Below are 43,035 nucleotides of genomic sequence, written 5' to 3'. Positions count from 1 at the left end.
CACCAAGGCCAGCATCAACACCATGGTCATCATGGCCACCAAGGCCAGCATCAACACCATGGTCATCATGGCCACCAAGGCCAGCATCAACACCATGGTCATCATGGCCACCAAGGCCAGCATCAACACCATGGTCATCATGGTCACCAAGGCCAGCATCAACACCACGGCCACCATCAGCAACAAGTACATCACCAAGGTCATCATCAAATTCACCCGCAGGCTGTCCTTTATCAAACTCATCAAGGTCAACACCATCACCAAGGCCAACACCATCACCAAGGCCAACATCATCACCAAGGTCAACATCATCACCAAGGTCAACATCATCACCAAGGTCAACACCATCACCAAGGTCAACACCATCACCAAGGCCGACATCATCATCAAGGCCAACATCATCATCAAGGTCAACAACAGCATCAGGGTCAACAACAATACCAACAGTATCAGCAGCAACAACAGCCTTGGGGAGGTGGAATTGGAGCAGGGACGGCAGCAGGAGCAGCAGCTGGTACTGCAGGAGCAGCTGGACACGCAGGACACGTGGGTCATTAATAGGCCAAAGGAAAAAAGACATAATAAAAAACTGCTAGGAGATCCTAGCAGTTTTTTTCCGCCTCTTGACGTTGGCGTTCAATTTCCGCACGAAGTTGTGGTTCCGGTGCTTGCCATCCTTCTGGTTTCATAATTTTGCCGTCGCCCTCGCGGAATCGAGGCTTTCCATCAGGGAATAGTTTTGCCATGTTAGCATTGTTTACAATTTCGAATCCTTTATCTGGACGTACGCCCATTTCTGCAAACGTTCCGAATGCAAAGTAAATAAGGTCAATCAGTGCATCATATTGATCTTCAACAGTCGTTGCTTCTAGAAATTCTTCTAGCTCTTCTTGCATAAAGCTAGCACGAATTTTTGCACGCTCTTCTGTTAGTTTTGTTGGAGTATTTGTCACAGGATGTCCGAATTCTTCATGCATTTTTGCAACAAGTTCGTATCCTTTATCTAAACCTTTTTCGTTTGTCATGTTGTTTCATCCTTTCTTACGTTATGCCGAATTTTATCCCGCTATTCGAGGGCAGTAAGACTCCCACCTCAAAAGTCGCAAATGCGAGGAAGTGAGGTGGGAGATAACTGCCCGTAAAAGCCCGATTGGTGAAGGCTAATAATCAGTGGGTAATGGACAAAATCCCCACTGATTAAAGTTTCACTTTATTGTAACATAAGGTAGTTATTAAATAAAAAGAACATCTTATGAGAAATAAGATGTTCGCTCGTTATTCTTCTTTCTTAATTAAAACGGATAAAATAAGATCGATGCCAAATATTCCGATGAGTAGCATTGGTATAACTACAAGTAAATAACGTGCGAAAGAAACATTTTTTAAGTATGTATGAGCAAATAAAAAGACGCCGAGAAATAAAATACCATTTAAAATAGGTTTTACTAATTTTTTAGACATAAGCTCCCCCGTAAATATCTTTTCTCTCTATATTTGGTAATGAAAAACTCCTCTCTCCGTTGTATCATGCCGGAGGGAGGAGTTCAATCATTATCATTCAATTACGCCAGAATTTGTAATGTTAACTGTGTATTTTATTGTAATGGGAACATCTTTGTACATTTTTCTCCACTCTTCTAATTTAAATGGACGATAATGTTCTTTATACCTTGCACCAAGGCCGAGTGGATCCACATTTAATGATTTAAACTGTTTAATTAGTTTGTTAGCTGTTGCATCTAATTGTTTTTCAACTGATTTTTCTATTTTTTGTGTATTCTTTTTATTGTCTAAGTTGAACTGTTTAGATAGTTCTTGAATACGCGCTTCTAGTTTGACGTGTATGAAAAATGATGGCTTTCCGTTTTTTATATTTACTTGGTAAGTTGGAACGGATCGAATGTTATTAATGATTGTGTATCCGGAGTTTGCTTTAAATTCATGTGAATCTAATCGGTGTTTTTCCAATAAGCCTTTAAAGGCAAACATATCATGATAACTAATTTTACCAATATATTTATCTCCTTTTAAAAGGCCGATACCTGTAATTTTTATTTTATCTTTATCTTTTTTGAGAATTGGTAAATAGGAATCTTGGCCTTCACGATAATATCGATAAGCTCCTAAATGTAGATTGTCAGTAGGTAAAGGGCCTGTTTGCATATTATGGTCTAACATTTTCTTTATATAAATGGCAACGTTAGATGATGTTGTATATTTACCTTTTAGTAAGTCCATCCCAGTTCCTTCTAATAGACCGACATACATTGAGTTCCCGATGTTCACATCTCGAATTAATGTGTCAAAGGAAGTAGATAATCCTTTTTTAGCAATTCTTGTAGTAAATAGAGCAACACGCATTTGTCCGCTGGCAAATGGTTGAGAAGACTCTAAAGATGTGTCTGCTTTTACTTGTTTTACTGCGTTTCCTACTCCTTCAAAGACTTGAACTTTATTACCTTTTTTCTGTATAGGACAAACGAATGTGACTTTTACTTTATTATCTTTTGCTATATCAAAAACAGTCCCTTGAATTAGGTTGACATCATCGATAATATTTTTTTGTAAGCAACCAGTTAGACTGAAGATGCTAATACAAGAAAGAAGAATTAATTTTCTTTTGATTTTTTCCATTTTCTTTTCACCCACACAATAATAAATAGAATTGGGATGTATATGTAAATAAGCCAAAAACTAACTTTTGATGCATTACTAATAAAATTATTAATATCATGTCTGTTCGTTAATAGCTCTGAAACAATGAGGGTAATGAGCAAAAAAGTAATTAAAACACCTCTTTGTTTTACACGAAATACTTCGTGTGTTCCTCTTGTCGCAGCCCATAAAGGAAGAATGAAGCTTGTAACAATAACGAGAGCGTAAGCTGAGATTGCAATGTACTCTAGCCTTTCTATGAAAGGAAGTTGGATTACTTGGGTCATGGAAAGTTGTGACCATATTGTTTTTGATAATTGTTTTTCACTAAAAAAAGAAAAGGCTAAAAGTGTACTAAATAAATATAGAAGGTTTGAGAATAGTGCTCCGTATTGAGCGGATTTATGAGATTGCTTAGGATTTTTCACAAATGGATAAATCATAAGATAAATCTCAAACCCTGTCATACTGTAGATTGACAGCTGGGCGGCTTTTAAAATATCTGAAAAAGAATGTGTGAAAATAGGTAGTAAATTAGGCCAATGTGAGTATTTCAAAACGAATAGGCTAAGAAATAAATATCCCAATGTACCACCAACAGAGATGACGCAAATACCAGTAATTACACGAAATCCAGAAGAAATAATGTAATAGCTAACTAAGCATAAAAAGAGTGTTAACATCCAAGTTGAAGCGGTAGGAAACATCCACACTTGAATAATTTCAACGTATGTTCGAATGACAGAAATGCTGACGGTTAAAAAATAGGCTATAAAGATGAGATTAATGCCGTTTCCTAGCCATTTTCCAAACGTTTGTCGCTGTAAATCAATTAAATTTCCGTTTGTTTCTTTTAACAAGAAATACATCATCCATAGGAGAATATGAATGATGATTCCTGTGATGAGAACTCCTATCCAACCGTCATATCCAGCAGCCTTAGCAATAATACGGGCAAACCCAAGGACGCCGGCACCAAATTGTGCACCGTGAATTAAAAAGAAAACGAAGACGGGTGATATTTGGTGTTCTGCTTTAATTTTACTCATCGATGCACCTCATTTCTTAATCATCAAAATCTGACGTATGTTTCGTAGAAATTCCATTAGTTGCTTTTTTTACGTGTTGCGGTCTTGCTTGAACATCTCGAGTATCAATCATTGTTAATGGAAAACGAATCCAAGAATCTTTAAAGGATTGTTGTCTCGTTGGATAAAAGAGAGCGTACGGTTTACGTAAAGAAGTAAGTCTAAACAAATGGGTAAATAAAAAGATAAATCCAAGAGATATACCGAAGAGCCCACCTATTTCTGCAAATGCGAGAAATGGGAAACGTAGTAAACGAACGGCGTTACCCATTTTATAAATGGGCGTAATAAAGGAAGCTAACGCTGATAAGGCAACGATAATTAATAAAATATTACTCGTTAAACCAGCTTGTACAGATGCTTGCCCGATTACGATACCGCCTACAATACCGAGCGTTTGTCCGACCTTCATAGGTAATCGAGCGCCAGCTTCTCTTAATAAATCAATCGCAAGTTCCAAGAAAAGTGCTTCTATTAAAGGGGGAAATGGTACTTGAGCCCTTGATAAAATCAATGTTTCAAGTAAGTCACTCGGAACTAATTCATAATGATAATTCAAAACTGCAACGTATAATGGAGTTGCACAAATTGAGAATAGAACAGCAATCAATCTTAAAATCCTTGAGAATGTAGCGTACAGCCAAGAAACGTTATAGTCTTCTGGCGAAATGAAAAAATCGAAATATGATACAGGTGTTAATAGGACACTCGGAGAACCATCAACAAAAATAGCTATTTTCCCATCAATAAGTGCTTTTGTGACTCTATCAGTGCGTTCTGTATTTATATAGAGAGGGAAAATTGATTTTTCACCCATTAATTCTTGTATATAAGCACTATCATTAATTTGATCATATTCAAGAGCGCGTAATGATTCCTCTAGAAAATCTACATTATCTTTTTCAGCTAGGTTGTCTAAATACATCATGACAACCTTTGTTTTTGAAAACTCTCCGATAATCATCTCTTTTGTGTGTAAATCTAAAACAGGAAGACGTTTTCGTACTAAATTAATATTCGTATCAATATCTTCTACGAATCCTTCTTGTGGCCCGATAACGGTTGATTCATTTAATGGAGGAGTTGGTGCACGATAATTATCAATTGCAATGTTTGCAAGCATACATTTTTGATCTTGTTGATTCAATTGAATAATCGCATGTCCCTTTAAAACCATGTCCTCAATTTTTTGTAAGTCGTTCGTAATCGTTATACCACTCATTGGAATATGTTCTTTTAATTCTTCTAATGGAGCGCAAGGACGTTCCATTAGAGTAGGCATTAAATACTTTTGCAATTTCTCACCGTCAAGTGAAGGGCGATAGTAAGAAATCCAATAAGGCATCGTTTCATCGTCAGATGTATGGTAATTAACAAAATCACTAGACTGTTTCAGCTTCTTTATTAAATCTTGTAGAGAATGAATATGGTCACTTTCTGGTTTGCTAAAGTCATAAATGCTGTTACTACCTGAGCTTTGTTTTTTGTTTTGAGAATTATCATCTTGCTTAGAATTTTGCTGTTTGTTTTGAGAATTATCATCTTGCTTAGAATTTTGCTGTTTGCTTTGAGAATTATCATCTTGCTTAGAATTTTGCTGTTTGTTTTGAGAATTATCATCTTGCTTAGAATTTTGCTGTTTGCTTTGAGAATTATCCACTTGTTTAGAATTTTGTTGTTTGTCTTGAGAAGAATCCTCTTGCTTAGAATTTTGCTGTTTGTCTTGAGAAGAATCATCTTGCTTAGAGTTTTGTTGTTTGTTTTGAGAAGAATCCTGTTGCTTAGAATTTTGCTGTTTGTTTTGAGAAGAATCCTGTTGCTTAGAACTTTGCTGTTTGTCTTGAGAAGAATCCTCTTGTTTAGAATTTTGCTGCTTGTTTTGAGAATTATCATCTTGCTTAGAATTTTGCTGTTTGTCTTGAGAAGAATCACCTTGTTTAGAACTTTGTTGTTTGTCTTGAGAATTATCATCTTGCTTAGAATTTTGCTGCTTGTTTTGAGAAGAATCCTCAGTTTTTTCCTTACTTTTTGGCTCGTCATTCTTATCTTTGTTATGTTCCTTTTGATCATCAGACTGTTGTTTCGAATCATCTGTCTCTTTTGTATTTGAGTTTTTTTTCTTACGTAACCAATTCCAAATCATATGTATGCCCTCTTTGATCTTGTAATATAGTGCTATTTTGTGGCTAATTTTGTATATTATTCATTTATTTATTAAAAGAAGGAGGAGATTGGTTTGCATAAAAAAAATCCTTTAGTAAGCAGTTCATAATATGACGGGAAGAAGGCGATTCTGTGCAAATTGTAAAAAAGGAGAAGTTTGTTTTAAAAAAGTTTGTGTTTGAAAATGGTAGGGAGATTCCTGTTCAAATGGGGTATGAGACGTACGGTACTCTAAATAGAGAAAGATCAAATGCGATTTTGGTTTGTCACTATTTTAGTGCAACAAGTCATGCGGCAGGAAAATATACAGAGCATGATGAGGAAGCCGGTTGGTGGGACGGATTAATTGGACCTGGGAAAGCAATTGATACAAATAAATATTTTATTATATGTACTGATAACCTTTGTAATGTACAAGTGAAGAACCCATATGTGATTACAACGGGGCCAAAATCGATAAATCCGATGACTGGTTTTGAGTATGCGATGGATTTTCCAGTTTTCACATTTTTAGATATAGCACGTATGCAATATGAGTTAATAACAGATATGGGGATTGCTAGGTTACATGCTGTAATGGGACCATCGGCAGGTGGGATGATTGCGCAGCAATGGGCTGTCCACTATCCTCATATGGTGCAGCGAATGATTGGAGTTATTACGAATCCGCAAAATCCAATTATAACGTCGGGAAATGTAGCGCAAAATGCGATTGAAGCAATTCAGCTTGATCCAGATTGGAAAGGCGGAAAGTACGGAGAGGAGCAACCAATGAAGGGGCTTCATTTAGCGAATAAAATGATGTTTATGAATGCATTTGATGAACATTTTTATGAAATGGCATTCCCGCGGAACAGTATAGAAATGGAACCGTATCAACAATTTTCTGCATTAACATCATTTGAGAAAGAAATAAATAAAGTGACATGTAAAAGTATAGATTTAGTAGATGCAAATTCATGGATGTATACTGCGAAAGCGGTCTTATTACATGATATTGCACATGGATTTTCTTCCTTAGAAGAGGCTCTTTCTAAGGTTGAAGCGAATGTACTCATGATTCCATGCAAACAAGATTTACTTCAGCCGCCTCGTTACAATTATAGAATGGTAGATATTTTGCAAAAGCAAGGGAAGTACGCAGAAGTATATGAGATAGAAAGTATAAATGGGCATATGGCAGGAGCGTTAGATGTTCATTTATTTGAAAAGAAAATTTATGAGTTTTTAAACCGGAAAGTATCTAGTTTTGTGTAGGAAATAATTAATGTGGAAAGGTGCATGATTTATAGTAGGCACCTTTTTTTACATGATTTGCAGACGGAAAATATATGAAGCGATTGATAAACCGAAGAAAGCTATACTAAGTAATAGAAATAAGAATGACATTTCTTGAGGGGATTTTATCTTTTTATTATTTTTCATACTAAGAGCAATAACTGCAAAAACTAAGAAAATGATGCCCATAATGAAAAGAAAAAGTGTCATTTTAACTGGCTCCTTTCATCAAACAAGTATATTGAGGATACAATGCGTCAGTTATGTTTGTAAAGAATAAGTTTTGCTGGAAAATTGAGAAATAAATGTTCCATTCTTTGCGTTCCTTCCTTCGCGTGCTAAAATTGATGAGAAATGATTGTTTAAAGAAGAAACTGAAGGTTTTATTGTATATAAGGAGGAACTACATATGACAGAAGTAAAAACAATTACTACAGAAGAAGTGCAAGAGCGTTTAGAAAATGGAGAAACATTATTTTTAGTAGATGTAAGGGAAGATGAAGAAGTAGCGGCAGGGAAAATTCCAGAAGCTGTACATATTAAAATGGGCGATATTCCAAATAAAGTGGATTTCTTTGAGAAAGAGAATGAATATATCTTTATTTGCCGTTCGGGAATGCGTAGTGAAAATGTATGCCATTATTTAAATGAGCAAGGATTTAAAACGGTGAACATGGTTGGCGGTATGCTTCAATATGAAGGCGAAACTAAATAAGTAGCTGCAAAAACTTGAAACGAGTCTGTTTCAAGTTTTTTTCTTTTGCATACAGTATACAAAAGGGGGAGGGGTAAATGGGGATTAACATGCGTAAAGTAAAAATTATTAATAATACAGGGGCTGTTAATGTTGGCGACTGTTATAATATCGCACCTTTTGCTGTATCGAAAATATATGCGGGTGCTGGAGGATCGAGTGCGGCTGTTTTTTTAAATGGGAAACGACAGCCAGAAGCTGTGATTAGAACATCAGTGTTTCTTCCGCCATTAGCGACGAGTACACGTACATTAGGTTCATAAAGGAAAGGTAGAGTGTAAGTATGCCTGCACGTATTAAAGAATTTATTATCGTTAATAATACTGGGAATATATTTACAGGGGATAATTTGAGTGATACTTCATTTACTGCTTCGAAATCGTATAGTGGTTCAACGGGTTGCACTTGGATTGACGTTGTTACAGTAATAGGGACGGAGACGAAGCTTTGTTTACAACCGGGAGATTCGGTGACGACAACCTATACACGAGGTACCCCTGCTGGTACTGTAACGGGAACAAACATGGGGCAAGGTGCAAATGTGTCGAGTATATCGCAAGCTGTCCCTAATACAGATAATATGGATTCAGTTTCTGGACTTCCTTAAGGAATTAAGGGAGTTTTTATTATTTAAAATAAAAATAGTCTTTGAGATTGTTTTTGTAAATACATATTAAGAAGAAGAGGTTTGTTTAAAGTAAAAAAGATGGTGTGTAGGTGGTGAAAGTGTGAAAGAGCGCGATAGACAAAATTCATTAAACTCTAATTTCAGAATTTCACCGAATCTTATTGGACCTACTTTTCCCCCCGTTCCAACGGGATTTACTGGCATTGGGATTACTGGTCCAACCGGTCCACAAGGCCCGACTGGCCCACAAGGACCAAGGGGATTTCAAGGTCCGATGGGGGCGATGGGCCCGACAGGACCTCAAGGAGTGCAAGGGATTCAAGGGCCAGCTGGACAAATGGGTGCAACAGGACCAGAAGGACAGCAGGGACCACAAGGATTAAGGGGACCACAGGGAGAAACTGGAGCGACAGGACCTCAAGGAGTGCAAGGGTTACAAGGTCCAATTGGTCCAACCGGAGCGACTGGGGCACAAGGTATACAGGGGATACAGGGATTACAGGGGCCGATTGGAGCTACCGGGCCAGAGGGACCTCAAGGAATTCAAGGAGTGCAAGGGGTGCCGGGTGCAACAGGTTCACAAGGAATACAAGGAGCTCAAGGGATACAAGGCCCACAAGGACCGAGTGGAAATACGGGAGCAACAGGAGCGACTGGTCAGGGGATTAGTGGTCCGACTGGAATAACAGGTCCAACAGGGATAACTGGCCCATCTGGAGGACCTCCAGGTCCGACTGGGGCAACTGGTGCGACAGGGCCAGGAGGTGGACCGAGTGGAAGTACAGGTGCGACTGGAGCGACTGGAAATACTGGAGTAACTGGAAGTGCGGGAGTGACTGGAAATACAGGTCCGAGTGGAAGTACAGGAGAAACAGGAGCACAGGGCCTGCAAGGAATACAAGGGGTTCAAGGGCCAATTGGATCAACGGGTCCAGAAGGTCCGCAAGGTATTCAAGGTATTCCTGGTCCGACAGGAGCAACTGGTGAACAAGGAATCCAAGGGGTTCAGGGAATTCAAGGGATAACGGGGGCAACTGGAGATCAAGGTCCGCAAGGTATACAAGGGGCCATAGGACCTCAAGGTATAACCGGAGCAACAGGAGATCAAGGCCCACAAGGAATTCAAGGGGTACCTGGTCCAACCGGGGACACAGGCTCACAAGGAGTCCAAGGAATTCAAGGGCCAATGGGTGATATAGGACCAACAGGCCCAGAAGGCCCAGAAGGACTTCAGGGTCCGCAAGGAATACAAGGAGTGCCAGGACCAGCTGGAGCAACAGGTCCAGAGGGCCCACAAGGAATCCAAGGAATTCAAGGACCAATAGGAGTAACTGGTCCAGAAGGTCCACAAGGCATTCAGGGAATACAAGGGATTCAAGGTATAACCGGAGCAACCGGAGCACAAGGAGCAACTGGAGTTCAAGGTGTTCAAGGGAATATAGGAGCAACAGGTCCAGAGGGCCCGCAAGGAGTGCAAGGTACTCAAGGGGATATAGGTCCAACAGGTCCAATGGGTCCACAGGGAGTTCAAGGAATCCAAGGAATTCAAGGACCGACGGGTGCGCAAGGGGTGCAAGGCCCACAAGGAATTCAAGGAATCCAAGGGCCGACAGGAGTAACTGGAGATACGGGTACAACAGGGGCGACAGGGGAAGGGACTACAGGAGCAACTGGAGTAACGGGTCCATCAGGTGTAACGGGTCCATCAGGAGGCCCAGCCGGACCGACTGGCCCAACAGGTCCATCAGGTCCGACGGGAGTGACAGGTCCATCCGGTGGACCACCTGGTCCGACAGGAGCGACAGGTGTAACGGGAGGAGTAGGAGATACGGGAGCAACAGGGGCGACGGGTGTGACCGGAGCAACTGGAGTAACTGGTGCAACTGGAGCAACGGGGCTGCAGGGTCCACAAGGAATACAAGGAGTACAAGGAGACATAGGCCCAACAGGTTCGCAAGGTGTTCAAGGTCCACAAGGGATCCAAGGTATAACGGGAGCAACGGGAGATCAAGGTCCGCAAGGAATTCAAGGCCCGCAAGGAATCCAAGGTCCAACAGGTCCTCAAGGAATCCAAGGAGGTCAAGGCCCACAAGGGATACAAGGGGCAACAGGTGCAACCGGAGCACAAGGCCCACAGGGAATTCAAGGGATACAAGGAGTGCAAGGTCCGACTGGTCCACAAGGCCCAACCGGAATACAAGGTGTGCAAGGAGAAATAGGTCCAACCGGTCCGCAAGGTCCGCAAGGTGTGCAAGGTTTACAAGGTCCACAAGGCCCAACCGGGGACACGGGTCCAACAGGAGCGCAAGGCCCACAAGGAATTCAAGGTCCAACAGGAGCGACAGGTTCACAAGGAATTCAAGGTCCAACGGGAGCGACAGGAGCGACAGGTTCACAAGGAATTCAAGGTCCAACGGGAGCAACAGGAGCGACAGGTTCACAAGGAATTCAAGGTCCAACGGGAGCAACAGGAGCGACAGGTTCACAAGGAATTCAAGGTCCAACGGGAGGCACGGGTCCAACAGGAGCGACTGGGGTAACTGGAGTGACTGGAGTTAGTACAACTGCAACGTATGCATTTGCGAATAATACATCAGGAACCGCTATTTCCGTTTTATTAGGCGGTACGAATATCTCATTACCGAACAATCAAAATATTGGACCAGGAATAACTGTTAGTGGTGGAAATACTGTATTTACAGTTGCGAATGCAGGGAATTATTATATAGCCTATACAATTAATTTAACGGCAGGATTACTTGTCAGTTCTCGTATAACCGTAAATGGCAGTCCGCTTGCGGGAACGATAAACTCCCCGACAGTGGCTACTGGTTCATTTAGTGCACCAATAATTGCTAACTTGCCTGCTGGAGCTGCTATTAGTCTGCAGTTATTTGGATTAGTTGCAATAGCTACATTATCTACGACAACGCCAGGAGCTACTCTAACTATTATTAGATTAAGTTAATAAGCAAAAAAACCTTGGAACTTTTATGTTTCAAGGTTTTTTATCCCTCTATTTGTGGGCTAATAATCAGTGGGGATGGACAAAACCCCCACTGATTAAAGTTTCACTTTATTCACCTTAGCAAAAACATCGCGGTTCAAAAATATATTATAATAGAATGAAGAGAGGTATAAATTTGGCAGAAAGGGAGAGTGGCGATGCAGGAGAAGGTTAAAGATTTTTTCGGACGCCCACTTCAAGATTTACGCATCTCTGTCATTGATCGTTGTAATTTACGGTGTACGTATTGTATGCCAGCGGAAGTGTTTGGTCCTGATTATGCTTTTTTGAAAGATGAGTTTTTACTGACATTTGATGAAATAGAGCGATTAGCAAAAGTATTTGTTAGCATCGGTGTACGGAAAATTAGACTTACTGGTGGCGAACCCTTGCTCCGTAAGGACTTAACAAAACTTATCGAACGTCTCGTGAAAATTGACGGTTTAGTAGATATAGGATTAACGACAAATGCGATTCATTTAACGAAGCAAGCGAAGGCGTTAAAAGAAGCTGGGTTACACCGAGTAAATGTTAGTTTGGATGCGATAGATGATAATGTGTTCCGCGCAATTAATGGCCGGAATATGAATACGAAGCCAGTGTTAAAAGGAATTATGGCAGCGAAAGAAGCAGGCCTTGAAGTGAAAGTAAATATGGTTGTGAAAAAAGGAATGAATGATCATCAAGTACTTCCGGTTGCTACGTATTTTAAAGAACAAGGAATCACGCTTAGGTTTATTGAGTTTATGGATGTTGGCAGTACGAATGGATGGAATTTTGATCAAGTTATTACGAAACGAGAATTAATTGATATGATTCATGGGGTGTATCCAATTGAGCCAGCTGAAGCTCATTATTTTGGTGAGGTTGCGAAGCGGTATCGATACGTTGGAACGAATGTAGAGGTTGGTTTTATTACCTCTGTTTCTGATTCATTTTGTTCTTCTTGTACGAGAGCAAGAATTTCGGCAGATGGAAAGTTTTATACTTGCTTGTTTGCGACAGAAGGAATGGATTTAAGGAAACTTCTGAGGGAGAACCTTTCGGATAATGAGTTATTAAAAGCTATAGAATATGTATGGAAGAATAGAAAAGATCGATATTCAGATGAACGGACAGAAGAAAGTGCGAAAAATCGTCCGAAAATTGAAATGTCTTATATAGGAGGATAAGAAAGGGGGATGTCGTATGCAAGAGCGATATTCAAGACAAATGTTATTTTCTGGTGTTGGGGAAGAAGGGCAACGGAAAATAAGAGGGAAGCATGTGCTCGTTATCGGTGCTGGTGCACTCGGAGCAGCGAATGCAGAAGCAATTGTTAGAGCAGGTGTTGGAAAAATAACAATTGCGGATCGTGATTATGTAGAATGGAGTAATTTACAAAGGCAACAATTATATACAGAAGAAGATGCAAAGCATTATAAACCGAAAGCAATAGCGGCAGCAGAACATTTAAAGGCAATTAATTCCGAAGTAGAAATTGTACCGGTTGTGACTGATGTAACGGTGCACGAAATGGAAGAATTAATTAAAGGTGTAGATTTAATATTAGATGCGACAGATAATTTTGAAACGCGCCTTCTTATTAATGATATATCGCAGATGTATAACGTTCCGTGGATATATGGAGGATGCGTTGGAAGCTACGGAGTAACTTATACAATCTTGCCAGGAAAAACGCCGTGTTTTCGATGTTTAATGGAGCATCCAGCGAGCGGAGCGACATGTGATACGGCCGGTATTATACAGCCAGCAGTGCAATTAGTAGTTGCACATCAAATAACGGAAGCCTTGAAAATATTAGTAGAAGATTTTGAGGCACTTCGTGAAACGATGCTATCATTTGATCTTTGGAATAATCAGCAGATGGCATTTAAAGTGAATAGGCAGAAAAAGGATACATGTTTATCTTGTGGAAAGTTACGTACATATCCGAGTTTAACATTTGAAGCACAAACGAAAACAGAAGTATTATGTGGGCGAAATACAGTTCAAATCCGTCCAGGTGTGCGTCAGGGTTTTAATTTAGAAGAAATTAAAAAGCGCTTACAAAAAAGTGTGGATGTAAAAGCAACGCCATATTTATTGTCATTTCCGGTGGAAGAATATCGTTTTGTTTTATTTACAGATGGTAGGGCGTTTATTCATGGTACGAATGATATGAATGTTGCAAAACGACTATATGCAAGATATATAGGTTGAACCTAAAGGAGAGTCCTTTAGGTTCAAATGGAAAAGGTAGGATTAAGAATTTCTAATATAATCTCCATTTTTTCCGCCCGTTTTTTCAAGTAAGTACGTTTCGCCAATAATCATACCCTTATCAACGGCTTTACACATGTCATATACAGTAAGAGCGGTAGCGGAAGCAGCTGTTAAAGCTTCCATCTCAACGCCGGTACTACCTTCTGTTTTAACTTTTACTTCAATAAGTAGTCGATATTGTTCTTCTGATTGTTTCCAATTGAAAGAGACGTCAACACCTTTTAATAATAAAGGATGGCACATTGGGATAATATCAGAAGTACGTTTTGCAGCCATAATACCTGCGATTTGTGCGACGGCTAATACGTCACCTTTACCAATTTCGTTGCGTGAGATTTTATCAAAAATTTCTTTCGAAACGAGAATGCTAGAGCATGCTATTGCTGTTCGAACGGTTATTTTTTTGTCACTTATATCAACCATTTTAGCGCGCCCTTGGTCGTTGAAATGTGTGAATGAAGACATGGAATTCCTCCTTGAAGTAATTGTGATTTAATATATAAAGTGTAATCGAGATTAGATATTTTGCAAATATGAGGTGAGAAACAATGGTAGAAAAACGAATCCCGATTCAAGTTGCTGAGGCTGTAGAGCGGGTTATGAAATATGCTAAGCATGGTGAAGTAGAAGAAGTTTCTATTACAGAAAGTTACGGGAGGATTCTTGGAGAGGATGTTGTCTCAGATCACGACGTTCCTCACTTTGATCGTTCTCCTTACGATGGTTTCGCAATTCGAGCAGAAGACACGAAGGAAGCGGGTCAAGAGCATCCGATTGAATTTGAAGTAATAGGAGAGATCGGAGCAGGATCTGTTTTTGCAGAAGAAGTAGGGGCTTTTCAGGCGGTTCGTATTATGACAGGAGCAGCTATTCCAGAAGATTGCAATGCAGTCGTAATGCTAGAACTGACGGAAGGATTCGATAGGAACGAAAGTACATATATGAAGTTAAAACGTCCTTTCCAAAACGGTGACAATGTGTCGTTTAAAGGAGAAGATATAAAACAAAATCAAGTCCTCGTTAAGAAAGGTGTTGTAATCAATCCAGGTGTTGCCGCATTATTAGCGACGTTTGGATATAGCACTGTGAAAGTTGTAAAACAGCCTGTTGTCGGTATTGTAACGACAGGAAGTGAATTACTAGAAGTGCATGAGGCGTTAGAGCCAGGGAAAATTAGAAATAGTAACTCTTACATGATTGCCGCTCAAATTATGAAAACTGGCGGGAAAGTGCGTTACTATGGACAACTTGCCGATGAGTTAGATGCATGTTTTACAGCTGTTAAATCAGCGATGGATAAGGTTGATATTTTAATTACAACGGGCGGTGTTTCAGTAGGGGATTACGACTATTTGCCAGCTATTTATGAAAGGTTACAGGCGAATGTACTCTTTAATAAAATAGCGATGAGACCGGGGAGTGTAACGACAGTAGCTGAAGTTGATGGAAAGCTACTCTTTGGTTTATCAGGTAATCCGTCAGCTTGTTATGTAGGTTTCGAATTATTTGTGCATCCAATTATGAAAACGTATTTGCATGCGAAGGAGCCTCACGTATATAGAACTGATGCTATTTTACAAAAAGATTTCCCGAAACCAAATCCGTTTACTCGTTTTGTAAGAGCGAAAGCGAGTATTGTTAATGGGGCACTACAAGCGATGCCAGTCGGTTTAGATAAATCGAGTGCGGTCTCTTCACTTGCGGATGCAAATGCTTTTATCGTGCTGCCTGGAGGAACGAGAGGATTTGAAGCAGGAATGAAAGTGTCTGTATTATTGTTAGAATGCTCTGAGGGAAGTGATTGGCCGTGGACAAAGCCTCTTCAATCTTACAAATAGTAGGGTATCAAAATAGCGGGAAAACAACACTTGTAGAGAAGATGGTGCATGCATTAACTGAAAGAGAAATGAAGGTTGCTACAATTAAACATCATGGTCACGGGGGCTTTCCTGAAGTAGCGCAAAAAGATAGTGAAAGACACAGAAAAGCTGGTGCTGTAGTAAGTAGTGTAGAAGGTGCCGGATTACTATCTTTGTCCTCTTTGCGAGATGAATGGCCCTTGCAAGAAATTATCCGCTTGTACGAATTTTTTGAAGTAGATACGATTTTAATAGAGGGCTATAAAGCTGAGAACTATCCGAAAGTAGTGTTACTTCGTTCTGCGGAAGACGCTGAACTTTTACATAAAGTAGAAAATATAGCGGCAGTTATTACGTGGTATGATGCTTCGTCAAATGTACGAGAAGAATATAAAGTATTTCATATAACAGAAGAAAAATTGTATATAGACTGGTTTTTACAAACGGCTAGGGGTGCAAAATGATAAATACGTATTATGAAGTAATTGATACAGAAATCTCGATTGAAGAGGTGACAAAGAAAGTAGTTCGCCGTGAATGTGGTGCTGTTACAACATTTATCGGGACAGTTAGGGAGTTTACGAAAGGGCGTCGTACACTATACTTAGAGTATGTAGCTTATAAGACGATGGCAGAAAAGATGCTACAGAAAATTGGGTCAGAAGTGAAGGAGAAGTGGCCCGGTACACATGTTGCGATTACGCATCGCATCGGCACGCTGCAAATTTCTGATATAGCGGTTGTTGTTGCTGTATCAACGCCTCATCGTAAAGAGGCTTATGAAGCGAATGAATATATTATGGAGCGTATTAAGCAAATTGTTCCAATTTGGAAAAAGGAGTTTTGGGAAGATGGTGACTCATGGATTGGTGACCAATTAGAAAAAACACCATATCCAGCAGGAGAGCCTGGGAAGGAGTTATAAATATGATTCGAGTATTGTTATTTGCGAACTTGCAAGAAGAAGCAGGAACGAGTGAATTACAAATAGAGAAAGAAAATATTACTGTTGCAGAGTTAAAAGATATTGTTGCGAAAGAATATAATGTACCAGTGTCAGCGCCAATTATGGTTGCGATTAATGAAGAGTACGCAAATGAAGATGACACGATACACACTGGTGATGTAGTTGCACTAATACCACCAGTGAGTGGTGGTTAATATTGGATTTATGCTATAAAAAACGACTTTCCTAAATAGGGAAAGTCGTTTTTTTATGGCATTTTGGAGAACACTATCCTATAGGAAAAGGAGGAAGTTATGAAAAAGATATGTGTAATGATTGCAATGATATGTTCTGTTTTTTTCTTTTCTCCAAGCAATTCTTTGGCAAAGGAATCGACGGAACAGCTTTTAGAAAGTGCGTTACTGAATCGATATTACTCGGTTATAAGGCAAGTGACAGAAGATCAATATGAATGTGACTCAGTTACAAATATAAAGCGTCTAGGCAAGAAAGATGAGTTTGTTCCTAGGTTTGAAGTTACGATACAATTTCTTACATTTCAAGGGGCACATAATCCACCGAATGATAAAGTTACACTTACTTTGGAAGACAATTTAGATCACATAAAGATAAAGAAAGTGGAGCGAGAAAAGAATGTTTCTGGTGCTATTGTAGAAAAGATTTGTGCACGAAAAAACGAAAAAATAAAAGCTCACTCTAATGATTTAGAGCGATAACCTATGACATTTTGTAGAGAAAGGTAATGAGCGATGGATATACTTTTAGCGATTTTACCAGCTATATTTTGGGGGAGTATTGTGCTATTTAACGTGAAACTAGGCGGGGGACCGTATAGTCAAACGCTCGGTACAACGTTCGGTGCACTTATCTTCTCAATTGTCGTTTATATTTTTATGAAGCCGGTATTAACTCCGACCGTTATTGGAGTTGGAATTGTATCTGGCTTATTTTGGGCACTTGGTCAAGCGAATCAATTAAAAAGTATTGATTTAATGGGTGTTTCTAGAACGATGCCGATTTCAACAGGGCTTCAATTAGTCGCGACAACATTATTTGGGGTTATCGTGTTTCATGAATGGTCAACGACGATATCGGTCGTTCTTGGAGTTTTGGCGCTCGTTTGTATTATTATCGGGGTTATTTTAACATCGCTTCAAAGTAAAGAAGAGAAGAATGCAGAGCAAGCAGGAAATTTCAAAAAAGGAATTATTATTTTATTAATTTCAACAGTCGGTTATTTAGTTTACGTAGTAGTTATCCGGTTATTTAACGTGAACGGTTGGTCGGCTTTATTACCACAAGCGGTCGGTATGGTATTAGGCGGGATTTTACTCACATTTAAACATCATCCATTCAATAAATATGCGATTCGAAATATTCTTCCAGGATTGATTTGGGCAGCTGGAAATATGTTTTTATTCATTTCGCAGCCAAGAGTTGGGGTCGCAACAAGCTTTTCCCTTTCACAAATGGGAATTATTATTTCGACGCTTGGGGGAATTTTTATATTAGGTGAAAGGAAAACGAAGCGTCAATTAATTGGGATTGTTATTGGTATCGTTTTTATTATTGCAGCTGGAATTATGCTGGGGATTGCGAAAGGTTAAGGAGGTATTAAAATGTATAGCGATTTAGAAGGGAAAGTCGTCGTTATTACAGGATCAGCAACTGGTCTTGGAAGAGCCATGGGAGTAAGATTTGCTAAAGAGAAGGCGAAAGTTGTTATTAACTATCGCTCAAGAGAGTCAGAAGCGAACGATGTATTAGAAGAAATAAAAAAGGTAGGTGGAGAAGCGATTGCTGTAAAAGGTGATGTGACGGTCGAGGCAGATGTTGTAAATCTCATTCAATCTGCTGTGAAAGAGTTTGGTACGCTCGACGTTATGATTAATAATGCGGGGATAGAAAACGCGGTACCGTCGCATGAAATGCCGTTAGAGGATTGGAATAAAGTAATTCATACAAATTTAACAGGTGCTTTTTTAGGAAGTCGTGAAGCGATTAAATATTTTGTGGAACACGATATTAAAGGTTCGGTTATTAATATGTCTAGTGTTCATGAGAAAATCCCGTGGCCATTATTTGTGCATTATGCGGCTAGTAAGGGGGGGATTAAGCTTATGACAGAAACGTTAGCGTTAGAATATGCACCAAAAGGTATTCGGGTAAATAATATTGGGCCTGGTGCAATTAATACGCCAATTAATGCTGAAAAATTTGCTGACCCGAAAAAACGTGACGACGTAGAAAGTATGATTCCAATGGGTTACATTGGAAAACCTGAAGAAATCGCAGCAGTAGCAACGTGGCTTGCTTCAGCAGAGGCAAGTTACGTAACTGGAATTACGTTATTTGCAGATGGTGGAATGACTTTATACCCATCGTTTCAAGCGGGGCGTGGGTAATATGAAAGGCCAAAGAGATTTAACTCTTTGGCCTTTTTTACGCAAAAAAAAATAGCGGTCGGCTATTTTTAAAATTAATGATTGATTGTATCTTGAAGAAATTCTGTTGCTTGATGTTCTGAAACATTCTGTACGAGCGCAACTTCACTAATAACCATTTTACGCGCATTATCTAGCATTTGTTTTTCGCTCGCATTTAATGCTCTTTCTTTATTGCGACGAAGTAAATCACGAACAACTTCTGCACTATCTTGAAGATTGCCGTTCTTCATTTTTTCCATATTCATTGTATATCTTTGTTTCCAAGAGAGTGAGGGGTCTGATTCCCCATGATGAAATTCAAGAAGTATACCATCTAACGTACCTTTATCGACGATATAACGTATACCTGATTTTTGTAATTGATTCATCGGAAGCATTACTTGCATATCTTTACTAATGATGCGTATAACACAATATTGACGCGTAGTGCCTAATATTTCTTTCTCTTCAATTGCTTCGATGATTCCTGCACCGTGCATTGGATAAACGATTTTATCACCAATTTGAAACAAATCATCCACCTCCGTATGTGGTAACTACTTTTAATGATAACATACTAGGATAAAAATGTCAAATTTTATATAATATCACATCTGATATGCTGTAGTCAATATATAAAAGTCGTTTTTTTGTTTGTTTTTTTGCTCTTATAAGTTGAATAAATAGGGGGAATTTTTTTAGAAAAATAGTACAGGCGCAGAAAGAGAGCATATCCACTTATTTTTAAGCATAAAATATAAAATCGCTAATACAATATACCTAAATCCGTTCTTTGCAAGGGAGGGATAGAAGGTGGGGCGCACAATTAGAATTGATATTACAAATAAAGTTGTAGCTAAATTTAGGCAAGATTATTTGGAATTATATACGAGTAAGTTTATGATAGGTAAGTTTTATGTCTATACTGAAGATAAACAATATGTGTTAGAAGACGGATATATATATGAAGATGGAAAGTTTTATCGCATCATAGATACGCACCGTGGCAATAAACAAGCGGCGGAGGGCTGCGATCTAGGATGGTGTTAACATGATTCGTGTGAAAGTGTTTGATGAAAGTCATGAAAAGGACTTAGAAGACGCTGTAAATGTATTTTTGAAAAAAATTGATGATGGAAATTTTGTAGATATAAAGTATCAAGTTGGTGTTTCAATTAACGATGATGAAAATCAAATTTATTGTTTTTCAGCGATGATTGTTTATAAAGCATAAAAAAGAGCTGGGGAGCCAGCTCTTTTTTATGCTTTACGTTGGGACAACATGTGTCGGTAAAATATTCATAATAGATTGTGTTGCGCCTGTTTTCTTTTCCGTTAAAAGAACTTTTCCTGTTTCATGATCTTGAGCATCAGTGCACATACCGAGGTGATAACGATCACCTAAAAATGGATCAATATAAAAACCGTTTTTGAAAACTTTATCATTCGGGTGTTTTTCATGGTGAATTTCGGAACAGTTAATGCAATAGAACATAGCTTTCATCTCCTTTTTATTTTTGTTTAAAAAAGTGGGTCGGTAGTCATTTCGCTCCTAAGGAAATGTTGAGGAGAAGAGAAATAACTACCTACCCAAATGGCGGGCATACTCCTTCTGATCTTTACATATCTCGCGTATTGTCCCCGAGGGAAGGAGGAGAGACGAAGTACAGATGAGATAAGTTAGGCGCTTCTCTCAATAGGAGTGATAGGGTTCATGTTGAGGGAATTTTCTATTTTTCATTGCCTTTGTGAGTATATTATGAAGGAATGGTGAGAGGGTGTTTGTCCTGTTGAAAAAATGTTGAGAATTTCTCAACAGTGAAAAAGAGTCTTTCTTGACATGAAACCAAAAGGTGTTATATTGTTAAAGTGAAACTAAAAGGTGTTATATTTTAATGCCGAATAAAGGAGATATAAAATGGAACAACAAAATACATTAAATGATATTAAACAAACAATCGTTTTTAACGCGCCTATTCAAAAGGTATGGAATGTAGTATCAACTGCAGAAGGAATTTCGTCATGGTTTATGCCAAATGATTTTGAATTAAAGGTAGGACATGAGTTTCATGTGCAATCACCTTTTGGACCATCACCATGTAAAGTGTTAGAGATTGATGAGCCAAATCATTTATCTTTCTCATGGGATACAGATGGTTGGATTGTTTCATTTAATTTGAAAGACTTAGGAGATAGTAAAACAGAATTTACGTTAATTCACGGCGGCTGGAAACATCCTGATGAAATCCTCCCAAAACCAAATGCGAAGAGCTCTATTATTCACGAAAGAATGAGCGGCGGCTGGGTAGCGATTGTAAATGAAAAACTGAAAAAGGTTGTCGAAGGCTAAGTGTCCTCATCAGTAGCGAAATATGATGTATTTCAAGCAATTGCTGATCCAACCCGCCGAGAAGTAATACGGTTATTAAGTGACAAAGAGTTACCGATTTCAAAAATAACGGATCATTTTCCGATGAGTCGTACTGCTGTTGTAAAGCACCTTCATATTCTTTCAGAAGCGAATTTAGTGAGTGGAAGAAAGAGCGGAAGAGAGAAGATATATCGTTTGCATCCAGAACCATTAGAGGAATTACAGCAGTGGCTCTCGTATTATGAACGATTTTGGGATAATAAATTGTCCATGCTTAAACATATTGTGGAGAATGAAGAGTAGATTTTATGTAAAGAGGATGACCAAAATGGTCATCCTCTTTTTATTGTTCACTTGTTTGTTTAGCTGGCTTTAATAGGATCCAAGCGATAATTAATGTGAATACCGCTAATACGAAAGTGCTCATATAAATGACGTGTACACTTGATGCTAATGCGGATTGTGATTCGGTTGCTACGTTTGCTGTAGCCCCTCCATGTCCGCCAGAAGAAACAAGATCAAGGTTTTTAATGCCGCGTGCATGAATCATCGTATTGAAGATCGTTCCGAAGATTGCAGCTCCTAGTGTTTGACTAAATGTATTAATAAATGTATTTAAACCAACTGCCGTTCCGCGCGTATTCGCCGGTACAGCTGCTTGAATTGTTACCATGTAAATTGGTGTAACAAGCCCCATTCCTAAGCCGAATAATCCGACTGCAACATAAATAAGGAATGATGGTGAATCTGTTGATAATGTAAATAATAAGAAAGTAGCAACTGATAAAATGCTAGCTCCAAGTAAAATAATTTGTTTCGTTTGTAACTTGCCAACTAAGTTGCCAGAGAACATAGCACCGAATGTCCACATAACAGGAATCGGCATTAAAATGAGTCCAGCCTCTGTCGCATTTTTTCCTAAAACACCTTGGCTCCAAATTGGAAGATACACTGTAATACTAATAATCATTGCGCCAGCAATAAGTGTTAGTATGTTTATTGTAGATAATGTACGGTTAGAGAAAAGTGCTAGCGGAATTAATGGTTCCGGAGACTTTTTCTCGATGTATAAGAAAATAATGAATGAAACAGCGGCAAAGATTAATAGGCCGATAATTGAAATGTCTCCCCAGTTTTGCTTACTGCTACCTGTTAATAATGCGTATAGTAAAGCAATTGTACTTAATGAGAAAACTGTCGCACCAAGATAGTCGATATGTTGCTTAGCGGCGGACTTAACAGATTCCTTATAAGAAGTGGCAAACATTAAGCAAGCGATAATTCCAAAAGGAACGTTTAAGAAGAAAATATAGCGCCAAGAAAGAGAATCAACTAAAAATCCACCTACTAACGGCCCAATAACACCAGATACACCCCAAACTGCACTCATCCAGCCTTGTGCTTTCGCACGGTCTTTCGCTTCGCTATATAGGTCTCCAATAATCGTCATTGTGATCGGCATAACAGCACCAGCCCCTATACCTTGAAGAGCACGGAAGAAGATTAATTGTTCCATTGATGTAACGACTCCGCAAAGTGCAGAACCGATTAAGAAGATTGTTGCTCCGATGAGCAGAACTTTTTTACGGCCGAATAAATCAGCTAGCTTTCCGTATATTGGAGTCGAAACAGCTGTTGCAAGCATATAGATTGCATATACCCAACTAACAAGTTCGACGCCTGACAAATCACTCGTTATACGAGGGATCGCTGTACTAACAATCGTTCCTTCTACCGCAGAAAGAAACGTCATTAGCATTAAAGACATCATGACTTTTTTTCTCATTTGTTTTCCCCTTACCCTTTTTCGAATATTCAACAATATAAAATATAAAGGTACTAAGGTATATAAAGCAACAAAAAAGCAATGGGAAGTTAGGAGGAAGGGATATTTTTGAAGAAACGGTCGACATATTTAAAGTATCGCCGATATAATTTCGTGTATTACTTTGCTATTCCAACATACTAAAAAAAGAAACAGGAGTCCCTGTTTCTTCTTTAATATTGCATTTTTGAATTTTGTCCAGCGGTTGTTCCGGCAATTCGGCCAGTAACAAGGGCAGATGTAATGTTATAGCCGCCAGTATAACCGTGAATATCAAGAACTTCTCCGCAGAAGTATAAACCATTCGTGAATTTCGAAGCCATTTCTTTCGGGTTAATTTCTTTAACGGATACACCTCCGCCAGTAACGAATGCTTTTTCAATTGACTGCGTACCATTTACATGGACGGTAAATTCTTTAAAGTCTTTCACAAGTGCGCGAATCTTCTCATGAGAAACTTGTCCAGCTTGTTCGCTACCGTCAATTTCATTTTTTTCTAATAAGAATAGGAAGTAACGTTCAGGAACATAGCCTTTTAAAACGTTTTTAATTCCTTTTTTCGGATCTTCTTTCATTTGTTTCAGCATGCGCTGGAACAGTTGCTCACTATTTTCTTCTGGCAATGCATCGATACTCATGTGCACTGTGTTCGTTTTAAACTTTTTCATCGCTTTCACAACGAATTGGCTACAGCGAAGAGCAGCAGGACCAGATAGGCCGAAGTGAGTGAAAAGCATGTCCATTTTATGAGAAATGATAACTTTTCCTTTCGGGTTTAATACACTTAAGTTTACATCTCGTAAAGCAAGGCCTTGTAATGTGCGGTCACGAATAAACGGTTCGTTTGAAAGAATTGGTACTTCTGTTGGGAAAAGTTCTGTAATTGTATGCCCAGCTTTTTCAGCCCAAGCGTATCCGTCTCCAGTAGAACCAGTTTGAGGAACAGATTTTCCGCCAACAGCGATAACGACGTGATTCGTTTCTAACACTTCGCCTGTTTGTAATACAACTGCTTTCGTTTGACCGTTTTCATACTCAATCGTTTCGACAGGCGTATTCGTACGTATTTTCACACCTAAGTCTTTTAATCGTGTTAACAGTGCATCTACAACAGATTGCGCTTTATTTGATACGGGGAACATGCGACCATGATCCTCTTCTTTCAGTTGTACACCGAGATTTTCGAAGAATGTAATAATATCTTCATTACTGAAAATAGAAAAAGCACTGTATAAGAAGCGACCATTTCCAGGTATATGTTTAACGATTTCATCAAGTGGTAGACGGTTCGTTACGTTACAACGACCACCACCAGAAATCGCAAGTTTACGTCCTAGTTTATTTCCTTTATCAAGAAGTAAGACGCTTGCGCCTTCTTCAGCAGCACCGATTGCAGCCATTAGCCCTGAAGGACCGCCGCCGATGACAATAACATCATAATGCATAATATATCGACCTCATTTTCTACATTTCCTGCCTAAAAGAATAGCATGTTTTCCCTTAAAAGAAAAATAGAGTGAAGTACTGCTTAAGAGGAGAATTGTGGTACAATACAAAAGTTAGAGTTCAGCATTATCCTGCTATTTATGGGCAATAAGACTACTATCTTAAGATTTATGAGAAGTAAAGAGGGAGTTAAAAAGGTCCGTAAATGCTCGAATGATTAGTAGGAGGGGAGTCTCCCACTAATTATAGTTTCACTTTATTGTAGATGTAGGAGGATTTTCGTATGTCCGATTCAAAATTTCTGCGCGGAACGCTTATTGTGACGTTAGGGACATTTTTAGTAAAGTTCTTAGGCATGATTTACGTTTTTCCGTTTCATGCATTAGTAGGCACAGAAGGCGGAACGCTCTATACATATGGATACATTCCATATACGATATTTTTAAGTATCGCAACGGCAGGAGTGCCGCTTGCTGTTTCTAAGTTTGTTTCCAAATATAATGCACTTGGAGATTATAAAACGAGCCGGAGAATGTTCCGCTCGGGAATGGTTATGATGATAGTAACAGGAGTTCTTTCCTTCTTAGTACTGTACATGACCGCACCATTATTTGCAGAAGCAATGCTTGGTAAACAAAGTTTACAAAATAAGATAGAAGAAGTTACGACGATTATTCGCCTCGTAAGTTTTGCGCTTATTGTTGTGCCGGCAGCAAGTTTGATTCGTGGTTATTTCCAAGGCCACCAATCGATGGGACCGACTACGGTTTCACAAATTATTGAGCAAATTATTCGTATCGTCTTTTTATTAGCGGGTAGTTTCATCGTTATTAAAGTACTTGGCGGTACAGTAGCAACGGCAGTTGGGGTTGCGACATTCGCTGCGTTCGTTTCAGCAGTTGGAGCACTTGGCGTATTAATTTGGTACTGGTTAAAACGTAAAAAATATTTGGATCAATATTTAATTGAGCAAACTGTACCAGAATCGACGGTAAGTACCGCTCAATTGTTTAAAGAGTTGTTTGCATATGCAATCCCTTATGTTGTAATTGGATTAACAATTCCTTTATATCAACAAATTGATACATTGACATTTAACTCTATTATGCAGGCGATTGGTCAAGGAGATATCGCAGAGCGAGCACTCGGTATTTTCACGATGTGGACGCATAAATTAATTATGATTCCAGTATCACTTGCAACAGCGTTTAGTTTAACGCTCGTGCCAGCGATTACAAAGTCATTTACTGAAAAGCAATACCGTTATTTGAAATTACAAATTACACAAACATTCCAGGCGAATATGTTTTTAACATTGCCAGCAGTTGTCGGTATTTCTACACTTGCATATCCGATTTACACTGCTTTCTACGATTCAGACCCACTAGGTGGACAAGTATTAATGTGGTATGCGCCAGTTGCATTGTTATTCGCTTTATTCACAGTAACAGCAGCAATTCTGCAAGGGATTAACCAGCAGAAACATGCGGTTATTGCGCTTGTGATGGGTGTTATTTTGAAATTTGCATGTAACGTAATCTTTATTCGTTATTTCGGTACAGTTGGGGCGATCTTGGCTACTGCAGTCGGCTTCTTAGCTTCCGTATGGTATACGAATAGACAAATCAAAAAACACGCACACTATTCATTTGGTGTTGTATATAAGAGAACATTCCAAATTGCAGTCTTAACACTTGTAATGGTTATTGCTGTAAAACTATCACAATGGCTTCTATCCTTCATGATTTCGCCTGATGGCCGTATTGGTGCTCTTATTACAGTTGCGATTTGTGCAGGTATTGGTGGTCTTGTTTACGGATTGTTAGCGATTCGCACAGGAGTACTAGAAAGAGTATTTGGCGGAGAAGCTTTAGAGAAAATCCAGCGTAAACTTGGTAGTAGATTCAAAATAAAGTTGAAATCAAAAGGGGCGTAAATACGTCCCCTTTTCTATGATAAATAAAGAAGGTGAAGAACATGAGATTAGATAAATTATTAGCGAATATGGGACACGGAAGTAGAAAAGAAGTAAAGAAATTACTGAAAGACGGCGTTGTGAAGATTGATGGAACGCCAGTGAAAGATGCGAAGTTTCATGTGAATGTAGAAGAGCAAGAGGTTATGATTCACGGTGAAGTTGTGGAATATAAAGAGTTTGTTTATTTAATGATGCATAAACCACAAGGTGTTATTTCAGCGACAGAAGATGATAACCACGAAACAGTAATAGATTTATTAGAATTAGAAGATGCGATTTTCGATCCATTCCCTGTTGGAAGGCTCGATATTGATACAGAAGGTTTCTTATTAATCACAAATGATGGGAAGTTAACGCATCAACTATTATCTCCGAAAAAGCATGTGCCGAAAAAATATTATGCACACATTTCAGGCGTTGTAACGGAAGAGGATGTAATAGAATTCGCTAAAGGTGTAATTTTAGAAGATGGCTATGAAACGAAGCCAGGCGAACTTACAATTTTAAAAAGTGATGATATTTCTGAGATTGAACTCGTTATTACAGAAGGAAAGTTCCATCAAGTGAAGCGTATGTTTGAAGCGGTAGGGAAAAAAGTAGTTTATTTAAAGAGAACAGAGATGGGACCTTTAATGTTAGATGAAGAGTTAGAACTTGGGCAATATCGTGAATTAACAGATGAAGAAGTAGAAATGTTAAAGACGTATCAAGTAGATAACGAAAAGTAACGCCAATTTCAAAGTATAGAAAAGACCCCTTTCTAATGAGTTAGAAAGGGGTATGTATTTATTTACATACAATTATTTTTTATTATGAGGTCATTCTCACTTTCTTTCCTGTCGTTGTCCACTTGCCGCGGCAAGGGCTATACACGAGTTCATTAAACTGCAACACATTTAGATCACGTTGTATTGTTCGCGGTGTGATCCCGAACTCATCTACAAGGTCTTTCGTTGTTACCGTACCGTTTTCATTGATGTACATATAAATTGATTTAATGCGTGTTAGCATACGAGTAGTTGTAGGTTTCAAGAGAAAACCGCTCCTCTACTAGTTTTTTTGACCCCATTCAGGAAAGAAGGTCGTTACTACCATTGTACTCTACATGATAAAATTCATGCTTTAACTTACTTAAATTTTACAAAAGTTTAACAAATATTCATATAGAAAAATATTGGTAGTTGACATTTTATGTCTGGTCAGTCAACTAACTCATAAATTTCTACGTAAAACGCCAAATTCCTGCAAATTTTTTTAAAAAAATAAAAGAAAAACTAATAAGAAATATCTGAAATATTACAATTGTCCGTTATTAGGTTTTCATGTATGGCATAAGAGATTTTCGTTTGCTATGATGAAAGAGACAATATAGTGAAGGATGGATGCGTGATGTCGACGATTAATTGGACAGAAGAAGTTACAAAACGAAAAGATGATTTAATTCGTGATACACAAAAATTTTTACAAATTAAAAGTGTATGGGAAGAAGAATCTGCGAAAGAGGGCGCACCATTTGGTGAAGGTGTAGAAAAAGCCTTATCTTTCATGTTACATAAAGGAGAAGCAGAAGGTTTCGCTTCTAAAAATTTAGAAGGATATGCAGGTCATCTTGAAATGGGACAAGGAGAAGAACTAGTAGGTATTCTTTGTCACGTTGATGTTGTACCAGAAGGAGATGGCTGGACAACTCCTGCGTATAGTGCGGATATTCGCGACGGGAAGATTTTTGCACGCGGTGCAATTGATGATAAAGGGCCGACGATGGCAGCTTATTATGCGATGAAAATCGTTAAAGAATTAGGCTTACCTCTTTCAAAACGTGTTCGTATGATTTTAGGAACCGATGAGGAAAGTAATTGGAAGTGTGTAGATCATTATTTTAAAAATGAAGAAATGCCAACAATCGGTTTTGCGCCGGATGCAGATTTTCCGATTATTAATGCGGAAAAAGGAATTTCTGACATACAAGTTGTGCAAAGTGGTGGCGAAGAGAAAGAAGGCACATTTAAGCTTATTTCATTTGAGTCAGGTCGTCGTTTAAATATGGTTCCTGATTTTGCAGAAGCAGTTATTACAGGAGAAGATGTAAATACACTTACAGTAGCATATGAGGAGTATTTACAAACTGCTAAAAAAATAGGTAAAGCACTTGTAGAAGGAAAGACGGTGACGTTGCAAATCAAAGGGATTTCAGCTCACGGATCTACTCCGGAAAAGGGAGAAAATGCAGGTTTATTATTGGTAAACTTCTTAACGAAAGTTTCTCTTGATGGAAAAGGGGCTTCATTTGCCTCGTTTGTAACAGAAACATTTACGGGTGATATTATTGGAGAAAAAGCTGGTATTTCTTATAAAGATGATATTAGCGGGCCGTTAACAGTGAATGTTGGTCGCTTGTCTTACTCGCAAGAAAACGGTGGTAATTTAGGATTAAATGTACGCTATCCAGTTACAACTAACTTTGAAGAAACAATTGCAAAGTTAAAAGAATATGTTGGTACTCATGGATTTGAAGTAGCGGATTATTCTAACTCTCGCCCGCATCACGTTGACAAAGATCATACGTTAATTCGTACTTTGCAACGTGTATATGAAGAACAAACTGGTGAAAAAGCTGAATTGTTAGCAATTGGCGGTGGTACTTATGCTCGTTCATTGAAAGCTGGCGTTGCATTTGGCCCGTTATTCCCAGGAAAAGAAGAACTTGCGCATCAAAAAGATGAGTACATTGAAATTGAAGATTTATTAAAAGCGACAGCGATTTATGCTCAGGCAATTCATGAATTAGCGAAATAAAAGATATGTAAATAATGACCGCTCTCTACTTTAGAGGGCGGATTCTTTTTAGCTGAATGAGATAAGGAAGAAAAGCAACAATAACATAAAGGAGACGATGTAGATGGTGCCGCATTATTTTGTCGCAGTAACTTTACCACGTCATATAAAAGAAATTCTTTCTAATTATAAAGAGGAAATGAAGGATGAATTACCATTTCGCTCGTGGGTACATGAAGAAGACTATCATATTACCCTTTCATTTTTAGGAAGTGCGACAGAGGAACAGTTAGAAGGAATAAAGAATGGATTACAAACACTTACAGAAAAAACGGAATTATCGTTCACGTTACAAGGACTTTCTACATTCGGACAGGTGGACCAGCCTCGTATATTTTGGGCGGGGATAAGTGATAATCAAGATTTGTTTACTTTACAAAAGCAAGTGCATACAATTTGTGAAGAAAATGGCTTCTCTCTAGAGACACGTCCTTATCATCCACATATTACTGTTGCGCGTAAATGGGTAGGAGAAAAAGTGTTTGATCTGACAAATGTAAAAGAGTTACCTGTAACATCATTTCAAGCAGATACGATTACTTTGTATGAATCTCACGTTAAGGAAACGCCGAAGTATAAATCGATTACTGAAATAAAACTACAAAAATAGAATGTATGAAAACGTTTTTTATACAGGTGAATATACTATAGGGAATAATGTGTTACTGTATAGAGCTTCGCTGATAAGAAACCCCTTATCATTTGCAGCTCGTTTCATTTTAACTTTAAGAATGATGGTGATTTTTTATGTTGAAAGTAAAACGTCCATTTGATGCCTATTTAGATGAAATGAATAAAATTACAATTTTGCTCCCGCATGCGTATGGAACAAGCCGGACATTTCGTTTACAAGAAGGAAGCAATGTGAAAGAGTTACCGATTGTTCATACTATTGCTCTTCCAGATGCAACGAAGTATGAATGTTTTATAGAAGAGCCGATAGATGTGGGGAAGTATTATACAGTACGTGATGAACGGAATGAAGAAACAGATTTACAAATAGGCGCTGTGATTCGAACAGTAGTTTTCGATGAAAAATATTATTACGAAGGTACCGACTTAGGTGCTGTGTATAAAAAAGAAGAAACAATATTTAAAGTATGGGCTCCGACTGCAAGGCTTGCGAAAGTACGGATTTATAAAAGTGATAAAGAATATATTGATTATGAAATGTACAGAGAAGAAAACGGAGTGTGGATTCATACATTACAAGGTGATCATGATGGAGCACGATATACATTCCTTGTTTGTATTAATTTAATATGGAACGAAGCGGTTGACCCTTATGCAAAGTCTGCGACGATAAATGGAAAATACGGCGTCGTTATCGATTTGGAAAAAACGAATGTGACAAAACGAGTAGAATTATCACCATTACAGTCAATGACAGATGCCATATTGTATGAACTGCATATTCGTGACGCTACTATTCACCCAAACAGTGGAGTGAATAAAAAGGGAACATATAAAGGATTGATGGAAGAAGAGACAATGGGACGAAATGGGACATTAACAGGATTGTCTCATATAAAAGATTTAGGCGTTACACATGTTGAACTATTACCTTTACATTGTTTTGGTGGTGTAGATGAAGTGAATCCTGCTTCCGCATATAATTGGGGCTACAATCCGTTATATTACAATATACCAACAGGATTTTATGTTACAAACCTTTCTGATCCATATAACAGGATAGTAGAGTGTAAACAACTAATTGAAACATTTCATGATCACGGCATCAGGGTGATTATAGATGTTGTATATAATCATGTTTATGAAAGAGAATTATCATCATTTGAGAAGCTTGTCCCGGGATATTATTTTCGTCATGGGGAAGACGGTATGCCTTCTAATGGGACGGGAGTTGGAAATGATATAGCATCTGAACGGAAAATGATGAGGAAATTTATTATAGAATCTGTTTTATATTGGCTTACTGAATACAATGTTGATGGATTCCGATTTGATTTAATGGGAATTTTAGATGTTGAAACGATGAATGAATTAGAAAAAGAAGTACGAAAAATAAAGCAGGATGCGCTGTTATTAGGTGAAGGATGGGATTTGCAAACACCGCTTCCTCTTGAAGAGAAAGCGACGTTAAATAATGCGAATAAAATGCCATGTATCGCACAGTTTAATGATCAATTTCGTGATGGAATAAAAGGAAGTACTTTTAATATTAATAAACGTGGCTTTGCATTTGGTGGGCATGTAGATTGTAATCATTTGCAGTATATAGTAGCTGGTAGCCTTTTAAGTATGAAAGAAACAGGATTGTTTCTAGAGCCAATGCAAAGCATCAACTATGTAGAATGTCATGACAATATGACGATGTGGGATAAACTAGTGCAAAGTAATCCAGAATCAGAAGAAATTTTGAAAAGGCGTCATCGTTTAGCAACTGCAATGGTTATTCTTTCACAAGGGATTCCTTTCTTACATGCGGGGCAAGAGTTTTATCGTACGAAGCAAGGGAATGAAAATAGTTATAATGCAAATGATGAAATTAATCAATTAGATTGGGATCAAAAAGAGAAAGAGATGGAGACCGTTAACTATATAAAAGGGTTAATTGCGATTCGCAAAGGGCACGGGGCATTCCGATTACAAAATGCAGACCTTATAAAAACGCATATGACTTTTTTGCAAACATCTACAGAAGTACTGGCATACCACCTAGAGCATGTAGAATTATTTGGACCGTGGAAAGAGATTGTAGTTTTATTTAATAGCGGTTTGGAAGCTAAAACGGTGCAGCTTCCAAAAGAAGAAACGTGGCATGTGTTAGTAAACGAAAAGCAAGCGAAAATAGAGCCAATTTCTTCATTTAGAGGAAAGGAACTTCAATTGGCTCCAATTAGCACGTATATATTGACGATAATGTGACAAATCGCTACTTGACGATGAGAATGTAATAAATGTAGAATTGACAAAGGTGACGATTTTCATAAGTTGTCATTCTATGATTGATTTTGTAAAATAAACTAGAAGAACAGGTGATTTATCCTGTTTTCGGCTTATGCCAAGTTTTTTCATTCAAATACAGTAAAATATATGAATCCACAACATGTGTAGAAATGTTGCGGTTTTTCTTTTCATAACTATAAAAGATAAGGATTTGTTAACGGGTAATGAATATGGAATGGTTGGAACAATTATTAGGAAAAGAGTGGAGTCTTATACCGGCTGGTGGAGTAACGGGCGATGCATATATTGCGCAAAACGGACAACAAAAGTTATTTTTAAAGCGGAATACATCGCCCTTTTTAGCGGTATTGTCAGCAGAAGGAATTGTTCCAAAATTACTTTGGACAAGAAGGGTAACGAACGGTGATGTAATTTCTGCTCAAAAATGGCTTCCGGGACAGAAGTTAGAGCCAGAGGATATGAAACTAGAACGTGTTGCGAAACTTTTGAAGAAAATACACTCCTCTAAAGCGCTTGTGCAGATGATTCAAAGGCTAGGAAAGCAGCCGCTTCATGCGCAAGAGTTATTACAACAATTACAGCTCGTTTTAAGAGGAGATATAAGAGCTGATGAAACAATTCAGCAAGGTCTTCAATATTTAACGGAGTCATTAAAAGATATTGAGTACAATGAATTCGTTGTATGCCATTGTGATGTAAACCATAACAATTGGATATTGTCGGACGAAGATGAATTGTTTTTAATTGATTGGGATGGGGCTGTTATTGCTGACCCAGCTTTAGATCTTGGTATGTTATTATATTGGTATGTTCCGCGCCATGAATGGAGTGAGTGGCTCGGATATTATGAGATTGAACTAGATGAATCATTGCTTAGGCGTATGAGATGGTATGTGATAGCACAAACGATTTTATCTATGCAATGGCACACAACAAAAAAGCAGCAAGCAGAAGCTAAATATTGGCATCAATATTTACAGCAACTACTTGCTTCAGAATAATACTTAAGAAAAATTGTCCATTCCAGCAATCCACTGAGTAAGTTGTTCTTGATTATTGGAAATATGGTTGTCCAAATTAGAGGAAGATTTACCCGATTGACTATAAGAATATACATCGTTTAGCATTACTTTAGTGTCACTACTTATACTATCGTTTGCGAGTAACGATTGAATGAGTCGCTCTAATTGCTCGCATTCAGAAACTGTCCCGCAGCAATCACTTTGATGGTTGATTAAAATATCTTTTAACACTTCTAATTGATGCTGTTGATTAATTGGCATGAACGGATCATCCTTTCGAGTGTTTTTCTCTCTCTAGAAATGTAAGAGAAAAAGCTATTTCGTCATGGAATGTTTAATGCTTTATGTAGTTTTTATCAAAATGGTACATCTTATACTTGAAAGAAACGGACCGAGTGCTCGTACGTACTTGGTTTTTTGTTTGATAGATTGATTAAAACAGAAAGAAGGAATTTTTCCTTTAAAATAGTTTTGTAAAGAGAGGGAGACATCTATGCGTTTAAGACATAAGCCTTATGCAATGGATCGAATTAATGAGTATTCACATATCGTAATTGGAAACCCAGAGGAGAGCGCTGGTAACTGGAAAGAAATATTTGGAAATGAACAGCCAATTCATATTGAAGTAGGTACAGGACGTGGCCGCTTTATGTATGATATGGCAAAAGCAAATCCGCATATTAACTATATTGGAATTGAAAAATTCACAAGTGTTGTTGTAGATGCACTTGATAAATTAATTGAAGAAGAAGTACCGAACTTAAAGTTAATTAATAAAGATGCTGAAGATTTAACAGTTTTCTTTGCGAAAGGTGAAATTGACCGCGTTTATTTAAACTTCTCAGATCCATGGCCGAAGAATCGTCATACGAAGCGTCGTTTAACGTATAAAACATTTTTACGCAATTATGAAGAAGTGTTAGTAGATGGCGGAGAAATTCATTTCAAAACTGATAACCAGGGATTATTTGAATATTCTCTTATGAGTATGGCTGAGTATGGTATGTTATTAACTTACCTTAGCTTAGATCTTCATAATAGTGATTATGAAGGAAACATTATGACAGAATACGAAGAGAAATTCTCTAGTAAAGGTCATCGTATTTACCGAGTTGAAGCAAAATATCGTACGGAGCCTATGCAGTAATGCATAGGTTTTTTATATGAAAAATAATCGGAATATTATGTTAAAATTAAATGAAAAAGGGGGATGGGATATGGAACAGTTACAAATTGGAAATATAAAAGTGACGTGGCTAAAAGGTGGGAATACACATTTAGATGGAGGCGCGATGTTTGGAGTTGTGCCAAAAGTACTTTGGTCACGAAAATATAAACATAATGATACAAATCATATTTATTTACGAACAGATCCGTTACTCTTACAAACGAAAGAAGGAAACATGCTTATTGATTCAGGGATAGGGAATGGTAAATTGAATGAGAAAATGAAGCGGAATCAAGGTGTAACAGAAGAATCATCAGTTAAGGAATCCTTAGAAAAATTGGGACTGCATAATGAAGATATTCATTACATCTTAATGACGCATCTTCATTTTGACCATGCATCTGGTTTAACAAAATGGGAGGGAAATCGCCTTGTTCCGGCGTTTCCGAACGCAACGATTTATGTAAGTGAGACTGAATGGAATGAAATGAAAAATCCGAATGTTAGATCGCGTAATACATATTGGAAGGAAAATTGGGAGCCAATCGTTGATAAGATTGTTACGTTCAGGCAAGAAATAGAAATTACGGATGAAATAAAGATGGTGCATACGGGTGGTCATAGCGATGGACATGCTGTTGTCGTCCTTGAAAGTCAGGGTGAAACGATGCTTCATTTAGCGGACATTTTACCGACGTATGCACATCAAAATGTATTATGGGTAATGGCATATGATGACTATCCAATGACATCGATTGAACATAAACAAAAATGGATGAAGTATGGTGCTGAAAAAGAGGCGTGGTTTACTTTTTATCATGATGCATATTACCGTGCAGTAAAGTGGAATGAGGAAGGGCATATAGTCGAGAAGATAGAGAGAAAAACAAATATAGAAGCTTAATATTAATAAGAGGAAGGTGTCCAAAAATATTTATTGGAACAATCTCCACTTATTATGTATTGCTGTTATTATCAGCTTTTGTTGGTAATTCTAAAAAAAAAGAGGTTCACCTAATGGGAAACCTCTTTTTATGCTGCTATAACCTCTAAAACAGTACCTGTTTTAGCATCAACTAAAAATTCAAATCGTTCTTGTATTTCATCTAACATCGTTGTAAGACCGCCGCGATAAACTTCGTACGCGACATCATATTTTTCAAATGCCTCTGGAACCATATGTACCCAAGAGCCAGTAATTTCACCTTTATGACTTAATGCTTGTTTCACCATTTTCAATGCTTTTTCTGAAGAAATATGGGATTGTTCTTGTACTTTGTTTGCAACGAAATAACCAGCTGCGAACCCAACGCCAAGACCTGTGACTAAACCTTTCCAGCTCATATATTCACCTCAATTCTGTAAAATAAAAATAGTGTACCAATAATAATTATAATGCAAATGCAACTAAAAAAGAAGAAACTAGAAACATTTCGAAAATTTCGTTACAATAAAAGAGGTATTCTACTAAGGTTTGAAAGAAGGGGACTTCGTGAATAAAGAGACATTACAATTATTTCGTACGTTAACAGAATTACAAGGTACATCAGGTTTTGAACATGATGTGCGCAGTTTTATGAAGCAAGAATTAAGCAAATATGCTGATGAGATTGTGCAAGACGGTTTAGGTAGCGTATTTGGCCTGAAAAAAGGGGACGAAACTGGCCCGCGCGTTCTTGTAGCAGGTCATATGGATGAAGTAGGTTTCATGGTTACGCAAATTACGAAAAATGGGATGCTTCGTTTTCAAACGTTAGGTGGCTGGTGGAGCCAAGTACTATTAGCTCAGCGTGTACAAGTTATGACGAAGAATGGTCCTGTTATTGGGGTTGTTGGTTCCATTCCTCCTCATTTATTAAGTGATGCGCAACGTGCAAAACCGATGGATATAAAAAATATGTTAATTGATATAGGTGCAGATAGTTATGAAGATGCGATTGAAATTGGCATAAAGCCAGGGCAACAAATCGTTCCAATCTGCCCATTCACGCCAATGGCAAATGAAAAGAAAATTATGGCGAAAGCTTGGGACAACCGCTATGGATGTGGCCTTGCTATCGAATTGCTAAAAGAATTAAAAGATGAAACATTACCAAACACATTATACTCTGGTGCGACTGTACAAGAAGAAGTAGGTCTTCGCGGAGCACAAACTGCTGCAAATATGATTCAACCAGATATTTTCTATGCGCTTGATGCAAGTCCAGCAAATGATGCATCTGGTGATAAGACGCAGTTCGGTCAATTAGGAAAAGGCGCTCTTCTTCGTATTTATGACCGTACAATGGTAACACATAGAGGAATGCGCGAATTCATTTTAGATACAGCAGAAACACATAACATTCCGTACCAATACTTTATTTCACAAGGTGGTACAGATGCGGGCCGTGTGCATACAAGTAACTCTGGTATCCCATCAGCAGTAATTGGTGTTTGTGCACGCTACATTCATACACATGCTTCTATTTTACATGTTGATGATTATGCGGCAGCGAAGGAATTAATTACGAAGCTTGTGAGAGCGACGGACAAAACGACGTTAGAGACAATTAAGAATAACGCGTAAAGAGGAAGAAGGGCTGAAGAGCCTTTCTTTTTTTAGGTAGGAGAGATGGCCCAGCGATGAGTGGTGGCGGTTAGTGCTTAATTGGTGCTCGAATGATGTGTTTAAACCCCGGATAGGAAGCGAGAGGAAGGCTGTTTTTGTGTTCGAGGCCGGTAATGATTTTAGAAAAGCTCTTTCTTTTTTTGATTGAATAGATGGCCCAGCGATGAGTGGTAGCGGTTAGTGCTTAATCGGTGCTCACTCCGAATAGATAGTGAGAGTATGATCTATTTTAACGTTTGAGTCCCGAAGTTGTGAAAGTGAAAAGTTTGAATGTAGAAGGAATATGAGTATGAATTTATATAGAGGTGAATGAAATGAAGGTAGTAGTTGGATCGAAGAATAAGACGAAGGTTGGGGCTGTGGAGAAGGTTTGGGAAGATGCTGAAATTACATCTCTTTCTGTTCCATCAGGAGTAGCAAATCAGCCTTTTTCAGATGAAGAGACGATGCAAGGAGCAGTAAATAGAGCGAAGAGAGCATTGCAGGAAGGTGCAGCTCATATCGGCATTGGGCTAGAAGGCGGCGTTATGAAAACGGAGCATGGGTTATTTATGTGTAACTGGGGTGCTTTAGCGACGATTGAAGGTAAAACATTTGTTGCGGGCGGGGCGCGTATTAAGTTACCAGACGATTTTTTAGCACCGCTTGAAGAAGGAAAAGAGCTAAGTGAAGTGATGGAAGAGTTTGTAGAGCGAAAAGATATTCGTAGTCACGAAGGTGCTATCGGTATTTTTACAGATGATTATGTCGACCGAACGGAATTATTTGTACACGTTGTTAAGTTACTTGTTGGGCAATATAAGTATGATGAAAAGCAAGCATAAACCTTGCACCATGCGCGATGTATGGTAGTATAAAGAAAAGATTATAGTGTGAAAAAGTGCACTCGTTAGAGGAGGAAATATAGATGAAATCATTAGAAAGCATGGAACAATTCCAAGAATTAAAAAATGAAGAGAATGTAGTCTTCATGTTCTCAGCAGAATGGTGCCCAGATTGCCGTTTCGTTGATCCATTTATGCCAGAAGTAGAAGAGAAGTATAGTGATTTCTCATTTTACTATGTAGATCGTGATGAATTTATTGATTTATGCGTGAAAGTAGACGTATTTGGCATTCCAAGCTTTGTAGCGTACAATAAAGGTGAAGAAACTGGACGCTATGTAAATAAAGATCGTAAAACACAAGAGCAAATCGAAGAGTTTATTGAAGGTTTAAAATAAGACAATTAGCCAATTGAATTGTAAAAACAACCTCTACCTTCGCGGGGGAGGTTATTTTTTTGGAAGGGAGGAAAAAGAGATGAAAATGACAAGTAAAAAGATGAAAGACGAGTTAATGAAGAAATTATCTCGACCAGAATGGGACTGTCATTATGATAGCGAGAAAGAAGTTCTTCGTATTGAACAAACAGACTCGAAAAAAGGTATTAACGTATCACTTCCAGGAGTAGTTGCAAAATGGGAAGTGAACAAAGAAAAAGCAATTGAAGAGGTCGCTTATTACGTACAAGAAGCGCTAATTGCAATGCATAAAGAAGAAAATAGCACGGCGAAAATTTTACCTGTTATTCGCTCTACTTCTTTCCCGAAACAATCAGAAGAAGGAAATCCGTTTATTATGACGGACCATACGGCGGAAACACGTATTTACTATGCGCTAGATTCTAATAAAACGTATCGATTAATTGATGAGCGCTTATTGCAAAAATTAGAGCTTACAGAGGAACAAGTACGTGAAATGGCATTATTTAATGCTCGCTCATTAGGCTATGAATTTAAGCAGGAGACAGTAGCAGGTAATACATTCTACTTTTTAAACACAAATGATGGATACGATGCGAGTCGTATTTTAAACGAATCGTTACTACACTCGATGCGGGAAAAGATCTCTGGTGATATGGTTGTTGCAGTTCCTCACCAAGATGTATTAATTATTGCTGATATCGTCAACGAAATCGGTTATGATATTATTGCACAAATGACAATGAAATTTTTTGCCGAAGGGCATGTTCCGATTACATCACTTTCATTCGTATATGAAGATGGGGACTTCGAACCAATCTTTATTTTAGCGAAGAATCGGAAGAAGACAGATGGAAAAGAGAAAGGATGAACGAAGTGAACGTTTTTTACAACCTTGAAGGAATTGGTGACACTTTAATTGTTACCTTACAAGATATTACTTTAGAAAACCGTACATTTGACCGCAAAGGAGATGTTGCTCGCGTATACGATCGTGAAAGCAACGTAACAGCAGGATTCAACATCTTTAATGCGTCTTCTTATGTAGAAGTAACAGACAACGGAAACGTTACATTAACGAAAGAGTTTGTTGAAAAAATTAACGGAATTTTAGCGAAGAATGGCTTTGAAGAAAAAGTAGAAGCTGATTTCACGCCGAAATTTGTTGTAGGCTATGTAGCTGAAAAAGAGAAGCATCCAAATGCTGATAAATTAAACATTTGTACAGTAGAAATCGGTACAGAAACATTACAAATCGTATGTGGTGCACCAAACGTTGACGCAGGACAAAAAGTTGTTGTTGCAAAAATCGGTGCTGTAATGCCAAGTGGTATGTTAATTAAACCAGCTGAACTTCGCGGTGTTCCTTCTTCTGGAATGATTTGCTCTGCACGTGAGTTAGAGCTTCCAGATGCTCCAGAAGAAAAAGGTATTCTTGTATTAGAAGATAGCTTTGAAGTTGGACAAGAATTTAAATTTTAATTGATGTTAGAAAAAGTAGTCTCGCATATGTGAGGCTATTTTTTTGTGCGAAATTCCTAGGATTGTAACGTTTCCTCTCGAAATCTATATTGTATTTCAAAAGTGGATTAGGTAAAATTTAGAAAAAAGAAGGGGGTAGACGTATGAAACAACAACCAAAAATTGTAGAACTTCTGAAACGAATTGAAACTTCAAAACAGCAAGATATCGAACTAGGTTCCTATGAAATATATGTGTTTAGCGAAAATGAATTAGAAAAAGGACAAATCGGTTATCGATATGATAAACATAAAAATTCATTAATAAGTGAAGAAAGTGGAAAATGGAAAGAGGAATGGATTGTTATCGGATATGAAACGGATATGGGGGATCCTGTTTTCGTAAATGTAGCTGATGATGCTTATCTAGTCTATACCGCAGAGCGTGGTACAGAAACGTGGCAACCCGTTCATATTGGAAATATGGATGGAATTATAAAACAATTATAAGAAAAACTTTGAGACCGGTGCAAAGTGATAGGAGAGAAAAATGAAGTATATAAAAATAATGAGTGCTATTGCAGTCATTGGAATATATATGGGAGGTTGTTCGCAAGAAGAGCCGAAAAAAGAAACAACATCTTCTATACAAGAAAAAAACAAAGATAACAAGGAAGACGCACCGGTAGAAAAGCAGCAAGAAGAACAAGAAAAGAAAGAACAGCCGCAAGCAATTCAAACGAATGAGCAAGTGGAACATAAGCAGGAGGAAGTGCCGGCCGAGGAAAAGAAAGAGGAAACTACACCGCTACAGCCAACTGAGCAACCGCTGCAAAATAATGAACAAAAAGTAGAGAGTAATGAAAAACAAGAAAAGTTTCTCGTCGTTATTGATCCAGGTCATCAACAAAAAGCGAATTTAAATTTAGAGCCAATTGGTCCAGGAGCAACTACGCAAAAATATAAAGTAACAGACGGAACAGCGGGAGTTGTAACGAAAAAGAGGGAATCAGTTCTTGTATTAGAGATGGCTTTTATATTGAAAGAAAAACTGGAAGCAAAAGGTATACAAGTATTGATGACGAGAACGTCACATGAGGTTGATGTAAGTAATAAGGAACGAGCAACATTCGCGAATGATCATAAAGCGAATTTATTTTTGCGCCTTCATGCAGACGGTTCTGAAAACAAAAACCAAAGTGGGTTCGCTGTATTGACGCCAGCAGAAGGAAATCCGTATACGAAAGAGATTTATGCTGAAAGTCTTCAAATCTCTCAAACGATAGTAAATAAAATGAGAGAGAATCATCAAGTGAAAGTAAATGGAATTAAATTTAGGGACGATCTTTCTGGATTTAATTGGGCAAAAGTTCCTGGGTGCTATTAGAACTTGGATTTATGTCAAATCCTGAAGAAGACAAAAAATTATCTGACCCACAGTATGTAAATTCTTTATTGCAAAGTGTAACGGATAGTGTGGATGAATATCGGAAGGGTAAAGATTAAACGAGGTCTTACATGTAAGACCTCGTTTTTCTATATGAAAAACAATCGTGAATTAGAATATTATGTATAAAACTAATATGCTTAATTTTACCTGCACTTTTTGCCGAATGCTGATACAATAAAGGATGTTACTATTTAGTAGAAAGAGTGGTAAACATGTTAGATTGGATGAAAAAGCTGTTTAACAAAGAGGAAGAAAAAACAGTGATGAATAAAGAAGTACCGGCACAAATTGAAATTCAGCCGAAAATTCCTCGTGTAAACCACTACACTGAAGCAAGAGAAGCACAAATGGCAAGTCGGAATGCAGGGAAATGTCGTTTTCCATTAATACCAGATAATGGCTTCGATGAGGAGGATGTAAGAGAACTGCCTAACTTTGAAGAACAACCTGTTCAAAGAGGAGCATATGAAGAACAGCCTACTCAAAGAGGAATAAAAGTGGAAAGAAGCAGACGACCGTATGTGGAAACAGAAGCACCTACATATGAGGAACCGGAATTGCAATATGAACCGGAACCAGAGCCTGTCGTAAAAAAAGCATTCGTACCGTCGCAAGAAAGTAACCGTAGACCATTTCGTCCAACAGAAATGATTTCTCCGATTTATGGATATAACCGTCCTTCAGTAGAAACGAAGGTTGTGCAGGAGGAAGAAAAGGAAAGAGAAGATCTTGAAATATCTGTTGAAGGAAAAGCTGTTGTTGACGCATGGTTAGAGAAAAAGGGATATACATTATCTGACTTTTCGGGAGTTCTACAAGGAAGTTCATCTGTTAAGAACGGAGTGAACGAACGAAGTAATAAAGTAGAAGAAAAATCGGTTGTGGATACATGGTTAGAGAAAAACGGTTACGAAGTTGAACGTCAAGCCCCTTCATTAGAAGAAAGCCTAAGTGATGATTTGCTTCATAAAACAGTAGGACAGCATGTGGAAAAAGAGGATACAATTGTACAAGCCTTGAAGCAGGAGCAAGATGTAGTGGCGTTATCATCTACAGAAGATAACGAAGAAACTTTACAAGAAGAGTCAATAGATTCTAAAGTAGAGCATGTGTATTCGATATTAACAGAAGAAAATGAATGTAATACAGAAATAGAAGAAACTGTTGCTGAAGTTGCAGCAAATCAAGTCGAAGAAGAAACCTTAGAAGATGTAGTGATTGTAAAAGCAGATGAAAAGCTTGAAGAAACAATTACTATAGAAATACCAGATGCTTTTGAAGAAGAAGCTAAGGAAGCAGAAGAAGTTGCAGAATTAGAGAGATTTGAGGAAGCGACAGAAGAAGTTGTGGAATTAGAGGAAGCTGAGGAAGCAGAAGAAGTTGCAGAATTAGAGAGATTTGAGGAAGCGACAGAAGAAGTTGTGGAATTAGAGAAAGCTGAGGAAGCAGCAGAAGAAGTTGTGGAGTTAGAAGCAACTGAGAAAGCAATAGAAGAAGTTGCGGAGTTAGAAACAACTGAGGAAGCAATAGAAGAAGTTGTGGAATTAGAGAAATCTGAGGAAGCGACAGAAGAAGTTGTGGAATTAGAAGAAACTGAGGAAGCGACAG

At 38.2% G+C, this 43,035-nt stretch carries 47 protein-coding genes and 2 pseudogenes (2 of these 49 only partly in view); 35 read left to right on the top strand and 14 right to left on the bottom strand.

What is annotated here, in order from left to right:
- Positions 1 to 558, top strand: the final stretch of a protein-coding gene (locus DET63_RS30500; protein WP_113935776.1) for a VrrB protein. It extends 663 nt beyond the left edge of the window; the window shows 558 of its 1,221 coding nt (coding positions 664-1,221); its start codon lies beyond the left edge, outside the window; the stop codon is at positions 556 to 558.
- Between the two features lie 44 nt (positions 559 to 602).
- On the opposite strand, the gene DET63_RS02880 is transcribed toward DET63_RS30500, so the two are convergent.
- The 5 genes from DET63_RS02880 to DET63_RS02860 all read right to left on the bottom strand — a co-directional run bounded on the left by DET63_RS02880 (position 603) and on the right by DET63_RS02860 (position 5,886).
- The gene (locus DET63_RS02880) at positions 603 to 1,025 is read right to left on the bottom strand and encodes a pyrophosphohydrolase domain-containing protein (protein ID WP_000180548.1); all 423 of its coding nucleotides are present in this window, start codon (positions 1,023 to 1,025) and stop codon (positions 603 to 605) included.
- A 250-nt stretch (positions 1,026 to 1,275) separates the two neighbouring features.
- Positions 1,276 to 1,461 carry a hypothetical protein gene (locus tag DET63_RS02875; RefSeq protein WP_113935775.1) on the bottom strand — a complete coding sequence of 62 codons (186 nt, stop codon included), beginning with the start codon at positions 1,459 to 1,461 and terminating at the stop codon, positions 1,276 to 1,278.
- Positions 1,462 to 1,554: 93 nt separating this feature from the next.
- Positions 1,555 to 2,634 (bottom strand): Ger(x)C family spore germination protein, encoded by a 1,080-nt coding sequence (locus DET63_RS02870; protein WP_113935774.1) that lies wholly within the window; start codon positions 2,632 to 2,634, stop codon positions 1,555 to 1,557.
- Complete coding sequence (locus tag DET63_RS02865; protein WP_113935773.1) at positions 2,610 to 3,704, bottom strand: spore germination protein; 1,095 nt, start codon at positions 3,702 to 3,704, stop codon at positions 2,610 to 2,612. Before DET63_RS02865 ends, DET63_RS02870 begins: the two co-directional genes overlap by 25 nt.
- A gap of 16 nt (positions 3,705 to 3,720) precedes the next feature.
- Positions 3,721 to 5,886: a spore germination protein gene (locus DET63_RS02860; protein WP_113935772.1), complete on the bottom strand. Its 2,166-nt coding sequence runs from the start codon at positions 5,884 to 5,886 to the stop codon at positions 3,721 to 3,723.
- 152 nt (positions 5,887 to 6,038) lie between these two features.
- Here DET63_RS02860 and DET63_RS02855 point away from each other — a divergent pair, with 152 nt between their 5' ends.
- A complete protein-coding gene (locus DET63_RS02855; protein WP_113935771.1) occupies positions 6,039 to 7,163 on the top strand; it encodes a homoserine O-acetyltransferase family protein in 1,125 nt (374 codons plus the stop codon).
- Between the two features lie 48 nt (positions 7,164 to 7,211).
- Here the strand turns inward: DET63_RS02855 and DET63_RS02850 are convergent, their stop codons facing one another.
- Positions 7,212 to 7,394, bottom strand: coding sequence for a hypothetical protein (locus tag DET63_RS02850; RefSeq protein WP_002129493.1), 183 nt, complete (start codon positions 7,392 to 7,394; stop codon positions 7,212 to 7,214).
- A gap of 199 nt (positions 7,395 to 7,593) precedes the next feature.
- Between DET63_RS02850 and DET63_RS02845 the strand changes: the two genes are divergently transcribed.
- From DET63_RS02845 to DET63_RS02815, 6 genes are all read left to right on the top strand, one after another.
- On the top strand, positions 7,594 to 7,899 hold the full coding sequence (locus DET63_RS02845; protein ID WP_000141214.1) for a rhodanese-like domain-containing protein: 306 nt from the start codon (positions 7,594 to 7,596) through the stop codon (positions 7,897 to 7,899).
- A 77-nt stretch (positions 7,900 to 7,976) separates the two neighbouring features.
- Complete coding sequence (locus tag DET63_RS02840) at positions 7,977 to 8,201, top strand: spore germination protein (RefSeq protein ID WP_113935770.1); 225 nt, start codon at positions 7,977 to 7,979, stop codon at positions 8,199 to 8,201.
- A gap of 20 nt (positions 8,202 to 8,221) precedes the next feature.
- Positions 8,222 to 8,545, top strand: coding sequence for a hypothetical protein (locus DET63_RS02835; protein ID WP_113935769.1), 324 nt, complete (start codon positions 8,222 to 8,224; stop codon positions 8,543 to 8,545).
- 121 nt (positions 8,546 to 8,666) lie between these two features.
- On the top strand, positions 8,667 to 11,534 hold the full coding sequence (locus DET63_RS02830) for a BclA-related collagen-like exosporium protein (RefSeq protein ID WP_113935768.1): 2,868 nt from the start codon (positions 8,667 to 8,669) through the stop codon (positions 11,532 to 11,534).
- A 197-nt stretch (positions 11,535 to 11,731) separates the two neighbouring features.
- Complete coding sequence (gene moaA / locus DET63_RS02820; protein ID WP_113935767.1) at positions 11,732 to 12,745, top strand: GTP 3',8-cyclase MoaA; 1,014 nt, start codon at positions 11,732 to 11,734, stop codon at positions 12,743 to 12,745.
- Between the two features lie 16 nt (positions 12,746 to 12,761).
- Positions 12,762 to 13,775, top strand: coding sequence for a molybdopterin-synthase adenylyltransferase MoeB (locus DET63_RS02815; RefSeq protein ID WP_113935766.1), 1,014 nt, complete (start codon positions 12,762 to 12,764; stop codon positions 13,773 to 13,775).
- 42 nt (positions 13,776 to 13,817) lie between these two features.
- On the opposite strand, the gene moaC is transcribed toward DET63_RS02815, so the two are convergent.
- Positions 13,818 to 14,303, bottom strand: a complete 486-nt coding sequence (gene moaC, locus DET63_RS02810) for a cyclic pyranopterin monophosphate synthase MoaC (RefSeq protein WP_002089070.1) — start codon at positions 14,301 to 14,303, stop codon at positions 13,818 to 13,820.
- A gap of 83 nt (positions 14,304 to 14,386) precedes the next feature.
- Here moaC and DET63_RS02805 point away from each other — a divergent pair, with 83 nt between their 5' ends.
- The 7 genes from DET63_RS02805 to DET63_RS02775 all read left to right on the top strand — a co-directional run bounded on the left by DET63_RS02805 (position 14,387) and on the right by DET63_RS02775 (position 19,069).
- On the top strand, positions 14,387 to 15,676 hold the full coding sequence (locus DET63_RS02805; RefSeq protein WP_113935765.1) for a molybdopterin molybdotransferase MoeA: 1,290 nt from the start codon (positions 14,387 to 14,389) through the stop codon (positions 15,674 to 15,676).
- The gene (mobB, locus tag DET63_RS02800; protein WP_113935764.1) at positions 15,640 to 16,161 is read left to right on the top strand and encodes a molybdopterin-guanine dinucleotide biosynthesis protein B; all 522 of its coding nucleotides are present in this window, start codon (positions 15,640 to 15,642) and stop codon (positions 16,159 to 16,161) included. Before DET63_RS02805 ends, mobB begins: the two co-directional genes overlap by 37 nt.
- Complete coding sequence (gene moaE, locus DET63_RS02795; RefSeq protein WP_002129479.1) at positions 16,158 to 16,622, top strand: molybdopterin synthase catalytic subunit MoaE; 465 nt, start codon at positions 16,158 to 16,160, stop codon at positions 16,620 to 16,622. Before mobB ends, moaE begins: the two co-directional genes overlap by 4 nt.
- Before the next feature lie 2 nt (positions 16,623 to 16,624).
- Positions 16,625 to 16,858 carry a molybdopterin converting factor subunit 1 gene (moaD, locus tag DET63_RS02790; RefSeq protein WP_002089064.1) on the top strand — a complete coding sequence of 78 codons (234 nt, stop codon included), beginning with the start codon at positions 16,625 to 16,627 and terminating at the stop codon, positions 16,856 to 16,858.
- A gap of 99 nt (positions 16,859 to 16,957) precedes the next feature.
- On the top strand, positions 16,958 to 17,380 hold the full coding sequence (locus tag DET63_RS02785; RefSeq protein WP_002089063.1) for a DUF3888 domain-containing protein: 423 nt from the start codon (positions 16,958 to 16,960) through the stop codon (positions 17,378 to 17,380).
- A gap of 33 nt (positions 17,381 to 17,413) precedes the next feature.
- Positions 17,414 to 18,271: a glucose uptake protein GlcU gene (gene glcU / locus DET63_RS02780; protein WP_002129475.1), complete on the top strand. Its 858-nt coding sequence runs from the start codon at positions 17,414 to 17,416 to the stop codon at positions 18,269 to 18,271.
- A 12-nt stretch (positions 18,272 to 18,283) separates the two neighbouring features.
- Complete coding sequence (locus DET63_RS02775) at positions 18,284 to 19,069, top strand: glucose 1-dehydrogenase (RefSeq protein ID WP_002015659.1); 786 nt, start codon at positions 18,284 to 18,286, stop codon at positions 19,067 to 19,069.
- A 74-nt stretch (positions 19,070 to 19,143) separates the two neighbouring features.
- Here the strand turns inward: DET63_RS02775 and DET63_RS02770 are convergent, their stop codons facing one another.
- Entirely contained in the window at positions 19,144 to 19,623 is a 480-nt protein-coding gene (locus DET63_RS02770; protein WP_002089061.1) for a CarD family transcriptional regulator, read from the bottom strand.
- A 280-nt stretch (positions 19,624 to 19,903) separates the two neighbouring features.
- On the opposite strand from DET63_RS02770, the gene DET63_RS02765 reads away from it, so the two are divergent.
- Complete coding sequence (locus DET63_RS02765) at positions 19,904 to 20,140, top strand: DUF2553 family protein (protein WP_002089059.1); 237 nt, start codon at positions 19,904 to 19,906, stop codon at positions 20,138 to 20,140.
- 1 nt (position 20,141) lies between these two features.
- On the top strand, positions 20,142 to 20,324 hold the full coding sequence (locus tag DET63_RS02760; protein WP_000621746.1) for a sporulation protein Cse60: 183 nt from the start codon (positions 20,142 to 20,144) through the stop codon (positions 20,322 to 20,324).
- Between the two features lie 33 nt (positions 20,325 to 20,357).
- On the opposite strand, the gene DET63_RS02755 is transcribed toward DET63_RS02760, so the two are convergent.
- Positions 20,358 to 20,585: a DUF3973 domain-containing protein gene (locus DET63_RS02755; RefSeq protein ID WP_002138690.1), complete on the bottom strand. Its 228-nt coding sequence runs from the start codon at positions 20,583 to 20,585 to the stop codon at positions 20,358 to 20,360.
- A gap of 423 nt (positions 20,586 to 21,008) precedes the next feature.
- Between DET63_RS02755 and DET63_RS02750 the strand changes: the two genes are divergently transcribed.
- Together DET63_RS02750 and DET63_RS02745 are read left to right on the top strand one after the other, a co-directional pair.
- The gene (locus tag DET63_RS02750; RefSeq protein ID WP_113935763.1) at positions 21,009 to 21,440 is read left to right on the top strand and encodes an SRPBCC family protein; all 432 of its coding nucleotides are present in this window, start codon (positions 21,009 to 21,011) and stop codon (positions 21,438 to 21,440) included.
- On the top strand, positions 21,441 to 21,764 hold the full coding sequence (locus DET63_RS02745) for an ArsR/SmtB family transcription factor (RefSeq protein ID WP_113935762.1): 324 nt from the start codon (positions 21,441 to 21,443) through the stop codon (positions 21,762 to 21,764).
- Positions 21,765 to 21,804: 40 nt separating this feature from the next.
- On the opposite strand, the gene DET63_RS02740 is transcribed toward DET63_RS02745, so the two are convergent.
- Together DET63_RS02740 and DET63_RS02735 are read right to left on the bottom strand one after the other, a co-directional pair.
- Positions 21,805 to 23,247 (bottom strand): MDR family MFS transporter, encoded by a 1,443-nt coding sequence (locus tag DET63_RS02740; protein WP_044444001.1) that lies wholly within the window; start codon positions 23,245 to 23,247, stop codon positions 21,805 to 21,807.
- A gap of 212 nt (positions 23,248 to 23,459) precedes the next feature.
- Positions 23,460 to 24,731: a BaiN/RdsA family NAD(P)/FAD-dependent oxidoreductase gene (locus DET63_RS02735; RefSeq protein ID WP_088040268.1), complete on the bottom strand. Its 1,272-nt coding sequence runs from the start codon at positions 24,729 to 24,731 to the stop codon at positions 23,460 to 23,462.
- Between the two features lie 284 nt (positions 24,732 to 25,015).
- Between DET63_RS02735 and DET63_RS02730 the strand changes: the two genes are divergently transcribed.
- Both DET63_RS02730 and DET63_RS02725 read left to right on the top strand, forming a co-directional pair.
- Positions 25,016 to 26,668, top strand: a complete 1,653-nt coding sequence (locus DET63_RS02730) for a putative polysaccharide biosynthesis protein (protein WP_002089053.1) — start codon at positions 25,016 to 25,018, stop codon at positions 26,666 to 26,668.
- A 41-nt stretch (positions 26,669 to 26,709) separates the two neighbouring features.
- Positions 26,710 to 27,438, top strand: a complete 729-nt coding sequence (locus DET63_RS02725; RefSeq protein WP_002034388.1) for a pseudouridine synthase — start codon at positions 26,710 to 26,712, stop codon at positions 27,436 to 27,438.
- A gap of 82 nt (positions 27,439 to 27,520) precedes the next feature.
- Here DET63_RS02725 and DET63_RS02720 read toward each other — a convergent pair whose 3' ends face one another.
- On the bottom strand, positions 27,521 to 27,742 hold the full coding sequence (locus DET63_RS02720; RefSeq protein WP_000805512.1) for a DeoR family transcriptional regulator: 222 nt from the start codon (positions 27,740 to 27,742) through the stop codon (positions 27,521 to 27,523).
- Between the two features lie 357 nt (positions 27,743 to 28,099).
- Between DET63_RS02720 and pepV the strand changes: the two genes are divergently transcribed.
- The 4 genes from pepV to DET63_RS02700 all read left to right on the top strand — a co-directional run bounded on the left by pepV (position 28,100) and on the right by DET63_RS02700 (position 33,477).
- Positions 28,100 to 29,506 (top strand): dipeptidase PepV, encoded by a 1,407-nt coding sequence (gene pepV, locus DET63_RS02715; protein WP_113935761.1) that lies wholly within the window; start codon positions 28,100 to 28,102, stop codon positions 29,504 to 29,506.
- Between the two features lie 103 nt (positions 29,507 to 29,609).
- Positions 29,610 to 30,155, top strand: a complete 546-nt coding sequence (gene thpR, locus DET63_RS02710) for an RNA 2',3'-cyclic phosphodiesterase (protein ID WP_113935760.1) — start codon at positions 29,610 to 29,612, stop codon at positions 30,153 to 30,155.
- Between the two features lie 137 nt (positions 30,156 to 30,292).
- Entirely contained in the window at positions 30,293 to 32,434 is a 2,142-nt protein-coding gene (gene pulA / locus DET63_RS02705) for a type I pullulanase (protein ID WP_016092461.1), read from the top strand.
- 245 nt (positions 32,435 to 32,679) lie between these two features.
- On the top strand, positions 32,680 to 33,477 hold the full coding sequence (locus DET63_RS02700; protein ID WP_113935759.1) for a phosphotransferase family protein: 798 nt from the start codon (positions 32,680 to 32,682) through the stop codon (positions 33,475 to 33,477).
- 3 nt (positions 33,478 to 33,480) lie between these two features.
- Here the strand turns inward: DET63_RS02700 and DET63_RS02695 are convergent, their stop codons facing one another.
- Positions 33,481 to 33,759: a YtzH-like family protein gene (locus DET63_RS02695; protein ID WP_002015625.1), complete on the bottom strand. Its 279-nt coding sequence runs from the start codon at positions 33,757 to 33,759 to the stop codon at positions 33,481 to 33,483.
- Positions 33,760 to 33,991: 232 nt separating this feature from the next.
- Between DET63_RS02695 and trmB the strand changes: the two genes are divergently transcribed.
- Together trmB and DET63_RS02685 are read left to right on the top strand one after the other, a co-directional pair.
- Positions 33,992 to 34,645 carry a tRNA (guanosine(46)-N7)-methyltransferase TrmB gene (trmB, locus tag DET63_RS02690; RefSeq protein WP_002138679.1) on the top strand — a complete coding sequence of 218 codons (654 nt, stop codon included), beginning with the start codon at positions 33,992 to 33,994 and terminating at the stop codon, positions 34,643 to 34,645.
- Between the two features lie 70 nt (positions 34,646 to 34,715).
- The gene (locus tag DET63_RS02685) at positions 34,716 to 35,570 is read left to right on the top strand and encodes a YtnP family quorum-quenching lactonase (protein WP_235661809.1); all 855 of its coding nucleotides are present in this window, start codon (positions 34,716 to 34,718) and stop codon (positions 35,568 to 35,570) included.
- Positions 35,571 to 35,698: 128 nt separating this feature from the next.
- Here the strand turns inward: DET63_RS02685 and DET63_RS02680 are convergent, their stop codons facing one another.
- Positions 35,699 to 36,010 carry a PepSY domain-containing protein gene (locus DET63_RS02680; RefSeq protein WP_002015622.1) on the bottom strand — a complete coding sequence of 104 codons (312 nt, stop codon included), beginning with the start codon at positions 36,008 to 36,010 and terminating at the stop codon, positions 35,699 to 35,701.
- A 148-nt stretch (positions 36,011 to 36,158) separates the two neighbouring features.
- Between DET63_RS02680 and DET63_RS02675 the strand changes: the two genes are divergently transcribed.
- The 8 genes and pseudogenes from DET63_RS02675 to DET63_RS02640 form a co-directional block, all read left to right on the top strand.
- A complete protein-coding gene (locus tag DET63_RS02675) occupies positions 36,159 to 37,232 on the top strand; it encodes a M42 family metallopeptidase (protein WP_078184718.1) in 1,074 nt (357 codons plus the stop codon).
- A 356-nt stretch (positions 37,233 to 37,588) separates the two neighbouring features.
- Positions 37,589 to 38,098 (top strand): DUF84 family protein, encoded by a 510-nt coding sequence (locus tag DET63_RS02670; protein WP_002089045.1) that lies wholly within the window; start codon positions 37,589 to 37,591, stop codon positions 38,096 to 38,098.
- An 83-nt stretch (positions 38,099 to 38,181) separates the two neighbouring features.
- Positions 38,182 to 38,496, top strand: coding sequence for a thioredoxin family protein (locus tag DET63_RS02665; RefSeq protein WP_002015619.1), 315 nt, complete (start codon positions 38,182 to 38,184; stop codon positions 38,494 to 38,496).
- 79 nt (positions 38,497 to 38,575) lie between these two features.
- On the top strand, positions 38,576 to 39,388 hold the full coding sequence (locus tag DET63_RS02660; RefSeq protein ID WP_002089043.1) for a DUF1444 domain-containing protein: 813 nt from the start codon (positions 38,576 to 38,578) through the stop codon (positions 39,386 to 39,388).
- Positions 39,385 to 39,999, top strand: coding sequence for a YtpR family tRNA-binding protein (gene ytpR / locus DET63_RS02655; RefSeq protein WP_002089041.1), 615 nt, complete (start codon positions 39,385 to 39,387; stop codon positions 39,997 to 39,999). The genes DET63_RS02660 and ytpR overlap by 4 nt, the downstream gene beginning before the upstream one ends.
- 143 nt (positions 40,000 to 40,142) lie before the next feature.
- A complete protein-coding gene (locus DET63_RS02650; RefSeq protein ID WP_113935758.1) occupies positions 40,143 to 40,487 on the top strand; it encodes a thiamine transporter in 345 nt (114 codons plus the stop codon).
- Positions 40,488 to 40,527: 40 nt separating this feature from the next.
- Positions 40,528 to 41,483 (top strand): annotated as a pseudogene (locus tag DET63_RS02645) (N-acetylmuramoyl-L-alanine amidase).
- Positions 41,484 to 41,639: 156 nt separating this feature from the next.
- Positions 41,640 to 43,035: pseudogene (locus DET63_RS02640) on the top strand (DNA translocase FtsK); it runs 2,960 nt beyond the window's last position.

Source organism: Bacillus sp. DB-2 (assembly GCF_003315125.1).
Lineage (GTDB): Bacteria > Bacillota > Bacilli > Bacillales > Bacillaceae_G > Bacillus_A > Bacillus_A mycoides.
The sequence above is the reverse complement of the archived record's forward strand: the minus strand, read 5'-3'. Positions and strand labels throughout refer to the sequence as shown.

Bases quoted from the DNA above. Each gene is read 5' to 3' on its own strand.
- DET63_RS02880 (WP_000180548.1), bottom strand. From the start codon at position 1,025: ATGACAAACGAAAAAGGTTTAGATAAAGGATACGAACTTGTTGCAAAA.
- DET63_RS02875 (WP_113935775.1), bottom strand. From the start codon at position 1,461: ATGTCTAAAAAATTAGTAAAACCTATTTTAAATGGTATTTTATTTCTC.
- DET63_RS02870 (WP_113935774.1), bottom strand. From the start codon at position 2,634: ATGGAAAAAATCAAAAGAAAATTAATTCTTCTTTCTTGTATTAGCATC.
- DET63_RS02865 (WP_113935773.1), bottom strand. From the start codon at position 3,704: ATGAGTAAAATTAAAGCAGAACACCAAATATCACCCGTCTTCGTTTTC.
- DET63_RS02860 (WP_113935772.1), bottom strand. From the start codon at position 5,886: ATGATTTGGAATTGGTTACGTAAGAAAAAAAACTCAAATACAAAAGAG.
- DET63_RS02850 (WP_002129493.1), bottom strand. From the start codon at position 7,394: ATGACACTTTTTCTTTTCATTATGGGCATCATTTTCTTAGTTTTTGCA.
- DET63_RS02845 (WP_000141214.1), top strand. From the start codon at position 7,594: ATGACAGAAGTAAAAACAATTACTACAGAAGAAGTGCAAGAGCGTTTA.
- DET63_RS02840 (WP_113935770.1), top strand. From the start codon at position 7,977: ATGGGGATTAACATGCGTAAAGTAAAAATTATTAATAATACAGGGGCT.
- DET63_RS02835 (WP_113935769.1), top strand. From the start codon at position 8,222: ATGCCTGCACGTATTAAAGAATTTATTATCGTTAATAATACTGGGAAT.
- moaA (WP_113935767.1), top strand. From the start codon at position 11,732: ATGCAGGAGAAGGTTAAAGATTTTTTCGGACGCCCACTTCAAGATTTA.
- DET63_RS02815 (WP_113935766.1), top strand. From the start codon at position 12,762: ATGCAAGAGCGATATTCAAGACAAATGTTATTTTCTGGTGTTGGGGAA.
- moaC (WP_002089070.1), bottom strand. From the start codon at position 14,303: ATGTCTTCATTCACACATTTCAACGACCAAGGGCGCGCTAAAATGGTT.
- DET63_RS02805 (WP_113935765.1), top strand. From the start codon at position 14,387: ATGGTAGAAAAACGAATCCCGATTCAAGTTGCTGAGGCTGTAGAGCGG.
- moaE (WP_002129479.1), top strand. From the start codon at position 16,158: ATGATAAATACGTATTATGAAGTAATTGATACAGAAATCTCGATTGAA.
- moaD (WP_002089064.1), top strand. From the start codon at position 16,625: ATGATTCGAGTATTGTTATTTGCGAACTTGCAAGAAGAAGCAGGAACG.
- DET63_RS02785 (WP_002089063.1), top strand. From the start codon at position 16,958: ATGAAAAAGATATGTGTAATGATTGCAATGATATGTTCTGTTTTTTTC.
- glcU (WP_002129475.1), top strand. From the start codon at position 17,414: ATGGATATACTTTTAGCGATTTTACCAGCTATATTTTGGGGGAGTATT.
- DET63_RS02775 (WP_002015659.1), top strand. From the start codon at position 18,284: ATGTATAGCGATTTAGAAGGGAAAGTCGTCGTTATTACAGGATCAGCA.
- DET63_RS02760 (WP_000621746.1), top strand. From the start codon at position 20,142: ATGATTCGTGTGAAAGTGTTTGATGAAAGTCATGAAAAGGACTTAGAA.
- DET63_RS02755 (WP_002138690.1), bottom strand. From the start codon at position 20,585: ATGTTCTATTGCATTAACTGTTCCGAAATTCACCATGAAAAACACCCG.
- DET63_RS02750 (WP_113935763.1), top strand. From the start codon at position 21,009: ATGGAACAACAAAATACATTAAATGATATTAAACAAACAATCGTTTTT.
- DET63_RS02740 (WP_044444001.1), bottom strand. From the start codon at position 23,247: ATGAGAAAAAAAGTCATGATGTCTTTAATGCTAATGACGTTTCTTTCT.
- DET63_RS02735 (WP_088040268.1), bottom strand. From the start codon at position 24,731: ATGCATTATGATGTTATTGTCATCGGCGGCGGTCCTTCAGGGCTAATG.
- DET63_RS02730 (WP_002089053.1), top strand. From the start codon at position 25,016: ATGTCCGATTCAAAATTTCTGCGCGGAACGCTTATTGTGACGTTAGGG.
- DET63_RS02725 (WP_002034388.1), top strand. From the start codon at position 26,710: ATGAGATTAGATAAATTATTAGCGAATATGGGACACGGAAGTAGAAAA.
- pepV (WP_113935761.1), top strand. From the start codon at position 28,100: ATGTCGACGATTAATTGGACAGAAGAAGTTACAAAACGAAAAGATGAT.
- thpR (WP_113935760.1), top strand. From the start codon at position 29,610: ATGGTGCCGCATTATTTTGTCGCAGTAACTTTACCACGTCATATAAAA.
- pulA (WP_016092461.1), top strand. From the start codon at position 30,293: ATGTTGAAAGTAAAACGTCCATTTGATGCCTATTTAGATGAAATGAAT.
- DET63_RS02700 (WP_113935759.1), top strand. From the start codon at position 32,680: ATGAATATGGAATGGTTGGAACAATTATTAGGAAAAGAGTGGAGTCTT.
- DET63_RS02695 (WP_002015625.1), bottom strand. From the start codon at position 33,759: ATGCCAATTAATCAACAGCATCAATTAGAAGTGTTAAAAGATATTTTA.
- trmB (WP_002138679.1), top strand. From the start codon at position 33,992: ATGCGTTTAAGACATAAGCCTTATGCAATGGATCGAATTAATGAGTAT.
- DET63_RS02685 (WP_235661809.1), top strand. From the start codon at position 34,716: ATGGAACAGTTACAAATTGGAAATATAAAAGTGACGTGGCTAAAAGGT.
- DET63_RS02680 (WP_002015622.1), bottom strand. From the start codon at position 36,010: ATGAGCTGGAAAGGTTTAGTCACAGGTCTTGGCGTTGGGTTCGCAGCT.
- DET63_RS02670 (WP_002089045.1), top strand. From the start codon at position 37,589: ATGAAGGTAGTAGTTGGATCGAAGAATAAGACGAAGGTTGGGGCTGTG.
- DET63_RS02665 (WP_002015619.1), top strand. From the start codon at position 38,182: ATGAAATCATTAGAAAGCATGGAACAATTCCAAGAATTAAAAAATGAA.
- DET63_RS02660 (WP_002089043.1), top strand. From the start codon at position 38,576: ATGAAAATGACAAGTAAAAAGATGAAAGACGAGTTAATGAAGAAATTA.
- ytpR (WP_002089041.1), top strand. From the start codon at position 39,385: ATGAACGAAGTGAACGTTTTTTACAACCTTGAAGGAATTGGTGACACT.
- DET63_RS02650 (WP_113935758.1), top strand. From the start codon at position 40,143: ATGAAACAACAACCAAAAATTGTAGAACTTCTGAAACGAATTGAAACT.